Here is a 57671-nt window from a genome sequence, read left to right as displayed (position 1 = left end):
TATCTCGTTGAAAGCCGGCCCCGACTTCAACTCCGTAACCTCACCACAGCCGATGAATCCCCAACTTATTTGCTTCATTTCCTTTATGTTTATCTAATACTATCGCCATAAATACCCTTCTTCTTCACAGAGTTCGGGCGATATTTCTGCAAAAATACTAAATTTATCCCAACTCTCAAGCCATACCTTTTAAGTTTTTCGTAACTTTGCAGAAAATATATTCTAATTATCAATTTATAGTCATGGGGGCAGAATGACTTGCTGAAGCGACGACGAATCGCGCTTTCCCGAATGACGGATAGAAAATGCTTTCACCCCTTGATGCGCCCGGCAATTGCCGGAAACACCCCATCCCCCTGACTTGCAGAACCTCCAAGATACAAGAAATATGATTATAAAGAAATCCGAGTTTTGCATTTCTGCGCCCCATGTGCAGAAATGCCCTGTCGACAATAAGCCCGAATACGCCTTCATCGGACGGTCAAACGTGGGCAAGTCGAGCCTCATCAACATGCTCTGCAACCACAAAGGATTGGCGAAGACATCGGCCAAGCCGGGTAAGACATTGCTTATCAACCATTTCATCATCAACAACGAATGGTACGTGGTAGACCTTCCGGGCTACGGCTATGCCAAAAACTCCAAGACCGTCCGCAACAAGCTCGAACAGATGATAGCCCAGTACATTCTGCAACGCAAGCAGCTCATCAACGTGTTTGTGCTCATCGACATCCGCCACGAGCAGCAGAAGATAGACCGCGAGTTCGTAGACTGGCTGGGCGAAAGCAACGTGCCGTTCTCCATTATATTCACCAAAGCCGACAAGCTGACTCCCGGCAAGGCCAAGAACAACGCCTACGAGTGGATGAACGCCTCAAAGACCGATGGGAAGAGCTGCCGCCCTACTTCATCACCTCCGCAGAAAAGAAGCAGGGACGCGACGAAGTGCTCGACTACATAGAGCAAATCAACCGCTCGCTGAACGGTGAAGACGAACCGTATGAGGAAAATGAACACGAAGCAGGACCCGTAACAAACGACGAGACAAACGATGGCACAGATTCCCTATCTTGACGTTCAGAAACTGACCAAGAGCTTCGGCGCACAGATTCTGTTCAAGGACATATCCTTCTCCATTGCCGAAGGACAGAAGGTTGGGCTGATTGCCCAGAACGGAACGGGAAAGTCGACCCTCCTCTCCATACTGACCGGCAAGGAAGGTTACGACTCTGGCTCCATCATCTACCGCAACGACCTGCGCGTGGCATGCTTGGAACAGAGTCCGAAGTTCGACCCGGAGGAGAGCATCCTCGATGCCTGCTTCAACCATGAGGGCGACCCGGAGAAGGTGCTGAAGGCAAAGCAGATACTCACCATGCTGAAACTCTATGACCTCAACCAGCCGATGGGACAGCTTAGCGGAGGTCAGCAGAAGCGCGTGGCACTCGCCAACACCCTGATACTGGAGCCCGACTTCCTCATTCTCGACGAGCCGACCAACCACCTCGACCTCGAAATGATAGAGTGGCTTGAGGGATTCCTCTCCCGGGGCAACAAGACGCTGCTCATGGTAACGCACGACCGCTACTTCCTCGACCACGTATGCAACCTTATCCTCGAACTTGACGACCACACCGTCTACACCTATCGCGGCAACTATTCCTACTACTTGGAGAAGCGGCAGGAACGTATCGACAATACGCGAGCCGAGATTGCCCGGGCCAACAACCTGTACAGGACGGAGTTGGAATGGATGCGCAGGATGCCGCAGGCACGCGGACACAAGGCGAAATACCGTGAAGACGCCTTCTACGAACTCGAGTCCAAGGCTAAGCAGCGCATTGAGGAACGGCAGGTAAGGCTGAAATCATCCAACGTGTACATCGGCAGCAAGATATTCGAGTGTCAGTATATCTCCAAGGCCTTCGACGACAAAGTCATCCTGAAAGACTTCTACTACAACTTCGCACGCTTCGAGAAGATGGGTATCGTGGGAAATAACGGTACGGGGAAGTCCACCTTCATCAAGATGCTCCTCGGACTGGCAAGTCCCGACAGCGGCAGGTTCGATATAGGTGAGACTGTCCGCTTCGGCTATTTCTCGCAAGAGGGGCTGAAGTTCCGCGAAGACCAGAAGGTGATTGACATCATCACCGACATTGCGACTACATCGACCTCGGCGGTGGCCGTCATCTCTCGGCTTCGCAGTTTCTCAATCACTTTCTCTTCTCCCCCGAAGAGCAGCACAACTACGTCTACAAGCTATCGGGAGGCGAGAAACGCAAGCTATACCTCTGCACCGTTCTGATGCAGAACCCCAACTTCCTCGTACTCGACGAGCCTACCAACGACCTTGACATCCAGACGCTTCAAATTCTGGAAGAATACCTGCAAGACTTCCCCGGCTGTGTCATCGTCGTCTCTCACGACCGCTATTTCATGGACAAGGTGGTTGACCACCTCCTCGTCTTCAAAGGCGAGGGCGAGATAAAGGACTTCCCCGGGAACTATACACAGTACCGCGCCTTTCAGTCGCTCAAGGCGAAGGAGGAGGAACAGAACGCACCGAAACAGAAAGACAAGCCCAAGGCCGAATCCAAAGACTACCGGCACGACAGCCGCCGCAAGATGAGCTACAAGGAAAAGCGAGAATATGAACAGCTTTCCAGCGACATAGAACGTCTCGAAAAGCAAATCAGCGAGATAGAGACCCAACTCTGCTCGGGCAGCCTCTCCATAGACCAACTGACCGAAAAGAGCAAGCTCCTGCCACAGCTGAAGGACGAGCTTGACGAGAAGGAAATACGATGGTTGGAACTTTCCGAACTTGAATAGAGGGCAAGGCTTCTTCGTCCACATATTATCCTGTCGGGCACGGACTTCCGAAAGTCCAAGCAGGCTATGCCCGAAAATCAGAAACTGCAACCCGTACTTTCCCCATTCTACTGCTATAAAAAAGAAAGCAAGTTCTTTGTCAATAGAAAAAAAAACATTACCTTTGCAGCGTTTTTAGACATTCCCTGTGTTTCCGTTCCGCGAAACACAACTCCACAAAAACAATTTTCTACATATCAATATATGTTCAGCAAAGAAGAATTATTAGACAAGGATATTTCCGAATTGGAAAATATCGCAACTGAAATTGAAGCCGAATTTAAGTCGGGCGACGACAAGGATTCTATTATCTATGCCATTCTCGACCGTCAGGCGGTTGATGCCGGAGTTACGCATCCGTTAGGCACAAAGCGCAAGCGCACACGAATTTCAAGAAAAGACACTGACCACGTATATTCCGTACACGGCAAGGAAGGAGAAAACTTCGACGTACAGAAAAACAAACCGGCAGGGGTTCCGCAACCATCACTCTTCAAGGAACTGCCCGAACAGCCAATCGAACCATCTACCAACCCCGAGGAGTTTCTCGCATCCATGCCGAAACACCGTGGGCGCAAATCGAAAGCCGAACTTGAAGCCATTGCAGCAGCTGAGGCTGCCCTAAAAGAGCGCAACATGCAAATGGAACAGAACACAGTAGAGGAAACAACTATACAGCCCAATCCAGAGCCTGCACCCACCGAGAACAACGAGACTCCAGACTTCATCCCCGAAGCCCAGTTCGCCACCGAGGGCGAATACGACAAGCCCGAAAACAATCTCATCGCACAGCTGCAGGCCAAGGTCAATGCACACAACGAAAATGCAGAGGAAAACCGTCAGGCCATTGCCGACGGAGTTTGGACAGGCGACCCCGGAGACGGTACCGACTTCATTCCCGTGGTAGACATACCCATCGAGGATCAGGGAGCATTGCCCAGCTACGACATGTTCGACCGCCCCACCCTGCCGATGATGCAGCTCCAGCAGCCGAACTATCAGGCACAGGAGCAGGCAACCAGCACGCCCAAGTACGACTTTTCCGACATTATCACAGCCAATGGAGTACTTGAGGTAATGCCCGACGGCTATGGTTTCCTCCGCTCCAGCGACTATAACTACTTGTCGTCGCCCGACGATGTCTACATCGCCACCAATCAGGTGAAGCACTACGGACTAAAGACAGGCGATGTAGTAGAGTGCCATGTCCGGCCACCACACGAGGGAGAAAAATATTTCCCACTCACAAGCATTGACAAGATAAACGGCAGACAGCCGTCTGAAGTACGCGACCGTATCCCGTTCGAGCATCTCACCCCACTCTTTCCAGACGAAAAATTCTCACTCTGCGGCGAACCGCGCACTACCAATCTGTCCACTCGCATCGTAGATCTCTTTTCGCCTATCGGAAAAGGCCAGCGAGCCCTCATTGTCGCCCAGCCCAAGACGGGTAAGACCATCCTGATGAAAGACATTGCCAACGCCATTGCTGCCAACCATCCTGAGGCATACCTGATGATGCTGCTCATTGACGAACGTCCCGAGGAAGTTACCGACATGGCACGTACCGTCAACGCCGAAGTGATAGCCTCAACATTCGACGAGCCGGCAGAACGCCACGTGAAGATAGCCGGCATCGTACTTGAGAAGGCAAAGAGAATGGTAGAGTGTGGACACGACGTGGTCATATTCCTTGATTCCATCACCCGTCTGGCACGCGCCTACAATACCGTTGCACCTGCATCGGGCAAAGTCCTCACGGGTGGTGTAGACGCCAACGCCCTCCAAAAGCCGAAGAGATTCTTCGGTGCAGCACGCAACATCGAAGGAGGAGGTTCGCTGACCATCATAGCCACCGCCCTCATTGACACAGGCTCAAAGATGGACGAGGTCATCTTCGAGGAATTCAAGGGCACAGGCAACATGGAACTTCAGCTCGACCGTGCACTCAGCAACAAGCGCATATTCCCTGCCGTCAACCTCGTTGCCTCAAGCACGCGTCGCGACGACCTGTTGCAAGACAAGACAACGCTCGACCGCATGTGGATTCTCCGCAAGTACATTGCCGATATGAACGCTATCGAAGCAATGAACTCTATCCACGACCGCATGGAGCGTACAAAAGACAACAACGAGTTTCTCCTATCCATGAATGGATAAGAATCATCAAACTTTATAAAGAAAGGCTGCAATTTCCATTGCAGCCTTTTTGCTTTTCCATTTTTCCTGTCATTCTGTCAACCTCCACAACACACTGACTATCAGCTCCCGAAATGTTAAAGCAATTGACAGACTGACAGCAATCCGAATGACTATTATTCAATTACTACGAGAGGATCATCCTCAAGGACAGCCTGCCCCACCTTTACGGCAACAGCCGTTACCTTGCCGTCCTTCTCGGCCTCAATGCTGTTCTGCATCTTCATAGCCTCAAGCACGACAACCGTGTCGCCGGCCTTGACTTCCTGCCCAACCGTTACCTCAACAGCGGTAATAGTACCCGGCAGCGGTGCCTTGACAGCATTATTGACATTGATATTGGCAGCTGCCGAAGTCTCCTCTGCTGCTTCAACGGGCTTGCCCAACTCCACTTTCTTTTTCTTTGGTTCAGCCTGCTTCTCGAGCTGTACACTGAAAGTCTCGCCGTTCACCTTTATTTCTGCAACGTTCTCATCATTGACGTTGCCAATCTCGACTTTATATTCCTTGCCGCCGATTGTATATTTAAATTCCTTCATCTTACTTATGGTTTCTTGGTCATAATCTCAAACTTAGCATTCCAAAATGTCTGCTTGGGCCTGATTGTGATAATACCGGATTCATTATCATGAACATTATTGCCTTCAAACTCATAAAGAGCCATGGCAATGGCTGCAAATATATTCTTATCCATATTCTTTGTATTCGTCTGTATTCCTTCAGAACCCTCCTGCGCAGTAAGTTCCATCGAACACCCGGCACAGGAACGTCTGGATAATTCTACATTGGCATACAACCATGCTTCTTTGCAGGCAGCGACTGCTTCTTGTTGGCCAATTGCGCCAGGCCTCTGCAAATGCGGAAACGTGTATTCCGCGGCTCAATTACATCGTCAATGTAGCCAAACTGGGCAGCCTGATAGGGATTGGCAAACTTCTCCGTATATTCCTCTTCCTTCTCGGCAAGGAACTGCTTCACATCGCCTCCGGCTTCCTTTACCTGCTTTGCCTCTTTGCCACACAAGATAGCAACAGCTCCAGAAGCACCCATAACGGCAATTTCAGAACTTGGCCAAGCAAAATTAAGATCGGAACGAAGCTGCTTACAGCCCATCACAATGTGGGAGCCGCCATAGCTCTTACGCAGGGTAATGGTAATCTTCGGAACAGTTGCCTCACCATAAGCGTAAAGCAGCTGGGCACCATGCAGTATTACCGCATTGTACTCCTGACCAGTTCCCGGCAAGAATCCCGGCACGTCAACCAAAGAAACAATCGGAATGTTGAAAGCATCGCAGAAGCGAACGAAGCGCGCTCCCTTACGGCTTGCATTAGTATCCAGCACACCAGCGTATGCAGAAGGCTGATTGGCCACGATACCTACGCTCTGTCCGTTGAAACGTGCAAATCCCGTGATAATGTTCTTGGCAAACTTCGGCTGAACCTCAAAGAACTCTCCATTATCCGTTACTGCCGTTATCACCTTGTACATATCGTACGCCTGATTCGGATCGTCCGGAATGATTTCGTTCAGCAGGTCTTCCTTACGGCTGATAGGGTCAGTACATTCAACTCTCGGTGCTTCCTCACGATTATTGGAGGGGATGTACGACAAGAGCTTCTTGATTATTTCAAGTCCCTCTTCCTCTGTCTTGGCTGTAAAGCTCGTTACGCCGCTCTTTGAGGCGTGCACGCTTGCTCCTCCCAGATGCTCCGCATCTATGTCTTCGCCCGTTACGGTCTTTACGACCTTCGGACCTGTCAGGAACATATAGCTGGTCTCCTCCTTCATCACGATGAAGTCAGTCAGAGCTGGAGAATACACGGCACCACCGGCACAAGGGCCAAAAATACCTGAAATCTGTGGCACAACACCCGAAGCAAAGATATTGCGCTCGAATATCTCGCCATATCCGGCAAGAGCCGATATACCTTCCTGAATACGTGCGCCACCCGAGTCGTTCATACAAATAACAGGAGCACCGTTGGTCATTGCCATATCCATTACCTTACAGATTTTCTCCGCCATCGTTTCAGACAAAGAACCTCCGTTGACAGTAAAGTCCTGTGCATATACATATACAAGGCGGCCATCAATGGTAGCAGAGCCGGCAACCACACCGTCGCCAAGATACTGGTTCTTCTCCATACCGAAGTTATGGCAACGGTGGAGCTTAAACATATCATACTCCTCAAAGCTACCCTCGTCTACCAACATATCAATGCGTTCACGGGCCGTATACTTACCACGTGCATGCTGTTTCTCAATAGCCTTCTCGCCACCTCCCAAGCGCGCTTCCTCACGCTTGGCAACAAGTGCCTTGATTTTTTCTGTTTGCTTGCTCATAAATATCTATAATTTCTAATTTATTCGGCTATAAATGGGCACAAGTAACCATTCCCATAAATATCTTGCAAAAGTATGAAAAAACCATGAAAAGCACAAGAGCACCTCTTTAAATATTGTTAAGCATATATGGAACAAATACCCGTCAAACTCAAACAACCACCCCATTAGATAAAGGAGAAAACATCAGGCTGCCCGACCCTTCACCTGAAAGACTTCAGTATAGAGAAAAAATCTAAATATGTTATTTCTCGCACAGGACAAAGAAGACAATGCACAGATTTTTTCCGTCCACCTTAAATATAACCATCAGGCAAAATAAAATTCAAAACCCATTGCACGCAAAAGGAGCTTGACTATAGGTCAAGCTCCTTTTGTGATTCTGGCGGGATTCAAACCCACAACCTTCTGATCCGTAGTCAGATGCTCTATTCAGTTGAGCTACAGAACCTTTAAGCCTTTGCAATTATTCTTTTCGGCATTGCGAGTGCAAAGGTAGCCATTTTCGACGAAACAGCCAAACTTTTCCAACATTTTTTTTGAAAGTTTTTTCACCTCTCTTCCTGAAGAGTTGGCAAGGAAATATGATAACGCACTGCAAGAAAGCGAATTAGGCAGATAACGCAGAAAGTGGAGATTACCGCTATCGGCATATTGATATCCAACCAAAAAAGCCCCCAATAGAGCATTCCTCCGGCAACGCTTGCCATTGCATAAATTTCCTTATGGAAGATAACGGGTACATTATTGAGCAGCACATCTCGGATAACTCCACCTGCCACTCCCGTAATACATCCCATGATAATAGCTACCCAAAAAGGATGCCCAAGCCCCGCCGTCTTCTGAATACCAGCAATGGTAAAGAGGGCAAGTCCCAAGGTGTCAAAGACAAACCACGCATTATCAAGTTTTCTCGTATACTTACGGAACAGAATAGCCGCAAACAATGCCATGCCGGTACAAAGTACATACATGATGTTTGTCATCCAAAAAGGAGTTACACCCAACATAACGTCTCGGATAGTACCTCCGCCGATAGCCACGGCAAAGCCGCAGACGTATCCGCCAAACCAGTCGAAATGCTTTCCAGAAGCATGCCGGATTCCCGAAAGTGCAAAAGCAAAAGTTCCAAGAAACTCCAACACACTCTGAAAGCTATGTATCAATTGTGGGTCTGGGTAATTCACTCGACTTCCTAATTAGCAAATGTATTCATACAGACAATCATTAGCCGACCACATTGATAGGCTTCCCCTCAATAAAGGCACTGATATTCTCGACCGCAACGTCCATCAACGCTGCCGCGCCTCGGTAGTCGCCCATGCCACATGCGGGGTGATATAGGCATTATCCAAAGCAAGAAGCTGGTTGTCAGCTCTTGGCGGCTCCTCTTCCATCACGTCTGCGCAATAGGCCTTCAGCTTCCCATTTGCCAAGCATCGGCAACCGCCTGCTCGTCTATCAGTGCGCCCCGCCCTGTATTGATGAGTATGGTGCCGTCGTGCATCTTGGCGATGCTGCCGGCATTGATAAAGCGATAAGTATCCTTTGTCAGCGGACAATGAAGAGAGATGATATTTGCAGTACTGAAAAGACCGTCAAGCGTCGTTTTCCTTATCCACTCGGGCAACTCGCTGCTACCCTTGCTCGTAAAGGCCGAAATGTCCATACCCAGTACGTGCCCTATTTCCGCCACCCGTCTGCCGATATTTCCCAGTCCGACTATGCCGAGCGTTTTTCCGGCAAGCTCCGTCAAAGGCTCGTCCCAATAGCAGAACTGCGGCTTTCCGCTCCATACGCCCTTCCGGGTCTCCCGCGCGTAATGGTCTACATGGGTAGCCACGTTCAGAAGATGCGCGAAGACGAACTGCGCCACGCTGTCCGTACTGTATGCCGGAATATTCGTAACGACTATCCCACGCCGGCGCGCAGCCTCCACATCTATGTTGTTATAGCCCGTTGCCATCTCGCCTATATACTTAAGACGAGGCAACTGCACCAGCAATTCTTCCGTAACATTGATTTTATTGATAAGTATGATGTCGGCATCCTTGGCACGCCCGACTATCTCATCTTCCCCGGTATTGTCATAAACTATAAGTTCGCCCAACTGGCGGATGGGTTCCCACGAGATGTCGCCGGGATTGGCAGCCCGCCCATCTAAATAAACGATTTTCATATTCAATTCTCCTTATATCTTTCGCCCCAACATTGGAGCATCCTGTTATACATTTTTTCTTCCTGCACGGAGTGTTGCCCGTGCCAAAAGCGTTTTCCGACCAAAGCGTCAGGCAAATATTGCTGTTCGGTGAAATGTCCCGGATAGTCATGGGGATACTTGTAGCCGTCGCCATAGCCCAGTTCTGCCATCAGCAGTAGGGGCGATTTCTGATAGGCAGCGGCACGGGCTGATTACCGCTCTTTCTGACTTCCGCAAGTGCAGCATCAATACCCAAATAGGCAGAATTGCTCTTCGGCGAAGTCGCAAGATAGACAACAGCCTCAGCCAACGGGATTCTGCCTTCCGGCCACCCTATCTTCTCTATCGCCTCAAAGGCTGCATTGGCCAGCAGAAGCGCATTGGGATTGGCCAGACCTATATCTTCGGCCGCACTGATGACTACCCTTCTGGCAATAAACCGTGGATCTTCCCCACCCTCTATCATCCTTGCCATCCAGTAGAGTGCGGCATCAGGGTCGCTTCCGCGGATAGACTTGATAAAGGCAGAGATGATGTCATAGTGCATTTCCCCGTCCTTGTCATACGCCAACGGATTCTGTTGCAGCCGGGCTTCCACCAGTGCGTCCGTTATTTCCACCACCTCCCCGTCGGTCGATTCAACTATCAGTTCAAGGATATTCAGCAACTTACGCGCATCCCCTCCGCTATACCGCAGGATGGCTCCCGTCTCCGTCAGCCTTATATCTCTCTGCTTCAACTCCACGTCCTTTGTCAATGCCTGATGAAGTAGGCGGAGCAGGTCTTCTTTCTCCAGACTTTTCAGTACATAAACCTGACATCTCGAAAGCAGGGGGCGAATCACCTCGAACGAAGGATTCTCCGTTGTGGCACCGACGAGCGTTACCACTCCCTTTTCGACAGCCCCCAACAGGGAATCCTGCTGCGACTTGGAAAAACGGTGAATCTCGTCTATAAACAAAATAGGCGAGACCGAATTGAAGAAACGGCCACTCCGAGCCCTTTCTATCACCTCCCTCACATCCTTGACGCCACTGGTTACAGCGGACAACGTATAGAAGGGCGTTTCCAGCTTATGGGCAATAATCTGCGCGAGCGTAGTCTTTCCCACCCCCGGCGGACCCCAGAGGATAAAGGAAGAAATATGGCCGGAGTCTATCATCTTCCTCAGTATAGCTCCCTCACCGACCAAATGCCGCTGACCGATATAGTCGTCGAGCGAACGCGGTCTCATCCTTTCAGCTAATGGTTCCATATTTTGACATCATGACAAAGTACAGGAATCGCGGACATACCCATACATTATTAAAATAATACTGCAAAGATAGTAAAAATATTTTGTTATCCCATCCCCTGTTTTTAGAAAAAACCAGTTGACTAATTTTTTCAGCGAAAAGTTTGGAAAATTACGTTTTAGTATTTACTTTTGCATCGCATACTTGGATTATTTCTCGGTGTGTTCCAGTTATCGAAAGAAGTTAAAACATCAAATATGAAGCGACAAGGACAAGCACTATCATTAAAGACTCTGACTAAGAGCAACGTTTGGGATATTCAGGAAAACGACGTGTTCCGCCTTTGGGCACAGGCCGAACGCGATGCAGACTTGAAAGACAATGAACTGCATTACCTTGACATACTGAAAAGCGCGTTCACCATCGAGGAAGTGAAAGTAGACCGTCCGGAGGTGATTAAGAAATATGAGGCACGCGGATGCAAGGTCGGCGAGATACGCATTGAAGAAGGCACCACAAAGAAATGGGCCATCAAGAAGAAGTCCATTATCCGCACCACCGACCTTACGTGGGAGAACATCCATCACATCTCGGCTCAAAAACTCGTGGAAGTACTCGACCGGAACTTCGGCGGAGGATGGGACAGCCTTCCGCAAAGCATTCAGGACATTATCCAAAGCGGATTTGATGTCAGTACAACGACGCTGCCGACAGACCGGCTGAAGAAAGCCGGAGGCCTATACGACAAGAAACTCAACGACGGATACGAAGTTCTGGAAATCCCAAAAGGAGGATGGACGGAAGCTATCTTCGTCAAGGCTAAGCCGAAAGTGGAACTTCATTCAGCCATTGACATGGACGAGGATTTCCCTCCCAAGAGAATCGCTGACAGCGAAGACGATGCCGACAACGAGGACATGATGGGCAGCGTAGAGGAAAGGGAGATAGACGAAGAGGATGACACTTTCGACGACGACAAACTGACAGAGGAGAGCTATCGGACAACCTTCGAGACCGATGCCGAAGACTTGGACATACAGGTTGAGGACGTCTCGGACGACGACGAGTTCTGACCTTCTCCCCATACGGCCCATGCCCTCACGGCAGACAGCCAAGACAACAGAGTGGGTCATAAGTCAGAAAACGACGACAAACTAAAAGCAGACAAATCCCCAAATTCCGCACCATTCCCTTTTGGTAATGGTGCGGAATTCTTTTTATCCGCCCCTGCCCGAAAACAGCCTACCCTATTCCGTCCCGTCCATACATCCTGTTTCAGATGCCATGAAAAACCTCCTTAGGACAGAATTTCACAGCATCAAGAAAGTCAGATAATAACAACTTAATTATCAACTACTTACAAACAGACAGCCAACAATACCCTTCCACACTGCGAAAGTGCCGTTTTCATGCTGCGAAACGGGCTTGTTCGCATGATGAAAGTGGCACTTTCGCCATGCGCCCCAAAAACAATGGCCCACGGCATAGGCTTTACCCGCCCTGCCTCCTCCCCCACTTCGGCTTCCGCCATAGCATACCGAGCTGCTCCGTATTTTCTTCCCAAGAAACAGAGCTGACATAACAGCAGGACAAGACAATAAAAAATATTCATAAAAATAGAGGAAAAAACTTGATAATGTAAAATATTTCTCTTATTTTTGCAGAAACATATATCATTAGTGGCTAATATTTTAACATCGCGCCCCATGGCAAAATATAATATTACCGAGAAGAAAGAAAAGGCCGCTGCATACCGTAGCTTGGTCAGTCCGCAGTTAATGGATGAACTGAAAGAGAAGATTCTCGACAAGATACTCATCCATCAGAAGTATAAGGACAAGACTTACTCCGCCAAGCAACTTGCCGAAGAGTTGGGAACCAACACCCGGTACATCTCTGCCGTCGTCAATGTCCGCTTTCATACTAACTACACCTCCTTTATCAATAAGTTCAGGATAGAGGAGGCCATGACCCTTCTCGTAGACAAACGCTATCAGGATCTCAACATGGAAGACATCAGCGACATGGTCGGATTTGCCAACCGGCAATCTTTCTATGCGTCTTTCTACAAGATAAACGGCATCACTCCACGCGAATACAAGATACGCCACTCCATCCAACCGCCTACAGGAGAACAGAAAAACGACAAACATTCCACTGCCAAAAAGAGAACAAAGAAATAGAGGGAAAAACATATCGCAGATGAAAGAAAACATTTTTAACTATGCAGATGAGCGTTTCGCTGATGTGCAGATGCTTCGGTACCGCCTTGAAGGGTTCGAAGAGCTGACACTGAAACAGAAGACGCTCATTTATTGTCTGGCCAAGGCAACACTTTACGGACGCGACATCACGTTCGACCAGTTCGGCAAATACAACCTAAGAATACGAAAGGCACTGGAGTGTATCTATACTTCCTATCGCGGAGACCGAAACAGCAAGGACTTCAGCGGACTGACAGAATACCTGAAGCGGGTCTGGTTCTCCAACGGAATCTACCACCACTACGGATGCGACAAGTTTATCCCGACATTCTCCGAGTCTTTCTTGAGGGAAGCGTTGCAGCACTCTGACTATCAATCAATAGGACTATCGGAAGAAGGAAGCATCGATACACTCTTGCAAACTATTTGTCCTGTCATCTTCAATCCAGACTTATTGCCCAAAAGAGTTAACAAGGCCGCGGAAGAAGACATTATTCTTACCTCTGCCTGTAACTATTACGAGGGAGTCAGTCAGGCTGAAGTCGAACAATTCTATGAGCATCTGAAAGCCACGGGAAACGCCGACCGCCCAGTTTCCTACGGCTTAAATTCCACATTGGTGAAAACAGACGGCAAGATAGAAGAAGAGGTATGGCGCAGCGGCGGCAAGTACGGAGCAGCCATAGACAAGATAACGGAATGGCTGGAGAAAGCCATTCCCTACACGGAAAACGAACAACAGGCCAAGGTCATCCGCCTGCTGACAGACTATTACAAGACAGGCGACCTTTCTGTTTTCGACAATTATTCGATAGAATGGCTGAAAGAACAGGACGGGCGCGTAGACTTTCTCAACGGATTCATCGAGGTTTACGGCGACCCGTTGGGACTTAAAGGCTCTTGGGAGGGAATTGTAGAGTACAAGGACTTGGAGGCCACGCGCCGAACTCAAATCATTTCAGGCAATGCACAGTGGTTCGAAGACCACTCGCCCGTCGATTCACGTTTCCGCAAGCCCATTGTAAAAGGAGTAACGGCAAATGTCATTTGTGCCGCTATGCTGGGTGGAGACGAATATCCCTCTTCCGCCATAGGCATCAACCTGCCCAATGCTGACTGGATACGGGCCGAGCACGGGTCAAAGAGCGTAACCATCTCCAATCTGACACGTGCCTACAGCAAGGCTGCCAAGGGAAACGGATTCCGCGAAGAGTTTGTCATTGACAGGGAAACCATCTCCCTGATAGACCGGTATGGCGACAAGACCGACGACTTGCATACCGATTTGCACGAGTGTCTGGGGCACGGGAGCGGCCGTCTGTTGCCGGGCGTATCGTCAGACGCACTGAAAAACTACGGCAACACGATAGAAGAAGCACGTGCCGACCTCTTCGGACTTTATTATATGGCCGACTCCCGACTACTGGAGCTTGGACTTCTCGACAATGCCGAGGCTTACAAGGCGCAATACTACACCTATATGATGAACGGACTTCTCACACAGATGGTGCGGATAGAGCCGGGCAAGCTGATAGAAGAGTCGCACATGCAGAACAGGGCACTCATCGCACGTTGGGCGTTCGACCTCGGCAAGGATGCCAACGTCGTGGAACTGGTCAGCCACACCGACTCTTCGGGCAAGTCTAAGACATTTGTCCGCATCAATGATTACGCTGCTCTCCGCACCATCTTCGCACAGGAACTTGCCGAAATACAGCGCATCAAGAGCGAAGGCGACTTCGAGGCAGCCAGAATGTTGGTAGAAAAATACGGCATACAAATAGACCCGATGCTCCATACCGAGATTCTGGAGCGTTATAGGGAGCTGGGCATTGCGCCCTACAAGGGATTTATCAATCCACGCCTGACCGTTGTCTACGGCACAAAAGGACAGGTGGCAGACATCATCCCCGACTATACAGAGAGCTACGAACACCAGATGCTGAGATATTCTCAAGAATACGGAACGCTATGACAGAAGAAACAAAAGAGACAATCAGGAAAATCAAACAGTCCTTTCGTTTGAGCATGAACGGAGTAACCTCCCAGTCCATGCGGCAGAAAGGGATAGACTACAAGCTGAACTGGGGAGTACCGCTGCCCGAGCTGAAGGAAATGGCAAAAGAATATGGCAAGAACTACGACCTCGCCATTGAACTTTGGAAAGAGAATATCAGAGAATGTAAGATACTGGCAACCTACATTGTCCCTGCCGAGAAGCTGCTTCAGGAGGTTGCCGACCTCTGGATGGAACAGGCTACGACACAGGAAATGGCAGAGCTTTTGGCTTTCAACGTCTTCCGGCATTTGGAGTTTGCACCTGCGCTTGCCTACGAATACGTGGCTTCCGACAAGTCTCTGTACCAGATATGCGGTTTCCAGCTGCTCGCCTGTCTCTTTTCCGACAGAAGAGAACCCAACGAACGCGGCATCAACGAGTTTCTCGACCAAGTACAATGTACGCTCGAAGGCAACAATATAGCTGTAAAACATGCGGCATACAGCAGCCTTATGAGATTCTGCGACATGGGAGAAGAGTACGAAACCATGGCAAGGAAAGCATTGGCAAAGCTGAACATACTTTAGAAGTTCCGTAAACTTCACGGCCCTCATGCCATATCCATAGAGGCATTGCTCCTACAATAAGGCGCAATGCCTTTATTTCCTGAATGAGAATCTGCCCAAACTGCAGCAGGAAGAGGCCGATGCGACGCTCCAGTTTTAACTTTTTTTCAATACGCTAATATCAGTATATGCCCAAAAAGTGGTAACTTTGTACAAACTAAAATAGTTAGTAGTGTCTAAGGAGAACGTAAAAAAAAAGGTTAGGGAAATCCTCAACAGCTATTTGGAGATAAACAATCATCGCAAGACGACAGAGCGTTTTGCCATTCTTGATGCTGTCTACGACCTGACAGGACACTTCACCTTAGACGAGTTAGAGAAATTATTGGAAAGCCAGAACTTCCGTGTCTCACGCGCAACCCTCTACAACGCCATGAAGCTCTTCATAGAACTGCGGCTGGTAGTACGCCACCGATTCATCGGGCAAACCAAGTACGAGGCCTGCTACGCCAACGGCGACCACATCCATCAGATTTGTACGGTATGCGGCACGGTAACGGGAATCTATTCAGAAGAAATTCTACATGCCATTGAAGAAACGAAATGCAAACGTTTTAGGAAAGACGGCTTCTCATTATACATCTATGGCGTGTGCTCAAGCTGCCAAGCATCAATCTCCCGGCAGCGCAACAAGCTAAAGCAACAGAAACAAAATAAAACAGATGAAAACAGGTAAAGTTGATGTCCTTTTAGGACTCCAGTGGGGCGACGAGGGCAAAGGCAAGGTAGTAGACGTACTGACTCCACGCTACGACGTAGTGGCTCGATTTCAGGGTGGTCCCAATGCCGGACATACACTTGAGTTTGAAGGACAGAAGTATGTGCTACGTTCAATACCTTCCGGCATCTTTCAGGGCGGAAAGGTAAACATCATCGGCAATGGCGTCGTGCTGGCTCCAGACCTCTTCATGGCCGAGGCAAAGAATCTGGAGAAGAGCGGCCATCCGCTGATGGAGCGTCTGCATATCTCCAAGAAAGCACATCTGATAATGCCCACCCACCGTATTCTCGACCGCGCCTACGAAGCAGCAAAGGGCAAGGACAAGGTGGGAACGACAGGAAAGGGCATCGGTCCGACCTACACCGACAAGACCAGCCGCAACGGTCTCCGCGTCGGCGACATTTTGGACAACTTCGGCGAGAAGTACAGACAGCACAAAGAGCGTCATCTGCAAATGCTCAAAGCACTGGGATGGACAGACTTTGACGGTTTTGAAGAGACGGAGAAACTTTGGATGGAAGGCATTGCTATATGAAAAACTTCAAGTTTGTCGACTCCGAACACGAAATCAACCACATCCTCCGTGAAGGAAACGACATACTCTGCGAGGGTGCTCAGGGGACGATGCTGGACGTAGACTTCGGCTCCTATCCCTTCGTTACCTCCTCCAACACCATCTGTGCCGGTGCCTGCACTGGATTGGGAATTGGTCCGAACAAAATAGGCAATGTCTACGGAATCATGAAGGCCTACTGCACACGTGTAGGAGCCGGCCCCTTCCCGACAGAACTATTTGACGAGACAGGCCAGCGCATCCGCGACTTAGGCCACGAGTACGGGGCCGTTACGGGCCGCGAGCGGCGTTGCGGATGGATAGACCTCATACAGCTGCGCTACTCTGTCATGGTGAACGGGGTAACAGAGCTTATCATGATGAAAAGCGACGTACTCGACGACTTTGACATTGTAAAGGCCTGCGTGGCATACGAATTGCCCGACGGCACGATAACGGAAGACCTGCCTTACGAAATTGACGGTGTGAAGCCCGTTTACAGGGAGTTCAAGGGATGGCATACGGATATGACGAAGTTTACTTCCGAAGACCAGTTCCCTGCCGAATTTAACGACTACGTGAGGTTTCTCGAAGACTTCCTCGAAACCCGCATCGGCATCATCTCCATCGGGCCAGACCGCGACCAGACCATCATAAGAAAATAATATAAACAAACTGATTATGGCAAACAAACCATCCATCCCCAAGGGAACGAGAGACTTCGGCCCCGAAGAGATGGCAAAGAGAAACTACATATTCGATACCATCAAGAGTGTCTACGCGCTTTACGGCTTCCGTCAGATAGAAACTCCTGCCATGGAAACCCTTCAGACACTGATGGGAAAGTACGGCGAAGAAGGCGACAAGCTGCTGTTCAAGATTCTGAACTCCGGAGACTACCTGAAATCTGTCCCGGACGAAGAGCTGAAAGACCGCAACCCACTGAAGCTACAGACAAAACTATGCGAGAAAGGTCTCCGCTACGACCTGACCGTTCCCTTTGCCCGGTACGTCGTCATGCACCGCGAGGAACTTCAGATGCCTTTCAAACGCTACCAGATACAGCCCGTATGGCGTGCCGACCGTCCGCAGAAGGGACGCTACCGTGAGTTCTATCAGTGCGATGCCGACGTCGTCGGGTCGGACTCTCTCCTCAACGAGGTGGAACTGATGCAGATTATCGACACCGTGTTTACGAAGTTTGGAATCCGCATCCAGATAAAGATAAACAACCGGAAGATACTGAGCGGCATCGCAGAGGTAATAGGCGAACAGGACAAGATTATCGACATCACCGTAGCAATCGACAAGCTCGACAAGACAGGACTGGACAATGTAAACGCCGAACTCCGCGAAAACGGAATCGCAGAGGAGGCCATCGAGAAGCTCCAGCCCATCATCAAGCTCGAGGGAACCAACGACGACAAGCTGGCAACCATCGCAGAGGTGCTGAAAGACAGCGAAGTGGGCCTGAAGGGAGTGGAAGAACTGCGCTTCATCCTCGACACGCTGAAGCAGACAGGCTGAAGAACGAGATACAGCTGGACCTTACTCTGGCGCGCGGACTCAACTATTACACGGGGGCCATCTTCGAGGTAAAGGCACTCGACACGCAGATAGGCTCCATCACGGGGGGTGGCCGCTACGACAATCTGACGGGTATCTTCGGACTCCCCGGATTGTCGGGCGTCGGCATCAGCTTCGGTGCAGACCGCATTTACGACGTCCTCAACACACTCGACCTCTACCCCAAGGACAGCATCGACGCTACCAAAGTGCTCTTCATCAACTTTGGCGATAAGGAGACAGCCTACTGCCTGCCCATCGCTGCCCGACTGCGCACAGCCGAAATCCGCACCGAGGTCTACCCGGACAAGGCAAAGATGAAGAAGCAGATGACTTATGCCAATGCCAAGAACATCCCGTTCGTCGTTTTGGCAGGCGACAACGAGATGGCCGAAGGAAAGGTTACGCTGAAGAATATGGTAACGGGCGAGCAGTCAATGGTTACTCCCGACGAACTGATGAGCATCGTTAAAGAATAAGAGATTGTAATATCTTTTCAGAAACAAGATATAATCCTATCATCATAAAGGCTTCCCGACTGGCCGAAAGTGGCACTTTCAGTCAGTCGGGAAGCCTTTTCCACTATACGGAAAAGCCACTTTGACCGTCTTAATCCAACACACTCGGACATCCTCCGTAACGCACTCTCCGACAGACTATTACGAAAGCACATAAGAACCAAGACAATTTACTCTTTCAGGCAGGGTAGATTCTCCCGATGTAAGAACTTTTCCAAATCTTTCCGTGTGAATGTTTCAGAACTTCCATATAACAAATGAGAGCATCCCGACGGACACTCTCATTCAATAATATAAGACTTGCTATATTCTAAACAAGGTACTGATTGGAGATACTCTCATTGTTGATGACACGCTGTATCGTCTCAGCAAGCATGTCGGCAACGGAAACCTGCTTCAGCTTAGAGCAGCGGTCGGTGTACGGAATAGAGTCGGTGAAGACAATCTCTTCCAATGCCGAAGCCTCAACACGCTCGGTAGCAGGGCCGCTCATCACACAATGGGATGCACAGGCACGTACACTCTTTGCCCCGGCTTCCTTCATGATGTCGGCAGCCTTGGTAATAGTACCTGCCGTATCAACCATATCGTCTACTATGACAACGTTCTTGTCCTTTACATCACCGATAATCTGCATGCTCCCAACGACGTTGGCACGTGCGCGGGTCTTGTTGCAGAGCACGAGCGGACAGCCCAGATATTTGGCGTATGTATTGGCACGCTTGGAGCCACCGACGTCCGGACTGGCTATAACCATATCTTCCAGACGAAGGCTTTGGAGATAAGGCAACAGGACACCGCTTGCATAGAGATGGTCGACGGGCACGTCGAAGAAGCCCTGAATCTGGTCTGCATGCAAGTCCATGGTGATAATACGGTTCACTCCTGCGACGCTCAACAAGTCGGCAACCAACTTGGCACCGATGCTCACACGTGGCTTGTCCTTTCGGTCCTGACGCGCCCATCCGAAATACGGTATAACGGCGATGATGTTACGTGCAGAGGCACGCTTGGCAGCATCAATCATCAGGAGCAGCTCCATCAGATTGTCAGAGTTTGGGAAGGTACTCTGCACGAGGAACACATCCTTTCCACGGATGCTCTGCTCGTAAGAGACAACAAATTCACCGTCAGAAAAACGGGTCATCACCAAATTTCCCAACGGGCATCCTAAACTTGCACAGATTTTTTCTGCAAGGTATCTCGTCTTCGTTCCCGAGAATACCAGAAAAGAATTATTTTCACTCATGTTTCTTGTTTGTTATATAGAAGTTGTTTGTATTTTATTCCAGATAGGTTTTTAGTTGGCGATAGTAGGCTATGAGACGCTTGAAATCGAAGTCGGAATGGACATCAAACTTTTCCCAAAGCTCGTCCCGGACTACGATTCCCCCAAATCCCATCTTACGCAGCAGCGGAATGTCGTCCAGACCAATGCGACCCATCGCATAGACATGGCGGCCCAAGAGTTTCTGACGGCGTATTTCCTCCAGTTCGTAATCGGAGATTCCCGGACCGCCGACACCGTCCTGCACTCCTATGCCGTCAAGAATTACATAGTCGGACTTCCGCTTCATCTCTCTCAACAAGACGGGATTGGAGCAAGTTCGCCCGATGCGGCCGCGATAATAGGGCGGAACAGCATCCCCTGCCCTGTCGAGATGGATACCCGACAGGGCATATTCGTCCTTCAGACGAAACTGCTGATGTATAGTGATATATGGGCGGTATGCCTTGGGAATCAAGGAGAGAAGACGTTCAAAATAGAGGGGAGAATCATCGGCCTTCGAGATATGGAGATTGTCAAGTCCCTCCTCGAAGAGTGCACACAGTATCTTATCTTCTTCCACGAAAAAAGTGGAATCAGTCATAACGACCAGTTTCATGCCTTCTATTTTTGGTAATGCAAAGGTAGAGATTATTTCCGAGTTTCACAAATTTTTCGCTACATTTGCACTATGAAAGTAAATCCATCAACCTACAAGGGACTTTCGCGCCCTGCTTATGTACTGGAAGAGAACCGTCTCCGGCAGAATCTCCGGCTCATTCAGAACGTGGCACAAACTGCCGACGTTGAGATAATTCTGGCCTTCAAGGCATACGCTCTTTGGAAGACATTCCCCATATTCCGCGAATATATACACGCCACGACGGCATCGTCGCTGAGTGAGGCGAAATTGGGGCTTGAAGAGTTCGGTTCGCTCACTCATACCTTCTCCCCGGCCTATACCGACTACGAGATTGACGAGATAGCACGGTGTTCTTCGCACTTGGTGTTCAATTCCCTTTCTCAATACGACCGCTTCCACGAACGGGCTAAGGCGGTGCAGCGCGGTATCAGCCTTGGATGGCGCGTCAACCCGGAATATTCGGAGGTAGAGACCCTTATCTACAATCCCTGTGCCCCGGGGACGCGGTTTGGTATCTCGGCAGACAAGCTGCCCGGGAAATTACCTGCCGACGTAGAGGGCTTCCACGTTCATTGCCATTGCGAGAGTGGAAGCGACGTTCTGGAACGCTCGCTGGTCCATATTGAGGAAAAATTTGCCCGATGGTTTCCACAGCTGAAGTGGATTAACCTTGGAGGCGGACACCTGATGACGCGCAAGGACTACGATATTCCCAAACTGATAACGTTGCTGAAAGATTTTCACCGCCGTTACCCTTGGCTGCATGTCATCATGGAGCCGGGAAGTGCCTTCGGATGGCAGACGGGGGCACTGGTGGCACAGGTAGTTGACATTGTCGAAGACCACGATATACTCACGGCCATCCTCAATGTCAGCTTCACTTCCCACATGCCCGACTGTCTGGAAATGCCCTATCACCCTGCCGTCCGCAATGCCGTCACGCTGGAAGGACAATCACCTGCCGGAAAGAAACACACCTACCGCTTAGGCGGAAACAGCTGTCTGAGCGGCGACTGGATGCAGTCTTGGCAGTTCGACCACGAACTGCAAGTTGGCGAAAACATCATATTCGAGGACATGCTCCACTACACAACCGTGAAGACCAACACCTTCAACGGCATCAGCCATCCCGACATCGCCCTCCTGCATGCTGATGGCGAACTGGAGACCTTGCGCCATTACAGCTATGAAGATTATCGTTCGAGAATGGACTAATGGCATGTTTTTTGTTCCTTCCCCTTTAGACAAACTAAACAAACAGGAGGATTGATTATGGCATTCATTGACTATTACAAAATTCTTGGAGTAGATAAGAATATCCCACAAAAGGATGTGAGAGCTGCCTACCGAAAGCGCGCCAAGCAGTTCCATCCCGACCTGCACCCGAACGACCCGAAGGCAAAGGCCAAGTTTCAGGCACTGAGCGAGGCATACGAGGTCATCGGCAATCCCGACAAACGTGCCAAATACGACAAGTATGGCGAACAATGGCGCAATGCCGAGGCTTACGAGCAGGCAGGAGGATTCGGTGGATTCCGCGGCGGACAGGCTGGCGGAAGCCCGTTTGAGGGTTTTGACTTCGGCAGCTTCGGTAGTGGAGGATTCAGCAGCTTCTTCCAAGACTTGTTCGGAGGCGGTACTCGTCAGCGACATTCCACATCGCGGACTGCCCATACACAACCGACCGGACAGATGGAAGCCAATGTCGGCATTGACCTCTACACGGCTCTGCTGGGTGGTGAAGTCGTCATCCAACTATCAAGCGGCCAGAAAATCAAACTGAAAGTAAAGCCGCTGACACAGGGGGGGACCAAGGTAAGGCTTCGTGGCAAAGGCTACGACCGCGGAGACGGCACCTTCGGCGACCTCATCATCACTTACAATGTGAAACTTCCCGACCATCTGACCGACCGCCAAAAGGAGCTGGTAGAGCAAATGCGGAAAGAAGGCTAAGGGAGTTGTGCCCATTGGGGGTATTCCCTCCCTGTCTCCACTAAACCATTCTTACGACATCGAAACAGGATTACTCCGTCCCGACTGGCGAAAACCTTATTAAAAACACTACAAGCACATACCTGTCATATCTCCCGTAAGGCGTATCCTCCTTACGGGATAGGGACAGCGAGATGCTTTTCTCCCAAGAACAGACAAAAGTACAAAGCCCCACCTTTACCACCTACCATTACAATAATAAAAGGAGAAAGGCGTTATAACAGATATGATGTGCAAGAATATCCAAAAGACCATACTATTATTGTTGTTCGTTGTCGTTTCCCAATTGGCTTTCGGACAATCTTTCACCCTTCAGGGAAAGGTATCCGACAAGGACGGAAACCCGATTGAACTTGCCTCGGTGATGATTGTATCGCAGGGAAGACTCGCAATGACCAACCTGAAAGGAGAGTTCAACATACAGCTGCAAAGCGAAGACTCTGTCAAAATACGCTTCTCAATGGTTGGCTACCGCACCAAGACGCGCGTGCTCCACCGTCCGCAGGGCAAGCAGACGCTGCTCGTACAACTGGCTGACGACAACGAACTACAGGAAGTTGTAGTAGAGGGAAAGGCATCCAAGCACGGTACCACCGAGGAGCTGGATGTCAGCACCGTCAAACAGGGGCCGTCCACCTCCGGCAATGCGGTAGAGGAAATGATACAGACGCAGGCCGGCGTATCGACCCACTCCGAGCTGTCGTCGCAATACAACGTACGCGGTGGAACATTCGATGAGAACTCCGTCTACATCAACAACGTAGAAGTATTCCGTCCCTTCCTTGTCCGCAGCGGACAACAAGAAGGCCTGTCCATCATCAACCCGGACTTGGTGGAGAGTGTCGGCTTCTCCACGGGCGGATACGAAGCCAAGTATGGCGACAAAATGAGTTCTGCGCTCGACATTACCTACAAACGGCCGAAGCGCACCGAAGCCTCCGTCTCGGCATCCATGCTCGGTGCAAGCGGCTATCTGGGACTGGCAGCAAAGAAACTGACGTGGACGAACGGACTGCGCTACAAGACCAACAAATACCTCTTGGGTTCACTGGAGACCAAGGGCGAGTATCAGCCAAGCTTTCTCGACTATCAGACCTACCTCTCATGGCAGCCCGGGAAGCGTTGGCAGATAGACTTCATCGGCAACATCTCCGATAATCACTACGACTTTGAGCCGGAAGACCGAGAGACAAACTTCGGTACGATGGAGAACGTGAAGTCGTTCCGCGTCTACTTCGACGGAAAGGAGAAAGACCTATTCCGCACGTTCTTCGGTTCGCTGGGCATTACCCGGCATCTTTCTCCAAAGACAGACATATCCCTTCTCGCCTCCGCCTTCTCCACAAAGGAGCAGGAACGCTACGACATACAGGGCCAGTACTGGCTGACGCAGACCGAAACATCGGAAAACCTTGGCGTGGGCACCTATATGCAGCATACGCGCGACTATCTGAAAGCCAATGTCAAGAGCATCAAACTCATGATGCGCCACAGGGCAGGAAAACACAATGTGGAGGGAGCACTGACCTACAAAACAGAGAAAATAACCGAGAACTCCGCCGAATACGAATACCGCGATTCGGCGGGCTACAACGTTCCGCACACGGGCAGCGACCTGAACATGATCTACTCGCTCCGTGCCCAAAACAAGCTCGACGCCAAACGCTTCGAGACTTACCTGCAAGACACGTGGCATTTCCAGACCCGCGACTCCGTCCCCACACTCTTCACGCTCAACTACGGCGTGCGCTTCGCACACTGGAACTTCAATGGCGAGAGCATTGTCTCGCCCCGCGCATCGCTGACCATCACACCGGGCTGGAACCGCAACCTCACCTTCCGCATCGCAGGAGGCCTCTACTACCAGGCACCCTTCTACAAGGAACTCCGCGATACCTCTACCGTCAACGGCGTTACATACGCCACACTGAACCAAAAGATAAAGGCCCAGCGGTCTGTCCATGCCATTGCCGCGATGGACTACCGCTTCCAAATGATGAACCGCCCGTTCAAATTCTCGGCAGAAATCTACTATAAGGCTCTATCACGCCTTGTTCCCTACTCGGTCGACAACGTGAAGGTAACCTATTACGGCGACAACCACGCTTCCGGACACGCCACGGGCATCGACCTGAAGCTCTTCGGCGAGTTCGTGCCCGATGCCGACTCGTGGCTGACACTCAGCGTAATGAACACCCGGATGAAGCTCAATGGCAATAGCATCCCGCTGCCTACCGACCAGAGATATGCCCTCAACCTCTACTTTACCGACTATTTCCCCGGCTCTACCCGCTGGCGAATGTCGCTGAAACTTGCCTATGCCGACGGCCTTCCCTTCTCTGCCCCACACCGGAACTGGAGCGCAATTCGTTCCGCGCACCTGCCTACAAGCGTGCCGACATTGGCATGAGCTACCGCCTTTTCGACAACCACGACGGCAGCAAGAAGTCCATATTCCGCAATATATGGCTCGGCTTGGACTGCCTGAACCTCTTCGGCATCAACAACGTGAACTCCTACTACTGGATTACCGATGTTACGGGACAGCAGTATGCCGTGCCTAACTATCTGACAGGACGGCAGATAAACGGCAAGGTAGTCATTGACTTTTAGCGACAGCAGCCAAACCTGAGAGACATTACCGCAAGCATAAGAAAAGAACTGCGCAAGCAGGGAAAACGAAAGTGCCCGTTTGACCATACGAAAGTGCCGTTTTCGCAATGCGAAAACGGCACTTTCGTTTTGTCGCAACGATACGGTCGCCTTTCCTCTTTTTCCAGTCTCCTCACCGATTCGTTTTTTTCATCGCCCGATTACAACCTTACGCCCCTACGCATACAAAGAAAAATGCCCAACGCTTCACAGCGACGGGCATCCAATCTCAATAGGTATTAGTCCCTTTAAGGTAAAAAGATTGTATTCAGGATAACGATTGCAAAGATAAATGATTTTTTCTTCACTTCCAAATATTTCCTCCATTATTTGTTAACCTATACTCGTTTTTTTTAACGACATGCGGACCTCACTTCACCCCCAAGATTTGGTAGCGCACACAACCGGGAGGAACGCAAATTACAGCTTCTTACCCCGTAAGAACAACACTTCGGCTATTGACATTCGTCAATCATTCTCTTATAATTGGACATTAACACTTCCCCGTTCCTTACTTATTAGACCGTTTTCTGCCTAAAACGGGAAAAAATAATTATCTTTGCACCATAAAAGAGCAAGACAAACATGAACACGACAGAAAATAATACGAGCGAAGAGAAGCGCAGCCTCAGCTTCGTAGAGCAACTGGTAGAGGAAGACCTTGCAGAAGGCAAGAACGGACGAAAGATTCAGACACGCTTTCCGCCAGAGCCTAACGGCTATCTGCACATAGGACACGCCAAAGCCATCTGCATGGACTTCGGGGTGGCAGAGCACTACGACGGTGTCTGCAACCTCCGCTTTGACGATACCAATCCGAGCAAGGAGAATACTGAATATGTAGAAAACATTCTCCACGACATCAGCTGGCTCGGTTTCAAGTGGGGCAACATCTATTATGCCAGCGACTACTTCGAGAAGCTGTGGGACTTCGCCGTATGGATGATAAAGAAAGGATATGCCTACGTCGACGAACAGACTGCCGAGGAGATTGCAACGCAGAAGGGGACGCCTACCGAAGCCGGAAAGCCGTCGCCCTACCGCGAACGCCCCGCAGAGGAGAGCCTCGCCCTGTTTGAGAAGATGAACACTCCCGAAGCAGAAGAGGGAAGCATGGTGCTCCGCGCCAAGCTGGATATGGCCAATCCCAACATGCACTTCCGCGACCCAATCATGTACCGCATCATCCATACGCCCCATCACCGCACGGGCACAAAGTGGAACTGCTACCCGATGTACGACTTTGCCCACGGGCAAAGCGACTATTTCGAGGGAGTAACCCACTCTATCTGCACCTTGGAGTTTGTGCCTCACCGCCCACTCTACGATAAGTTTGTCGATTTCCTGAAAGAGTATGACGGCACGGCAGACAACCTGCACGACAACCGCCCACGGCAGATAGAGTTCAACCGCCTGAACCTTACCTATACGGTCATGTCGAAGCGCAAGCTCCATACGCTGGTAGACGAGCACTTTGTCAGCGGCTGGGACGACCCGCGCATGCCGACACTGAGCGGTATGCGCCGCCGTGGCTATTCGCCGGAATCCATCCGCAACTTCATCGACTCCATAGGCTATACGAAGTTCGATGCCCTGAACGACGTGGCACTGCTCGAAGCCGCCGTGCGCGACGACCTCAACAAGAAGGCAACACGTGTCAGTGCGGTACTCGACCCCGTGAAACTCGTCATCACCAACTACCCTGACGGACAGACCGAGGAGATGGAAGCCATCAACAATCCCGAGAATGAGGCCGACGGCACGCATGCCATCACCTTCTCCAAGAACCTTTGGATAGAGCGCGCCGACTTCATGGAGGACGCCCCGAAAAAGTTCTTCCGCATGTCTCCGGGCAAGGAAGTACGGCTGAAAAATGCCTATATCGTGAAATGTACGGGCTGCACCAAGGACGCCGATGGCAACATTACGGAGATTCAGGCAGAGTACGACCCGGACAGCAAGAGCGGAATGTCCGGTGCCAACCGCAAGGTGAAAGGCACGCTCCACTGGGTAAGTGCCGGCCATTGTCTCAAGGCCGAGGTGCGCGAGTACGACCGCCTCTTCAGCGTGGAGAACCCTTCTGCCGACGAACGCGACTTCCGCGAGCTGCTCAATCCGGACAGCCTCACCGTCCGCACAGACTGCTACGTGGAGGACTACCTTGCCGAAAAGAAACCGGGCGACTATCTCCAGTTCCAGCGCACGGGCTACTTCATGCTCGACCCCGACTCCAAGGACGACAGGCTCATCTTCAACAAGACCGTAGGCCTGAAGGACACATGGGCCAAGGAGAAGGCAAAGGGATAGGCCCGCCACACATTCCCAGCCTCCGCCCTGCACGGACATGCGCCCCGTGTGTTCCGCTCCACATTTCGCGGACAGCTTCACGAATACGTATGCCGGCCGGGCATCGGAGGCATCCCTTCCATTTCGTCAAATAACCTCATCAGCTTCAACTACCCTTGGACAATTATTACAACAGCGACGGCTTCAAGCATATCCTTCAGCAATACGAAAATATGGCAGACGGACAGGCCGGTGGATTCCTCGATGCCGATGAACTCACCGACATAGCCGAATACTACCGTGCGATAGGCAAGAACGAGGAGGCAGACGAGGTGGCAGAGTACACGCTCAGCATATTTCCCGGTGCGACAGGGCCGTTGGCGTTCAAGGCGCGCCTGGCACTGCTGATAGAAGACAATCCGAAGAAGGCGGACGAGCTGGCAGAGCAGATTGCCGACAAGACCGACCTCGACTACTTCTATCTGAAGGCAGAGATACTCTTGGCAACCTACAGGGCCGAGGAGGCCAACGACTTTCTGGAAGAGACGTTCAGCAACGCCGTTGACGAGGACGACCGGGAAGACTATATCCTCGACGCAGCCCTTCTCTTTGCCGACTACAACGAGATAGACTATGCCGAACACTGGACAAGACGCTCGACCCTGACGGACGACAACGACTACAAGGAACTCCAAGGACGCATACTCAAGGGACACGGCAAGTATGCCGAAAGCGAAAAGATTTTCAACGAGCTTCTTGACGCCAATCCCTATGCAGGCCCGTACTGGAATCAACTTGCACAGAACCAGTTCCTACGCAACAACATCCAAGCCTCCATAGACTCCAGCGAGTTCGCCATAGCCATCAACCCCAACGACGACGAGGCCCTCCTCAACAAAGCCAACGGCCTCTTCAGCCTCGGCAACTACGACGAGGCTCTCAAGTACTACATGCGGTACAAGGAAATCAGCCCCAGCAGCGACACGAGCCTGATAGATGTTACCATCGGACACCTCTACCTGCTCAAGAACGACATCGCGAAGGCACTCCAATACTATCAGGAGTCTGTCAGGAAGTCGAAGGACATGGAGGCAACCTTCATCCACATTGCCATTTCGGTATTCGACAACGGATACGTGGAATTTGCCTACCGCCTCTTCTCCGCCTATCTTTCGTCTATGGACGAGCAGTGGACGTTCGGCTATGCCTACCTTGCACGCTGCTGCTACGAGCTGGACAAGGAAGCCGAATACGAACTTTGGCTCAAGATAGCCGTCGGGCGCAATCCCGAAGAGTGTGCCGAAGTATTGTCAGACCTCTATCCTGAAGGTACGATGCCGGAAGACTATCCCGGCATACCCGTCATCTTCCCTTCCCAGAGAGAACAGCCCGGCACTCCCTTCCCCGGCGAGGACAGCCTTGCTTAGGGCATCATCCACACTCCCACAGCCATTATCTATAGTATAAACAATTCAAATTCATACCTATGGGCTTCATCAGCACACTCTTATCCCAACTCAACTACGGCACCATCTTCCTGCTGATGCTTCTGGAGAGCACCGTCGTCCCCGTCCCCTCAGAGCTTGTCGTTGCACCTGCGGCCTATCATGCAGCAGGCGGAAACCTCAACATGTGGCTCGTTATCCTCTTTGCCACTATCGGGGCAGACTGCGGAGCCACCATCAACTATTTTGCCGGATGGTATCTCGGACGCCCCATCATCTATCGGTTTGCCAACAGCAAGTGGGGCAAGATGTGCCTCCTCAATCAAGAGAAGGTGGAGAAGAGCGAGCGGTATTTCTACAATCACGGCATGGCAGCTACCATTACGGGCCGGTTGCTGCCCGGCATCCGCCATCTTATCTCCATTCCGGCTGGTCTGGCAAGGATGAACTATTGGCAATTCCTCCTGTTCACCACCATCGGGGCAGGCGCATGGAACTGCATCCTCGCCCTGCTCGGATACTATCTCCACACGTTCGTACCCGAAAGTCAGCTCAACGACAAGATTATGGAGTACGGAGAGTATATCAAGTTCGGAATCGTCGCCCTCGTGCTCCTTGCCCTCCTCTACTTCGGAGTAAAATGGCTGACAAAGCGGAAACGAGGAAAGGCAGCAGAATAACAATACGATAACAAAATACATAAACCGGCAAAACAGCATTACATCTATGGCAGCAAACGAAAGATACATAGAGGAGATAGCACTGGAGCAACTCCTCAGCAACGAGGAAGAACGGAATTTGGCCGAAAGAATCAAGGTGGGAGATGCCAAGCACTTGAGAAGCTGACCAAGGCAAACCTTAAGTTTGTCGTTTCACTGGCACACCAGTACCGCAACCACGGCCTCGACGAGGACGACCTCATCAGCGAAGGAAACATCGGAATGATGCACGCAGCCCGGAAATACGACGGCAGCAAGGGCACGCGCTTCGTTATATTCGCCGCACCCTACATCCGCCGCGCCATGGAAGAGGCCATCAGCGAGCAGACGGCACTCTACAAGGTGCCGCAAAAGGAGGCTACGCCATCCGAACGGAAACGTTCTCACCCCATCTCCATGGACCAGCCAGTACCCGTAGGCAGCAGTAACAACTTCACGCTGCAGAGCGTCATAGAGAACAACAACTCGCCCCGTGCCGACGAAAGCCTGAACAGGCAGATTCTGAACAGCGAACTGAGACAGGGGATGAACGTACTCAACGAACGCGAGCGCAAGGTCATCAACCTCTTATACGGCCTGGACGGAGAACACTATACGATGGCGGAAGCAGGCGAAATGACGGGACTGAAGCGCGAGCGCGTCCGACAAGTGCGCGACAAGGCCATACGAAAGCTGAAGAAAAGGCTGCGCTAAACTGCCACTACTGCCGAAAAAGGCTGCTTGTTTCCTTATATTTTCCGTGAAATATAGGGATGAAAAGACCCCACTCGTGGAGTACATTCACACCCCACTCGTGGGGTATATTTGTACCCCACTCGTGGGGTATATTTGCACCCCACTCGTGGGGTATATTTGCACCCCACTCGTGGGGTATATTTGCACCCCACTCGTGGGGTATATTCGCACCCTACCCGTGGGGTATATTCGCACCCTACCCGTGGGGGTATTCGCACCCTACCCGTGGGGATATTCGCACCCTATCCGTGGGGGTATTCGCACCCTATCCGTGGGGGTATTCGCACCCTATCCGTGGGGGTATTCGCACCCTATCCGTGGGGGTATTCGCACCCCCACGGACACTATGGAAAAGCAAAAAAGATATATAAAAAGGAGAATATATCAACTAAAAAAACAAGAAAGAAGGAATGGCAAAATAACAGGGCAAGCAGGAAATACAAGAAAGGCCTACACTCTTTTTTAATATGGTCCCTGTCTGATTATAATCGTGCGGAACCAATCGCGGAGGATACCGCCATACTGATTCTGGCTGTCGGCACACAGCAGCAGGACTTGGCTTCCGTCCTTCAGCCGCGGCCCGGCACAGAGCCCCTCATAATTGGCCAGATTCTGCCGGAACAGCGTAATCGAAGTCTTCCACTTTGCCAACAGCGTCTTGCCGAGACAGGGAGACTGAGCGTTGAGTACGGTATCTGAAGATACTTCCTTTCCCCCGTCGGGCCAGACACTATACAGCTTGTTAACCACGTATGAGCCGAGTTTCTTGGATGTAACGACAAACTCACGCTCAAGAACAAGCAGCCGGCCGTCGTCCAAGGCTGCCATCCCGGCTACTCCCATCGCATAGCTTGCAACCTGCCCACGTACTGCCGGAGCATCCATCTGATAGGCATACTGCTCCCGCGGAGACAGGTCATCGCCGAAGGATTGCAGCCGCAGCCTGTTCTGCACGCCGTTGCGCGAATCAGCCTGCCCCCGTCGCCCTCCAGCGTGCTCTCCGAAGTAGTCCAAAAACGGTGCGTCGCCCGGTTGTAGGTGAGAGCTTCAAGACCATAGTTGCTGCCTGCACGGCCGAAAACCGGAGGAACGGCAAGCTCCCGTCCCGTTGCCCGTCCGTCCAAAGCATATTCCTTGACCTTATTGTCGGCCTCGCGCGAAATGAATACCGTGTTCCTCTCCGCGAAGAAAGCTATCCCCTCCTCGTCCCTATTATCCTCATCGGAGCAAAAAAGCCCTTTGCCGAAACCCCGAGGAGACCGCCCGAAACAGAGTCCACATCAATTTCAAAGACAAAGAAGCCACTCTTTGGAGCCTTGTCCGACACTACCGCATAGCGGTTTCCACCCATCCACGCCATACCGCTGTAATTTCCCTTCGGCACGGTAGCCGGATAATGACGCTGCGGATTCATGCGCACAAGCCGGAGTGGCTGCGCCCACATCATGACAGGAACGAGCAAAAACAGAAATGACAAGTATCTGATTTTCATATCCCTATTATTGCGTTATCTCCTTTCTGCGGGATGGAGTGCCCGTAGCCGTGCAGGCGTGGCGGACGGACTCATCATTCTCCAGTAAACTGCTTGATTCTCTGCTCTTCCGACAGCTTGCAAATCAGCAGCGTATTGCCCTTCTCGGCCACGATGAAACCGTCAAGCCCCTGCACGACCACCTTTTTCTCCTCGGTAGTATGCACGATGCAGTTCTTGCTGTCGAAGAGTTTCACGTTCTCTCCAATAATAGCATTGCCGTAGAGGTCGTGCTGAGACTGCAATAGCAGCGAGCCCCATGTCCCAAGGTCGCTCCACCCGAAATCGGCAGGACAGACAAATATCTCCTCCGCCTTCTCCATGATGGCATAGTCGACCGAGATGCTCTCGCAGTCGGGATAGACCCTGTCTATCGCAGCCTGCTCTTCGGGAGTCCCAAGCTGGTCCATGATGCCCTCAAACGTCCGCGCAATGTTCGGCTGATAGATACGGAAGGCATTGGCAATCGTCGAAACGCTCCAGATAAAGATACCTGCATTCCAGAAGAAGTTGTTCTGACGGGTGTAGCGGATGGCCGTTTCCAGATCGGGCTTCTCGCGGAACTGGTCGACGCGGAATATTTCCCTGTTACGTGCAGAAGCCGTAGAGAGGTCGGCCTGAATGTATCCGTAGCCTGTTTCGGGGCGGTTGGGCTTGATGCCCAAGGTAACGATGGCATCCGTCTCTGCCGTAAACTTCAGACAGTTTCCCACCACTCGCTGAAATTCCTCGACATTGGCAACGACATGGTCGCTCGGCGTTACGACGATATTCGCCTTCGGCGCCACCTTCTTAATCCGCCAGCTGACATACGCTATGCACGGAGCAGTATTGCGGCGGCAAGGTTCGCGGAGGATATTTCCCAAGGGGACATCGGGCAACTGCTCACGGACGAGGTCTGCATACCTCTCGTTCGTAACCACCCAAACGTTTTCCGCAGGCATCAGTTTCCTGAAGCGGTCGTAGGTCAACTGCAACAACGACCTGCCTACACCGAGGACATCAATAAACTGTTTAGGACATTCGGCAGTGCTCATCGGCCAAAAGCGACTGCCTACACCGCCTGCCATAATGACTAAATGATTGTTGGAAAGTGCCATTCTTGTATGTTTCTAATATTTGATTTTCTGCAAATATACGAAGAAAAAACAACAACTGCAACCTTACCATGGGCTTTTCTCTGCATTAAGGCAACAATCCGTCCTTCTTCCCCTCCCCGTTAAGAAATGGAAGGAGTACATCTATAGTGTTTATCGTGGTTTTCCGCCATTAAGACAGTCCTAATCCCTGAAAATCATCTCGACTATCCTTTACCGCCAAAAGCCCATACTTGACATCCGCAGGGCATGGAAACAGAACACGAAAGCAGTCTGATGGCTAAAACAAGCTAAGGCTCTGGTCTATTTCCTTCTTTGGCTCGGCAGGCTCGTCCCCGTCGTCTCTGAACTGAAGATACAGCTGACGGGAATCCTTATTAGAATCGTTGAGCCTGTAAACACCTTTTTGCGTGCGTTCTATCAGCGAGTCTTCATTCTTGCAGACACGCCCAAGATACTGGCAGACAAACTGGTGCACTTCCTCTTCGGTGATGGGATTGAAAAAAGAATTACGCGCATTGAAGACGTGGCGGGAAATCTTTCGGACAGGCAGCCCCGTCTCCCCAGCCTCTACAAGTATGCGTAGAATGTCTTCTTCGTAAAGCATATAAAGCAAAAAAGAAGGAGTCCATACGCTCAGATACAGACCCCTACCTTATTATATAACATAGTTTCTATTAAGCAAGAGCAACCTTGTTGTCCTCTTCGTTGACCTTACCCTCTTTCAAGAGCCAGCCAATACCCAGATAAACCTCCTCGGTAGTAATCTTGGCAAGTTTTGCAATCTCTGCCACAGAGAGAGCCTTGCCCTCAGATGCCAGCGCATTGTAAACGTCGCCTGCCCTGAACCCGACGTTCTCGGCGTTGAGTGAAATGGCTGCTATCGTCTTCTTTGCCACTGTTTTCTTTGGAGCCGCCTTCTTTGCTGCCGTCTTTGCAGCATCCGTTGTCTTCTTTTCTGCCATAATTTAGTACATTAAAATCTATTCAAACTCTGAACTAACTATCTGTAATATGTATTTGCAAAATTACATCAAATATCTCAGAGCATCGAATTTTCAAACAGAAATATGACAGCTCCGAAGCCCCAATTGCCCCGTTATGCTTATTTATTGATTTTAATCAATGACTATTAGGCCTTTAGCTCAACTTTTATCTGCAATTCGTCGAGCTGTTTGTCGTCAATAACCGACGGTGCGTCGAGCATCACATCGCGTCCGCTGTTGTTCTTCGGGAAGGCGATGCAGTCGCGGATGGAGTCGAGTCCGGCAAGGATGCTGACGAAACGGTCGAGTCCGAAAGCCAGACCGGCATGAGGAGGCGCACCATACTTGAAAGCATTCATCAGGAAGCCGAACTGTGCCTCGGCACGCTCGGGAGTGAAGCCAAGCACCTCGAACATCTTCTCCTGCAACTGCGTGTCGTGAATACGAAGAGACCCTCCTCCGACCTCCACGCCGTTGCAGACGAAGTCGTATGCTTTCGCACGCACCTGCTCGGGATGTTCGTCAAGCAAAGGAATGTCGTCGGGATTCGGCATCGTAAACGGATGATGGGTAGCCATAAGTCTCTGTTCCTCGTCGCTCCACTCGAAGAGCGGGAAATCGACTATCCAAAGACACTTGAATACGTTCTTGTCGCGCAGACCGAGGCGGTCGCCCATCTCCAGACGAAGCGTACAGAGCTGAACGCGTGTCTTGTTAGCATTGTCGCCAGAGAGAATCAGCACGAGGTCGCCATCCTTGGCTCCCGTCGTCTCCTTGACCTTCTGCAACTGCTCGGGCGTATAGAACTTGTCAATGGAACTCTTCACCGTACCGTCGGAATTATACTTGATGAACACAAGCCCCTTGGCACCCACCTGCGGACGCTTCACAAAGTCGGTCAGCTCGTTGAGCTGCTTGCGGCTATACTCTGCACAGCCCGGGACAACGATACCGCCGATATATCCGGCTTCGTCGAAGACGGGGAACGTTCCCGTGCCCTTGAGGTCGTCCATCAGCTCGACAAACTCCATTCCGAAGCGGAGGTCAGGCTTGTCGGAGCCGAAACGCCTCATCGCCTCATGCCACGGCATCTGCTCCAGCTTAGGCAACTCCACACCGCGTATTTCACGGAAGAGACAGCGCGCCATCTCCTCGAAGATGCCGATGACGTCGTCTTGGTCAACGTAAGACATCTCGCAGTCTATCTGCGTGAACTCCGGCTGACGGTCGGCACGCAGGTCTTCGTCTCGGAAGCACTTGGCTATCTGGAAATAACGGTCGAAACCTGCCACCATCAGCAGCTGCTTCAGCGTCTGCGGACTCTGCGGAAGGGCATAGAACTGACCGGGATTCATCCGCGAGGGAACGACAAAGTCGCGCGCTCCCTCGGGAGTTGAGCCTATCAGGACGGGCGTCTCCACCTCAATGAAGTTCAGCTTGTCGAGGAAATTACGGATGATAATCGTCATACGATGGCGCAGCTCTATGTTCTTTCTGACTGCCGGACGACGCAAATCCAAGTAGCGGTACTTCATGCGGAGGTCGTCTCCTCCGTCCGTATTGTCTTCGATGGTGAACGGAGGCGTCAGGGAAGAACTGAGCACATTCAGCTCCTTGGCAATGATTTCGATGTCGCCAGTAGGCATCTTGCCGTTCTTGCTCTGACGCTCGTTTACCACTCCCTTTACCTGCACGCAATATTCACGCCCCAGCTTGTTGGCCTCTCCACACAAGTCGGCATCGTCGGCTTCGTTGAAGACCAACTGGGTGATGCCGTAACGGTCGCGCAAATCGATAAACGTCATTCCTCCCATCTTTCGCGAGCGTTGCACCCATCCGGCAAGGGTAACTTCCTTGCCGGCATCAGAGAGCCGCAACTCGCCACAAGTATTCGTCCGATACATAGTATGTCTGTTTGTTTTGTTTATATATAGATGCAAAGTTACAAACTTTTAACGAAACGACGCCACCGTCAATGTGGAAATGTCTGCCGGTCCGCGAAAGTTTTCGGGACAAGCATTGTCATTTGATTAATATATGATAATTTCGGCTTAATAATTGCAAAAAACCTCCCCCACACTAAACTTTCTGTTTACTTTTGCATCAAATTCAACAATAAAACAGACTGAATTATGAAGAAAATCTTAATGATAACCATGCTGCTCATCTGCGGATTCGTCTATGCGGCAGCACAGAATCAGCCGAAATCAAGTTCGACAAGATGACACACAACTTCGGAACCTTCTCCGAGAAAAATCCCGTACAGAAGGCGACCTTCACCTTTACCAATACCGGGAAGGCTCCGTTGGTCATCAATCAGGTCGTTGCCAGCTGCGGCTGCACCGTTCCTCACTATGACAAGCGGCCGATAGCTCCGGGGCAGAAAGGCTCCATAGAGATTACCTATAACGGACAGGGCAAGTTTCCCGGCCACTTCAAGAAGAGCATTACCATCCGTACCAATGCCAAGACGGAAATGACAAGACTCTACATAGAGGGCGTGATGCAGGAAAAATAACCCCGAAACGGGCAATAGATGATATAGCGAATGGACTTTCTCCTACAGGGAAAGTCCATTTGTTTTTTACACTGGCCAAAACGGAAAAGCGAAAGTGGCACTTTGACCATGCGAAAACGCCCGTTTGATGGTGCGAAACCGCCACTTTCATTTTGCCGCCATAATACTATCCCAAACGGACACACTGCCCCCTGCCGGGCGAATCGGTTTCCATAGGCTGTCCGTCAAACGACGAGACTGGTGTTCTTACGGCAGGATTGCAGGGAGAGGATACCAGCCATCACCCCGTGCAACGGGCACACGGAGGGTTCCCTGAGCCATAGCAGTATAAAAAGACGGGAGAGTGCGTGATGATTCCGCACTCTCCCGTCAGCGTCAAAGGGTAAGGATACTTCACCATTCGTGGCGCAGAAGTACCCCGACCCGGAAAATTACCTTTGGAGAATCTTGCGTGTCGTTCCGTCAGCCATGCGGACAATGTTGATGCCGCGTTGCATCTTGTTGAGCTTGCGGCCGTCGAGCGAGTAGATGCCCGTTGTTAAGTTGCGCGGCTTGTTCACCTCCGTAACGGCTTCTACAGCCCCGATGCCGGTAGCGAGCCTGTCGCTCTCGCCGTCGTACGTGCCGTTGAAGTTGTCCATCAGGAAGTATCCGGGTGTCGTCATGCCGTAGTCGTTGTTGCGACTGCTTGATAACCGGAAGGTGATACCCTTGACCTCGCCGAGTTTCGTGAGGTCTATCCAGCTCCAGTCCTTGATATAGTAGTGGTCGGCCTCGCTGGCAGAGCGGTAGTCGGCAAGGTAGTAGTCTATCGTATCCTTCTTCCCGCCCTTTTCATCAAGCCCTATGATGGAGAGTTTGTACCAGTCTCCCGTCGTGAAAGCACCCGGAGTCATGCCGTCGCCCGCCTCTATGGCATTGCGGACATAGCTGTTCAGCCCTACGTAGAAGCCGCTGATGGTAGCCGGTGCGGCCTCAACTTCTATGCTTTCTCCCTGCGGATAGACAACGGCGTATGTGGAAGAGTTCTTGTAGCCGTGCCCCATGGTAGAGTTCCACTGGCCCAGTACATAGCTCTCAAAGCCGGTATCGGTACGGTTGGAAAGCCCCGTGCCCGACCAGTAGTTGTAGTCGGAGAAGTAGTTGGTGGCGAAATGGAAGCCATGGGAAGAGAATCCGCCTTCCTCGTCGGAGCCATTATAGTAGCCGTCGGCATTGAGCGGAGCAGCTCCCTCAAAGTCTACTACTCCCAGACCGTTACCCGCCTTGGGTGCCTCGCCTGCGAAGTCGTCCATGCAGAAATAGGCAGGCGTCGTCATGCCGTAGTCGTTCTTGCGGCTGGAAGTAATCTTGAAGTTCAGCTGATCCACCTCGCCCAATGCTGAAATGTCTATCCATTCCCAGTCGTTCACAAAGCGGTGGGCAGCCGGATTGCCAGAGCGGTAGTCTGCCAGATAGTATTCTACCGAGTCTGCAATTTCCTCTCCTGTTACGCCATAGACCGTCAGCTTGCACCAGTCGCCTGTTGCGAAAGCCCCGGGAGTCATGCCGTCGCCGTTAAGATAGGCGTGGCGGTTCCACGCCGAATTGGTTACGTAGAAACCCTTTGCCTTTATTTTATTGCCGTTTCTGTCTTGGATGGGTGCTGTGTCTATCTCCTTCTCTATGCCGTAGTTGCTGTAAAAGTAGACGGCATAGTTCTCCGAATTGTTCACACCGTGCCCTACGCAGCTGTTATACTGGCTTTCGGCATAGTTCTTGAAATCGGTTTCCTGCCTGTTGGAGACGGAGAAGCCGGTCCACGAACCATACGTGGCATTGTAGAAGTTGTAGAACAGATAGGCACCGCTGTAGGCACCGCCCATCTGGTCAGCTCCGTTGTAGTAGCCGTTGGCATCGAGCTGAATGTCGTCGAAGGAGGCTACGGAGTCGGTGATGACATCATCATCGCCGCTTTGTGCCAAGGCAGGCTGCACGGTGAGGGCAGCAGCAAGGGCAAAAACGTAGAAATACTTGTTCATAAGCGTTTGTTTTAAATTATTTTATATGGATTTTCTTTATTGTACCGTCAGTATATTGCAGTATGTTGACACCTCTCCGCACATGCTGCAATGTCCGCCCGTCAAGACTGAAGATGCGCAGCAGACGGGCAGGCGAAGCACTGACAGGGCCGATGAGTGTCGCTGTCGGGTGCAGGTCTACCGCCCTGCATACCTCAGTAGAGGTCTCCCCTATCCATCCGCACTGCTGATTGACTGCACTATAGACCCGTACAAAGTCTATGGAGGGGAGATGGACGGACTGGCGGTGTCGGTCTACCGCATGCCCGATATTGAAGCATGACCCGATGGAATCGGCCACATTGTCCACATATCCGTAGGCAAAAGTGTTCTGTACCCAGTATATCCCCTTGCCCGAACGGTCGAAGCCGTTGTCTGGAAGACGCGTACCGTGGAAGGTGAGGGGCGACGGCAACCAGAGCGGGAAATACTCCTGATTGTGGTATTCGTTCCGTGCCACTACGCCGCTGTTGCCCCTGCTGTCTGTCCAAGGGACATCTTGCAAGTCCGATTTCGTATAGGTAATGGTATAGTCGTAGTCTACCCGGCCGATGCTGTCCGTATCGGCACTGCCCGAAAGTTCGTACCACGTATCGTCGGGTAGCCCGTTCCCGTTCTCGTCCTGCGATACCATGACGATGCCCGGCTCACTGCTGCCTTCGTGCGCATTGCCTTTTATGTAGAGATCGTAGGCACCCTGCACGTTCACGACGGGATGGTCGAAATGAAAAGTGATATATCCGCCATACCCACCTAAGGTAACAATGCCTTCCTTGCCGCCTATTTCCGAGGTACATTTGGCTGCCGCAGTCTCGGGCGTATCGCTGGCCGACAGTTCGGGCAAGCTGTTGACGAACTGCCCGGGGGCCGGGACGTACTCGTCTACTGCCCTGATATAAGGAGAGTTCTGGGCTGAAAGAGGAAGTGAAAGGACAAGGAGCAGCAGGCTGCCGGCAGTCTTTCGGATAGTGGAAAAGATTCTCATTGTTTCTTTGTTTGTCGGTTTGAAGGGTGGGCTGCGACGGTATTGCAACACGACGGACGGTAAGGCAGGACGCTATTGCATAGGAAGCAGGAGTGGCGGAGCAGGAGCAGGCTATCGGAGGAAGCAGGCATGCCCGGGAATATCGCCCGTCCACGTGTCCCATTGATAGTTGCCGTGGCGGTCAAAGCAGTACAGCTTTCCGCTGGAGACGTAGTTGGTGGCATCCATCACGTATATATTGCCGTTCGACGGGTCTGCTATCAGCCCGTAAGGAGTACGGAGCGGAGGGGAGACAGGACGGAGAAAACGGTCGTTGACGACTTTGCCCGTGCGTACATCAATGATTCCGACGTGCCCGTCGCCTTGATAAATGAGCGAGTCGCCAAGGAAATCGAAGTCGCTGACAGGCACATCCACGCTTCCAACGACCTCATCGGCATAGAGTTCATACAACCTTGACGGCACGGAAGCATAGTCGCCGCGCGACGAAACCCACACATTGCCGTATCTGTCGGCACGCACCCGAAAGAGGTTCGGGGCAACATCAATGGTTCGTACTACCCCGAACGAAGACAGGTCTATCACACTGACCGTGCGGTCGTAGTCCTTTCCCTGCATGGGATTGTAACCTCCGCTGTTGGCCACGTAGAGCCTGCCGCTCACAACAGCCATTTCCTCAGGCTGATAGCCCACGATACACGTGTCTACAACCTGCAACGAGAGTGTGTCTACCTTATATACTGCTCCCAAAACACTCTCACTGTTGATGCGCCCGACGTAGGAACTGACGTAGGCAAAGCCACCGCTGAACGCCAGATAGCGGCCGTTGGGAACTGAAACATGCCCACGGCTGACCGCAGTACGCGCATCGGCAACCTCAACCTTATTAGATTGATTGATGACCATCCACAGACTGCCGCCGTAAATCTTGACGTCGTTGCCCACGTCTCCCAATTCAAGCACCTGCGAGGGATTCCGCGACGGATAGATATTGCGCGAATAAGTGCCCGAAGCAAAGTCGAGGAAATCGAGCGTCGCCTTGTTGGAACCCATATTCCCCTCGTTGAGCACGTACATTCCCTTGTAGCTGCTCTCCGACATTCCCCCTGTCTGCGCGTCGTCGGGATAGATGAGCGTGGCATCGTTGCGGCAAGACGCAAGGAGAAAGAGGAAGAGGAAGCCTTTCCAAGCCATCCTGAAACCTTCCCGAGACCCTCCCGAGAAGAAGACGCGGAACGGCCATGTCATTGTCTTTTGTATATTGTTCATCTTGTTAAAGACTTTCCCAACCCCCTCTCCAAGGAAAGGATATGGGACAACTATGCTATTATTTTCTTCATACAGGACACTCAGCCAAAGACTCCAAACGCCTCTCGGAGAGGATGTGGTACAGCCATGCAGCCATAATTAGCCCGTCATCCGACCCATACCCGTTTCCCCTATAGCCATTCCGAAACACGGGCAACCCGGCCTACCCTCCTTCGGAGAGACTTGGAAAGACTTTCAGAGTGCGTGGAAGACACTTCAGATTTCCATTTCCACACCTATCTTCCCATTTCTCCCCGGCATTGGATAGTTCAAAATGACGTCGTACTGCTGGTTAAGCAGGTTGTTGACCTCCACAAGAGCCTTCAACGATGCCTTGCCGAGGTGGAACCGATATTGCAGACTGACGTCGTGGGTGTACCAAGGTTCGGCATGGTTGTATCGGATGTTCTCCTGCCCGTTGTAACGGTGGCCCGTATAGATGCAGCTGTAATTGAACGACCAGCCATATAGGAGGCACTGACGACAGCAGAGCCACTGTTGTAGGGAATATAGGGTATCTGGTCGCGGTAGTAAGGCGTAGCAGGGTCGGAAACGTCGCGTGCATCCTGATAGGTGTATTGCAGCCGGCAGCTAAGAGAAAGACCGCGGAACGGCTGAAGCATCATAGCTGCCGAGACATCAAGCCCCGTGATATGGACACGGCCGAGATTTAGCATCGTCCAGCGGAACTGCTGCCCTTTCGGATAGGCGATAATCTTGTCGTGAACGGTATTGTAATAGCCGTCGGCCTGAATGTCCCAGCTTCGGAGGAGGCCCTGACAACGCTCGCGACGGAAGACAATGCCGAGATTATATTGTGTCGCCGATTCGGGACGGAGGCTTGAATTGCCGAAGTCGGTATAGTAGAGGTCGTTGAAAGTCGGCATGCGGAAACTGCGCTTGACAAACGCCCGAAGGTCGAGAGAGGCGGAAGCAGAGTGCCGGGGACGGAGAAGCGGCACATCGACAAAGAGGGCCGGGGTCAGCTTGGTAAGCGTCTTGCCCGACGAGCCGCCAGTCATCGGCTGCCGGGGATGAAGAATGTCGTGGACAAAAGTGGCAAGGACAGAGCCTTGCAGCCTTACCCTGTGCGCATCAAGTGCCATTGCCAGACTGACGAGATGGGAGAAACGCGTAGGAAATACAAAGCGGTAGGTGTCGGCATTGAGCTTGTTCCAACGGAAATCATACGACAGCGACATGCTCCAGTTGCGCATCAGCTCGCACACATTGGCCGTGGAGAGATACACCTCCTGCTGCCAATAGCGGTTGTCTACGGGCAGTTGCGTCGTGTCCCTATTAATATAATGTGTCCGATAGTACGCATACTTTGCCAGCCACTGCGTAGAGAAACGGTCGGAAAGGTCTTTCTGAAAGCGAGCCTGAAAAAACGAGTTCACGTCTGCCTGCCGCTCGCCCCTCCGCCATACGTTGTTGACAATCGCCCCCGGTATGCCCCGTTCGGAATTATAGAGATATGCCTTTGCATTCCAGTAGCCACGGGAAAAGATTCCGTGGAGGTTCGCCTCCAACCGCTCTGCATGGATGTCTCCATTCTGCCTCACTGCCGTGGTGTCATACGCCACCTGTCCCATCGGGGTAACACGTCTGTATCTGAATCTGTACCTGCCGCTCGAAGAAAGGAACGCCCCATTGACCGAAACCGACACGGCCGGTGAAAGACGGTGCTCCCACAGCGTGGAGACATTGAACAAATCGCCCGACCCATATTTGGCGTTCAGGCACAGGTTATAGGCCTTTCCCGGACCGAAACGGGGACGACGGGTGCGGATATATACGCTTCCGGCATTGCCGAAATCGGATGCAGGCTGGAAGATGGCACTCTTCTGTCCGTTGTAGAGCGTTATCTCGTCTACATTGTCAAGCGAGAATTGCCCGAGGTCTATCTGTCCGTTCTGTGCGTTGCCCAACTCTATGCCGTCGTAAAAGACTCCGAGATGGTTCGTCCCCATGCTGCGGATGTCTACCGTCTTTATTCCTCCGACGCCGCCATAGTCCTTCAGCTGCAAACCGGCAAAATAGCGGAGGGCATCGGCAATGCTCTGCGCACTGAGCCGTTGCAGCGTCTCGCCCTTCAGCTGCTGCGAGGGGATGACCTCGCGCTGCGTCAGCCGTGAGACCACCACCACCTCATCAATAGCATGGGTGGAGTCTTCGCCTGCCGTCTGTGCCAGAAGCGACAGAGGCAATAACAGGAAAAGCAATGTGATTTGTAGTCTCATTCTCGTTATTTTGGAAGATACGGAGGAGCAACACCCGAAAGAGGGATGACAGTCGGAGCAAGACGGAACCCAAGACCACACGCCGACAACCGGTGCAGAAGCATGGATTTAAGCTCCTGCCTGCCACTCCCTGCCCTTGCAAGGAAACCTACGGACTCTTAAGAATTTATGTTTCGGTGCCCTGCCCGTCCTCGAAGGCGGCACCAGACTGCAATGGCAGGTCTTCTGACTTCGTTGTCCAAACTTGGCAAGCACCTTCCCAACCTCCGTGGTCAGTGGCATTGCTTGCACAAAAGAGACGACTTACAGCTGCGGGACAGTTTCGGAGTCGCACCGAATTCCCTTTTTAATCATTTGTGAATGAACCTATTGCGGATGCAAATTTAATTATTTTTTCCGACATAACAGAGATTGTCAGCCGAAAAAACAAATCCACACACCATGCAAGCCCGGCACGGGTGCATACGCCTGCACGGCATTTCACGGATAGGCAGTGAGGATTCCCCATCGTAAAACTTCTTGACAGAATGTTCCAAATATCCGTCGTGAATCTAGCTTCCCGAGTTACTCGAAACATGGGAATAAAATACTGGGGTACAGATAATTACAAGGCAGAACGCTTATAGCGGAATCTTCGCAGAACGGACAAGACACTTTCAGATGACGAAAACGGCACTTTCGTCGTGCGAAAGTGCCGTTTTCACGCAGCCATCCCAATACTTTGAAGCTACGAGACTGAATTTTCCTTACATTCTACACTGCTATGAATATTTCCGTACAGGCCCTCCCCCTACTTCTGCCATTCCTTCAGAGAACCTTGGAAAGACGGGCACGGATGGAGATTCTGTCGTCGCTAAGCCTCCTCCGCCTACCGCCGGACTTCCATCTTCTTGACAGAGAACCGCCGGCTATACCGGGTTGCGTGGCTGAAGGGCTGCTGACAGAAAACGGGAGGTTACGCCCCTGCCGCCTTGGACAATGGCTTCGGGAGTTCCCGTAGCCAACACCTGCCCGCCGCCACGTCCGCCGTCAGGTCCCATGTCGATAATATAGTCAGCGAGCTTGATAACGTCGAGGTTGTGCTCAATGATAATCACCGTATTGCCCCGGTCTACAAGTTTTTGGAGTACGCCCATCAGGATGCGTATATCCTCGAAATGGAGTCCCGTCGTAGGCTCGTCGAGTATGTAGAGCGTCTTGCCCGTGTCCTTCTTGGCAAGTTCTGTGGCGAGCTTCACACGCTGCTCTCGCCACCAGACAGAGTAGTAGAGCTTTGCCCGAGCTTGATATAGCCGAGTCCTACGTCCTGCAACGCCTTGATGCGTGGGAGAATCTGAGGTACATTCTCGAAGAACTCCACCGCCATGTTGACCGTCATGTCGAGCACGTCGGCTATGGACTTTCCCTTGAAGCGCACTTCGAGCGTCTCGCGGTTGTAGCGTTTGCCGTGGCATACCTCGCAAGGCACCATCACGTCGGGCAGAAAGTTCATCTCTATGGTCTTGTATCCGTTTCCTCCGCAGGCTTCGCAGCGTCCTCCCTTTACGTTGAACGAGAAGCGTCCCGGCTTGTAGCCGCGTATTTTTGCTTCGGGCAGGCTGACAAAAAGCTGACGGATGTCAGAGAATACGCCCGTATAGGTGGCAGGATTGCTCCTCGGAGTGCGGCCTATCGGGCTTTGGTCCACGCTTACCACCTTGTCTACACTCTCCATGCCTTCAATGGCATCGTAGGGCATCGGCTTTTTCAGCGAGCGGTAGAAATGCTGTGAGAGAATGGGTTGCAAGGTTTCGTTGATGAGCGTGCTCTTGCCCGAGCCCGACACGCCCGTTACTACTATCAGCCGACCGAGCGGAAACTCCACGTCTACGCCTTTGAGGTTGTTTCCTCTACAGCCCCGCAGCCATATCGACTTGCCGTTTCCGTCCCTCCGCTTTTCGGGAATCTGTATAGTCTGTTCGCCGTTCAGGTACTGCGCTGTCAGCGTGTGCGTCTTCAGCATATCCCCGGATGTTCCTTGGAAAACGACTTCGCCGCCTTTCCGTCCGGCCTTCGGCCCTATGTCGACTATCCAGTCGGCAGCACGCATCATGTCTTCATCGTGCTCCACAACAATAACCGTATTGCCGAGGTCGCGCAGTTCCTTGAGCGAGCTGATGAGCCTTTCGTTGTCCCGCTGGTGCAATCCGATGGAAGGTTCGTCAAGGATGTAGAGCACGTTGACGAGCTGCGAGCCAATCTGCGTCGCCAGCCGGATGCGCTGACTCTCTCCTCCCGACAGCGTTGCGCTCTGCCTGTCGAGAGCGAGGTAGTTAAGTCCGACATCAAGCAGAAAGTCTATCCGCTTGCGGATTTCCTTTACAATCTCTGTGGCAATCCTCTTCTGCTTCTCGTCAAGATGCTCTTCCAGATGGTCCATCCACTCTTTCAGCTCGGCGATGTCCATATTGGCGAGTTCGGCAATATTCTTGTCCCACACCCGGTAGGAAAGCGCCTCGCGGTTGAGCCTTTGTCCGCGACATTCGGGACAGGTTTTCTCGGCAATGAACTGGTCGGCCCACTTCTTCCCGTTGGCAGAGTCGTCGGTCTCCATGACCGTGCGGAGATACTTGACGATGCCGTCGAACGCCACGAAATAGTCTGACGTGGTATGCACCAATTCCTTGGAAATACGCACATTCTCCAAGGAACCATAGAGCACCTCGGCCATTGCCTCCTTGGGAATATCCCTGACGGGGGTTTTCAGCGTACAATCGTATTTGGAGAGAATGGCATCTATCTGCCAGAAAATCATCTGATTCTTGTATTTCCCAAGCGGAACGATGGCACCGCCATGAATGGTCTGTGTGTCGTCGGGGATTACTTTTGACAGGTCTATCTCGTTTATCTTTCCCAGTCCCTTGCAGTGCGGACATGCCCCCTCGGGCGAATTGAAGGAAAAAACATTGGGAGCGGCATCCTTGTAGGCGATGCCCGTAACGGGGTCCATCAGTCTTTTGGAAAAGTATTTGCTGCTGCCGGTCTCCTTATCCATAATCATGATAAGCGAGTCGCCTTGCTTCATGGCCGTGGCAACGGTCTTAGAAAGACGTTCGCGCAGCTTCTCCGTGTCCATGCCACCGAGCTTCATCTTGTCGATAACCACTTCGATGTTATGGTTTTTGTACCGGTCGACCTTCATGCCACGCACTATTTCCCTTATCTCACCATCCACGCGGATGTAGAGATAACCCTTGCGGCGCATCTGTTCAAAGAGTTCCCGGTAGTGCCCCTTGCGATTGCGGACGAGCGGTGCAAGGATATAGATGCCCCGGCCGTCGTAGTCGCGCATAATCATCTCGATAACCTTCTCTTCCGTGTATCTTACCATGCGCTCGCCGCTCCTATACGAGTAGGCCTCCCCGGCACGGGCATAGAGCAGTCGGAGATAGTCATAGATTTCCGTCGTCGTCCCCACCGTGGAACGGGGATTCTTGTTGGTCGTCTTTTGTTCTATGGAGATGACCGGCGAAAGTCCCGTAATCTTGTCAACGTCGGGACGTTCCATATTGCCGAGAAAGTTGCGTGCGTAGGCCGAGAATGTCTCTATATAGCGTCGCTGCCCCTCGGCAAAGATGGTATCAAAAGCCAACGAACTCTTTCCCGAGCCGGAAAGCCCCGTAAATACAGTCAGCGAATTGCGTGGAATGGTTACATCCACATTCTTCAGGTTATGGACACGTGCTCCCAAAACCTCTATGTTATCGTTCATCTTTGTTGGTTATCCTTTCATTTATGGCTGGGTGGTGGTCGTTTCGTTGTACCCACGGAGGAGATTTACATCACGCCTGATATGGAACTCCCGTCCGTCAGCCCCCTTTGCCTTTACATTGACAAAATAAACTCCTTCCGCCACATTCTTCCCGTGGAAGGTTCCGTCCCATCCGTCTTCCGGGTCAGTCCACTCGTATAGCTTCTGCCCCCATCTGTTGAAGACGACAGCCTTGAACTCCACGATGCTTTTGTAGCCGCTCTTCGCTTTATATATGTCGTTGATACCGTCTCCGTTAGGAGAAAAAGCATTGGGCATCAGCAGTTCGCTTTCGCTGATAGAGACGGTGATGGGGTCGTATATGCTGATGGTATCGCCATCAACAATCTGATAGAGACGCACACTAAACGAACCGGCAGAAGTGAATGTGTACTCCGTATCCTGCTCGTAACGGATGAGAAATGGGGTACGGGGACTGCGCTGGTCTGTAAAATGCCATTCAAAGTTAGTTCCCGGCTCCACATTGCCGTCAGGATTGGCTTCAAAACGTACCGTAAGCGGTGCCGAGCCGGAAAAGCCCAGCGAACTGGTCAGCGTATCCGGCTCTCCGTCCCTGTTGGTATATGCCCCGAACGGATTACATTCCTGCGCTGAAACCAAACCCGTGCAGGACAGCATAGCCACGAAAAGCGATATTTTTAGAAGAAATGATTTCATCTATATTCTGTTTTAAATTGCAAGAATATTGCCAATGAGCGTAGAGAGAACTTGTTCTCGTCTGCCGAGTGCAGCTATATTTTCTGCAAAAATACGAAAAATTCTATGTATTTCACGAGATATAGTAAATACTTTTTCTTATCTTTGCAACAATTAAATAGAAGTTATGATTATGAAACACGGTCATAGATGCTTTTTGTTGATGCTGACATTGTTCTTCGCGTGTGGAATAATGGCACAGACAACTCAATGGAAAGATATTCACAAGGTTAAGAAAAAAGAAACCATCTTCGGCATAGCCAAGGACTACGGAATAAGTATCCAAGAGCTGTTGGATGCCAATCCTGAAATGAAAAAGGAGGGCTACGAACTGAAGAAGGGCGATTGGATATTCGTTCCATACGCCAAAGACGGCGACAAGAAAGGGCAAACGCCTTCTCCCTCCGGCAGGCCGCAGTCCACTGCAACCACTAAGACCGCCACGGCTCCCGTAGCCGGAAGCATACGTATCGGCGTAATGCTGCCTCTGCACAATCTTGACGGTGATGGCAAACGGATGGTTGAATACTATCGTGGCGTACTCTTGGCCCTCAACCAACTGAAGGAAGAAGGCATCAATACTGACGTCCACGCTTGGAATGTACCCAAGGAGGCAGACGTGCGCACTACACTACTTGACCCAAACGCCTCCTCCCTTGACATTATCTTTGGGCCTCTGTACTCCAATCAGGTAAAACCACTTGCCGATTTCTGCCGTGCACACGGAATCAAGTTGGTCATTCCGTTCTCCATTGATGGAAACGAGGTGGCAAGCAATCCCAATATCTATCAGGTCTATCAGAGCGATGCACGACTGAACGAAAAGGCAATCGCCAGCTTCCTCGAACGATTTCACAAAACCCATCACCCTGTATTCATCAACTGCAATGACCCCAACAGCCAAGTAGGAGGCTTTACAAGCGGACTGCGCAAGCAACTTGACGCCCTGAAAATAAAATACGACCTGACCAATATAAACTCTCCGCAGAGTGATTTTGCCAAGCATTTCGATGCAAGAAGGCCCAATGTGATTGTGGTCAACTCCGAGAAGAGTCCCCAACTGAATCAGGTCTTTGCCAAGCTTGACTCCCTGAAGCAGACTCATCCCGGCCTCGCCATCTCCATGTATGGCTACAACCAGTGGTTCATCTACCAAGACTACGACTTGGCCTATTTCTTCAAGTATGGTGTCTATATCCCGTCCACCTATTATTATAATAAGGTCGCCAACAAGACCGAGGCTTTGGAGAAACTCTATCAAGACACTTACGGTGAACCGATGAGCAAGACCTATATTCCGAGAATGGCAATAACAGGCTACGATCAGGCCGAGTTCTTCATCCGGGGACTGAAAGCCCATCCCAAGACTTTCAAGGGTACGGACACGGAAGCCAAATACAAGGCATTGCAGACACGGCTCAACTTCGAGCGTGTTGGACAAGGAGGCTATCAGAACAACCACTTCCAGCTCGTCCATTTCAAGGCCGACCAGACTATGGAGAATCTGGTGTACTGATACAAAGCAGACAGTCCCTCCCTACACGCCGGGGCCGTCTTTCGATGATATTAATGAAAAATATAATCAAACTATTGGCTGTCGCCCTATCGTTCCTGCCCCTGACAATCGCTGCACAGGTAGGACAGCATCGCAACGACCTCTCCGTCGGTGTCAATGGCGGCTATGTCCTCTCCAATGTCGGCTTCGACCCGAAGGTCGCGCAGGACTATCACGGAGGCATCACGGGCGGTATGAGTATCCGGTATATATGCGAGAAGTATTTCAATACCATCTGCTCTATCTACGGAGAAGTGAACTACGCCTCCATAGGATGGAAAGAGGATATTCAGACCAACACGGGAGGACAAGTAGTCAACGCCAATGGAGTAGCCGAGGCCTATTCGCGCACTATCAACTACGTACAGATTCCGGTTTTTGCACACTTGGCGTGGGGAAAGGAACGCAAGGGATGGAACTTCTTCTTCCAAGCCGGACCGCAGATAGGACTCTATCTGAGCGAATCAACTTCAAAAAACTACGACTCACCCAACCTTGCCTCTGACGGCACAGGACGCAGCAACACCACCGTAGCACAGGAGAACATGCCCGTAGAAAAGAAATTCGACTACGGCATTGCTGCCGGACTGGGTGCCGAATGGAGTAATCCCAGACTGGGGCACTTCCTCCTCGAAGCCCGCTACTACTATGGGCTGGGCAACATCTACGGAAACACGAAGAAAGATTTCTTCGGGAAATCCAATCATGGAAACATTGTCATTAAGGCAACCTATCTGTTCGATATTTCAAAAACAAAGTAATAATCAACCTAAAATTTAACAATTATGTTTGAAAACCAACCAAAAGGGCTTTACGCCTTGGCTTTGGCCAACACGGGAGAGCGTTTCGGCTATTATACGATGATAGCCGTCTTTGCGTTATTCTTGAGAGCTAATTTCGGATTGGAACCGGGAACAGCCGGACTAATCTATAGTGTCTTCCTCGGACTTGTGTACTTCCTGCCGCTGATTGGAGGTATCATGGCCGACAAATTCGGCTATGGCAAGATGGTAACCATCGGTATCATCATCATGTTTGCAGGCTATCTGTTCCTCTCCATCCCACTGGGAAGCGGCACGGTAGCATTTATGTCCATGATAGCCGCCCTGCTCTTCATCAGCTTTGGAACAGGATTGTTCAAGGGAAACCTACAGGTAATGGTCGGCAATCTCTATGACAATCCCGAGTTGGAAGGCAAGCGCGATTCCGCTTTCTCCATCTTCTACATGGCAATCAACATCGGTGCCCTCTTCGCACCGACCGCTGCTGTCAGAATCAAGGACTGGGCAGAGAACTCCCTTGGCTATGCCGGCAACGACGCCTACCACTTCTCGTTTGCCGTAGCCTGCATTTCGCTGGTTCTGTCAATGGCCATCTACTATGGCTTCAGAAGCACCTTCAGACACGTAGAGGGCGGTACGAAGAAGGCTGACAAGGCTGCAGCCGTATCAACCGAGGAAGAACTGACACCCCAGCAGACCAAAGAGCGCATCGTTGCCCTCTGCCTTGTGTTTGCAGTGGTTATTTTCTTCTGGATGGCATTCCATCAGAACGGTCTGACCCTGACTTACTTTGCCGATGAGTTCGTCCACAAGACTTCTACAGGCGTACAGAGCATGGCCTTCGATGTAATCAATCTTGTGATGATTGTCTTCATCGTGTACGCGTCGATGGCTTTGTTCCAGAGCAAGACTTCCAAAGGGAAGGGCATTGCAGCTCTGATTATCCTTGCCGCTGTCGGTGTATTGGCCTACAAGTATATGAATCTTGAGGGCACTGTAGACGTCAGCGCACCTATCTTCCAGCAGTTCAACCCATTCTATGTAGTAGCCCTGACTCCTATCAGCATGGCCATCTTCGGTGCATTGGCTGCCAAGGGAAAGGAGCCTTCAGCTCCCCGCAAGATTGCATACGGTATGATTGTGGCAGGATGTGCCTACTTCCTGATGGTGATGGCCTCACAGGGCCTTCTCACCCCGAACGAGCAGAAGGTGGCAGGCGAGTCTGCCAAGTATGCTTCTGCCAACTGGCTGATTGGCACCTATCTCGTGCTGACATTCGGAGAGCTTCTCCTCAGTCCGATGGGTATCAGCTTTGTTAGTAAGGTAGCACCTCCAAAGTACAAGGGAGCCATGATGGGCGGCTGGTTTGTTGCTACTGCATTCGGTAACCTGCTCGTCAGCGTGGGCGGTTATCTGTGGGGCGACCTCCCATTGCCGATAGTATGGACCGTGTTCATCGTCCTTTGTCTCGTTTCAGCAGCTTTCATGTTCCTGATGATGAAACGCTTGGAGAAAGTAGCATAACAGGACATCCTAACCTGTACATCAAACACTGGAAGACGATTGGTCTTCCAGTGTTTTTTTATTATTCATTCGCTATAAACATGGCCGTTCCTTCATACAAGGACATATTGACGGCATAACAGAAACTTCATGCCGCCTCTCTCAATTCTCAGAAACCTTCCTCCAAAGCCCGGACGCCAGTCTGCCTTCACCGTGGGCACTATCAAAAACTCAACTCTGCCGCCTCCTGATTTCCCTTCATCATCATTTTCAGTTCAACAGCCGAACCATTTAGGCATGCCTGCCTTTTCCCGGAATACGGGTCTGTGAGATGCTCATTTTCTGCCGAGCTACAATGGAGAAACGAAAGTGGCGGTTTCGCATGATGAAAACGGCACTTTCACCATACGAAAACGGCACTTTCGCTTTATGCCCGTTTCTCTCTGCTTCTGCTGTCCCGAAAGCCTCCTGTGCCGGTGGACGAAAGTCAGGCAGCAGAAGGACGGACTACATTGATAAAAATAAGAAAAATAGTGAAGTTGAAAGGGCATTATCATCCATATTCCATATAATTTTCTTACTTTTGCAACCATTATGGAAAAACTCCAACGCTACGTAGACGAGGTGGTAGACGACGGGAAGGCGTGGTACGCTGTCCGTCTGTTTGGCAACCGGCAGGAGACGGTGGCCGATTACTTCAAGGAAAAAGGAATGGAAGTATTTATCCCCTTGCAGTATCGCGACGTTGAGGATGCTTCGGGGAAAGTCAGGCAGGTGTTGCGGCCTGTGGTCATCAATCTGCTCTTTGTCAAGCAGCCCGACGACGAAGCCATCTTCCGCAAGGCTGTACAGGAGTCGGCTCTGAAGCTAAGCGTCATTCGCAAGGAGCGCGACTCAAAGGATTATTACCTTATTCCGCACAATCAGATGTACGAGTTCCGGCTGATGTGCAACCCGGAAATAAGCATGCGGAAGTTCATTTCCACGGAAGAAGCCCGGATGAAGGCCGGCGACCCCGTGCTGGTGAAGTTCGGCCCTATGAAGGGAATGACGGGCCGGTTGGTCAGATCCAGCAAAAAATACTTCCTGCTTAAGGAGATTCCGGGCATCAGCGTCATGCTGAAAGTAACCAAATGGTGCTGCGTGCCCCTATCGGAGACCGGGAAATAAGGTGTTGCTGTCCGTTTCTCTCCCTTAGCCGGTGCAGGGCACGACGGCTTCTTGAGGCCTTTTCGGTCTTTCTCATAAGCGTTCTTTGTTCCCCTTGGCAGTCAAGGGGAGCAATATATTCCCATAACTTCTCTTAACTCCAAGATACAACTATGATTTCAATAGAAGGTTTGACAGTAGAGTTCAGCGTGAAGCCGCTCTTTCGGAACGTTTCCTTCGTAGTCAACGATAAGGACCGCATTGCCTTGGTAGGCAAGAACGGTGCAGGGAAGTCTACGATGCTGAAGATTCTCTGCGGACTACAGAAGCCCACGGCGGGCGTGGTGGCGATACCGAACGATACGACCGTCGGCTACCTGCCGCAGGTAATGAAGCTCGCCGACGACACTACCGTGAAGGAAGAGGCGCGCAAGGCGTTTGCCGACAACACGCAGACGGAGCAGCGGCTTGAACGGATGCAGCAGGAAATGGCCGACCGCACCGACTACGAGAGCGAGAGCTATGCCGCTCTGGTAGAGAAGTTCACGCAGGAGCACGAACGCTACATGATGATGGGCGGAGAGAACTACGAGGCGGAGATAGAACGCACGCTGACGGGACTCGGCTTCGAGCGCACAGACTTCGACCGCCCCACGAAAGAGTTTTCGGGCGGATGGCGCATGCGTATTGAACTGGCAAAGATATTGCTCCGCCGTCCCGACGTGCTGCTTCTCGACGAGCCTACCAACCATCTCGACATAGAGTCCATACAATGGTTGGAGCAATTCCTTGCGCAAAGTGCCAAGGCGGTGGTGCTGGTGTCGCACGACCGTGCCTTCATCAACAACGTTACGAACCGCACCTTGGAGATTACCTGCGGACATATAGAGGACTACAAGGTGAAATACGACGAATATCTCGTCCTCCGCAAGGAACGCCGCGAACAGCAGCTCCGCGCCTATGAGAACCAGCAGAAGGAGATTGCCGACATCAGGGCGTTTATAGAGCGTTTCCGCTATCAGGCGACGAAGGCCGTACAGGTGCAGCAGCGCATCAAGCAACTGGAGAAAATCGTACCCATTGAGGTGGACGAGGTAGACAACTCCGCCATGCACCTGAAGTTTCCTCCGTGCCTCCGCTCGGGCGATTATCCCGTTATAACAGACACGCTGACAAAAAAGTATGGCGAACATACCGTTATATCGGACGTAGACATGACCATCAGGCGCGGTGAGAAGGTTGCTTTCGTCGGCAAGAACGGCGAGGGAAAGTCTACGCTCGTGAAGTGCATCATGGGCGAAATACCTTTCGATGGCAAGCTGAAAATAGGGCACAACGTGCAGATAGGCTACTTTGCGCAGAATCAGGCGCAGCTCTTGGATGAGAGCCTGACCATCTTCCAGACCATAGACGAGGTGGCGAAAGGCGACATGCGACTGCGCATCAACGACCTCCTCGGCGCGTTTATGTTCGGCGGCGAGACATCGGAGAAGTACGTGAAGGTGCTCTCGGGCGGCGAACGCTCCCGGCTGGCCATGATAAAGCTCTTGCTCGAGCCCGTCAATCTGCTCATCCTCGACGAGCCTACCAACCATCTCGACATCCCGTCCAAGGAGGTTCTGAAAGAGGCCGTCAGGGCTTTCGACGGCACGGCCATCATCGTCTCCCACGACCGCGAATTTCTCGACGGTCTGGTCAGCAAGGTCTACGAGTTCGGCGGAGGCAGGGTGCGCGAGCATTTGGGCGGCATCTACGACTATCTGCGTGCGCACAATGCCGAGACCATCCACGAGGCGGTGGCCGCTCCGGGGCTGTCGAAGGGAGGAGCACGGCCGGCCGGCACGTCCGCGGCACCGGCTTCAGAATCCAAGCAGACCCCGACGGGCAAGCAGGCCTACGCCGAACACAAGGAGCAGCAGAAGAAGCTGCGCAAGGCGCAACGTGCCGTGGAGGAATCGGAGAAGAAGATAGCTAAGATGGAAGCGCGCATCAGCGAGCTTGACCAGCTCTTCATGAATCCCGAGAACGCTTCCGACATGCAGCTCGTTACCGAATACACCGAGCTGAAGCGCGCCCTCGACGAGGAGAACGACCGCTGGCTGATGCTTTCGGAGGAGTTGGAATAACCATTCCTGTCCCTTCCCAGTCCATTTCCGAAGGGGGAAAGCAAGCGGCAGACGGCCTGAAGCGGCAATTGGGCAGGTTCTTCCTGTCAGGTCAACCGCACCAACATCAGCTTCCGGCATTAAGGACAATAATCAAAAGGACAATAATGGCCCCCTTATTCCAACGAGGCATACAGCTCTCTTCCCTTCCGGGGATAAACAGGAAAAGGCTTTTAACTTAACAAAATATGAATATCAAGACAATCTTACCAATGATGATGCTCGCCGCCGCACCGCTGGGCAGCCTTGCACAGACGCAGGCAGGCATCAAGGAGAGCAATCTCGACAAGTCGGCCCGTCCGGCAGACAATTTCTATCAGTTTGCAACAGGTGGATGGCAGAAGCTCAATCCGCTTCCTGCCGCCTATTCGCGCTACGGCTCGTTCGACCAATTGGGCGAAGACAACAACAAGCGCATCAACACCATCCTGACGGAACTTCTCAAGAAGCCGGGCAAACCGGGCAGCGTGGAGCAGAAACTCGGCGACTTCTACAAGCTCGCCATGGATTCCGTCCGCCGCAACAGGGAGGGCGTTGCTCCCGTTAAGGCCGTGCTGGCAGAGATGGAGCCGCCAAGACCGTTACCGACCTGCGCGCGCTTCAGCTGAAGTCGTCGCCCTTCAACTATGGTGTAGCCATGGCCTACGGTCTGGGTGCCGACGAGAAGAATGCGAAGATGAACATTCTCAACATCTATCAGAGCGGCCTGACCCTCGGACAGAAAGAGTATTATCTTGACAACGACAAGGCGACGACCGACATACGCAACGCCTACAAGCAGCACATCGTCAACATGTTCAGGCTCTTCGGCTTCAGCGAGGCCGAGGCAGTCAGGAAGCGCGACGCCATTCTCCGATTCGAGACCGCGCTTGCCCTCATTTCCAAGAGCCGCACCGAGCTGCGCAACGTGGAGGCAAACTACAACAAGATGACGCTCAAGGACTTCGAGGAGAAGTATCCCAACATTCCGCTCGTGCAGCTCGCCAATGCAGAGGGCATCAGGACGGAATACATTCAGGAGATGGTGGTAGGCCAGCCTGACTTCCTCGTAGGACTCGACAAGCTCACCGCCACCGAGAGTGCCGACGAGCTGCGTGCGCGCATGGAGTGGGACGCCATCCTGACGGCGGCCGACTACCTGAGCGACGAGGTGCGCGCGGAGAACTTCAACTTCTTCTCCAAGACCATGCGCGGAACGAAGGAAGACTATCCGCGCTGGAAGCGTGCCACGCAGCAGGCCGAAAGCCAGATGGGCGAGGCGTTGGGCAGAATCTACTGCGAACGCTATTTCCCGGCATCGAGCAAGCAGCGCATGGAGCAGCTCATAAAGAACCTGCAGGTAAGCCTCAAGGAGCGCATACTCGCACAGGACTGGATGAGCGAGGCGACGAAGAAGGCCGCCCTCGAGAAGCTCTCTACCTTCTATGTAAAGGTGGGCTATCCCAACAAGTGGAAGGACCTGAGCCAGCTGAACATCGACCCTGCCAAGTCGTACTACGAGAACGTGATGGAGTGCCGCAGATTCTGGAACACCGTCAGCGTCAACGAGCGGGCAGGCAAGCCGGTAGACAAGGACGAATGGCAGATGACGCCACAGACCGTCAACGCATACTACAACCCGACGACCAACGAAATCTGCTTCCCGGCAGGAATCCTCCAGTATCCCTTCTTCGACCCGAAGGCCGACGACGCCTTCAACTACGGTGCCATCGGCGTGGTTATCGGACACGAGATGACGCACGGATTCGACGACCAAGGACGCCACTACGACAAGGACGGCAACATGTCTGACTGGTGGACAGAGGAGGACAGCAAGAACTTCGACGCACGCACGGGCAAGTATGCCGACTTCTTCAGCAACATCAAGGTGCTGCCCGACCTCAACGCCAACGGCCGCTTCACGCTCGGCGAGAACCTTGCCGACCACGGAGGCCTGCAGCTTGCCTACAACGCGCTCGAGAACGTGCTGAAGACCAAGAAGCTCAAGAACATCAACGGATTCACGCCCCAGCAGCGTTTCTTCATCGCCTACGCAGGCGTATGGGCGGCCAACATCACCGAGGCCGAAATACGCAACCGCACCAAGAGCGACCCCCACTCGCTGGGCGAATGGCGCGTGAACGGCGCACTGCCCCACATCGATGCTTGGTACGACGCCTTCGGCGTGAAGCAGGGCGACAAGCTCTTCCTCCCGAAGGCGGAGCGTCTGCAGCTCTGGTAAGCCGGAGAGACCGGCGGCAGACGGGACAGGATAGTCTCTCTGCCAAGACGGGTACCCGATGGTCCCGGAAAACAACTGAAACATAAGCATAAAGTCCTGACAGTCAGTCTCTGCTGACCTGTCAGGATTTCTTTTTATGCCTTCTCCCGTCCTCCCCTATCCGCCTTCTGAAACAGGGTTTTTGGGAGGCCTCGAAATTATATACGGTTAGCGGAAAATTTCTATACGTATAGAAATATTTTTCTAACCGCTTCCCCGTAAATTTCTAACCGTATATAAAT

At 51.7% G+C, this 57671-nt stretch carries 34 protein-coding genes, 1 tRNA gene, 12 pseudogenes and 1 riboswitch (1 of these 48 running past the window's edge); of the genes and pseudogenes, 24 read left to right on the top strand and 23 right to left on the bottom strand.

Annotation, left to right across the window (positions count from 1 at the left end):
* Positions 1 to 78, bottom strand: the 5' end (the start) of a protein-coding gene (locus tag JCM15908_RS09560) for a Gfo/Idh/MocA family protein (RefSeq protein ID WP_025003166.1). Its footprint begins 906 nt before the window's first position; the window shows 78 of its 984 coding nt (coding positions 1-78); the start codon lies at positions 76 to 78; the stop codon falls past the left edge of the window.
* 310 nt (positions 79 to 388) lie between these two features.
* Between JCM15908_RS09560 and yihA the strand changes: the two are divergent.
* The 3 genes and pseudogenes from yihA (at position 389) to rho (ending at position 5034) form a co-directional block, all read left to right on the top strand.
* Positions 389 to 1074, top strand: a pseudogene (yihA, locus tag JCM15908_RS13525) (ribosome biogenesis GTP-binding protein YihA/YsxC).
* Positions 1052 to 2835, top strand: a pseudogene (gene abc-f, locus JCM15908_RS13520) (ribosomal protection-like ABC-F family protein). The pseudogenes yihA and abc-f overlap by 23 nt, the downstream one beginning before the upstream one ends.
* 243 nt (positions 2836 to 3078) lie before the next feature.
* The gene (rho, locus tag JCM15908_RS09545; RefSeq protein ID WP_025003165.1) at positions 3079 to 5034 is read left to right on the top strand and encodes a transcription termination factor Rho; all 1956 of its coding nucleotides are present in this window, start codon (positions 3079 to 3081) and stop codon (positions 5032 to 5034) included.
* Between the two features lie 155 nt (positions 5035 to 5189).
* On the opposite strand, the gene JCM15908_RS09540 is transcribed toward rho, so the two are convergent.
* From JCM15908_RS09540 to JCM15908_RS13505, 7 genes and pseudogenes are all read right to left on the bottom strand, one after another.
* Positions 5190 to 5612, bottom strand: a complete 423-nt coding sequence (locus JCM15908_RS09540; protein ID WP_025003164.1) for a biotin/lipoyl-containing protein — start codon at positions 5610 to 5612, stop codon at positions 5190 to 5192.
* Between the two features lie 5 nt (positions 5613 to 5617).
* A complete protein-coding gene (locus JCM15908_RS14910) occupies positions 5618 to 5767 on the bottom strand; it encodes a hypothetical protein (RefSeq protein ID WP_199897211.1) in 150 nt (49 codons plus the stop codon).
* 86 nt (positions 5768 to 5853) lie between these two features.
* Positions 5854 to 7419 (bottom strand): acyl-CoA carboxylase subunit beta, encoded by a 1566-nt coding sequence (locus JCM15908_RS09530; protein WP_025003163.1) that lies wholly within the window; start codon positions 7417 to 7419, stop codon positions 5854 to 5856.
* Positions 7420 to 7796: 377 nt separating this feature from the next.
* Positions 7797 to 7870, bottom strand: a tRNA-Arg gene (locus tag JCM15908_RS09525).
* A 100-nt stretch (positions 7871 to 7970) separates the two neighbouring features.
* On the bottom strand, positions 7971 to 8606 hold the full coding sequence (locus JCM15908_RS09520) for a trimeric intracellular cation channel family protein (RefSeq protein ID WP_025003162.1): 636 nt from the start codon (positions 8604 to 8606) through the stop codon (positions 7971 to 7973).
* Between the two features lie 40 nt (positions 8607 to 8646).
* Positions 8647 to 9598, bottom strand: a pseudogene (locus tag JCM15908_RS13510) (D-2-hydroxyacid dehydrogenase).
* Between the two features lie 2 nt (positions 9599 to 9600).
* Positions 9601 to 10874, bottom strand: a pseudogene (locus tag JCM15908_RS13505) (replication-associated recombination protein A).
* Between the two features lie 237 nt (positions 10875 to 11111).
* Between JCM15908_RS13505 and JCM15908_RS09505 the strand changes: the two are divergent.
* The 7 genes and pseudogenes from JCM15908_RS09505 (at position 11112) to hisS (ending at position 19002) form a co-directional block, all read left to right on the top strand.
* Positions 11112 to 11927 (top strand): hypothetical protein, encoded by an 816-nt coding sequence (locus JCM15908_RS09505; protein ID WP_025003161.1) that lies wholly within the window; start codon positions 11112 to 11114, stop codon positions 11925 to 11927.
* A 633-nt stretch (positions 11928 to 12560) separates the two neighbouring features.
* Positions 12561 to 13037 carry a helix-turn-helix domain-containing protein gene (locus JCM15908_RS09495; RefSeq protein WP_025003159.1) on the top strand — a complete coding sequence of 159 codons (477 nt, stop codon included), beginning with the start codon at positions 12561 to 12563 and terminating at the stop codon, positions 13035 to 13037.
* A 19-nt stretch (positions 13038 to 13056) separates the two neighbouring features.
* Entirely contained in the window at positions 13057 to 15033 is a 1977-nt protein-coding gene (locus JCM15908_RS09490) for a dipeptidyl-peptidase 3 family protein (protein WP_036893103.1), read from the top strand.
* Positions 15030 to 15644, top strand: coding sequence for a DNA alkylation repair protein (locus tag JCM15908_RS09485; protein ID WP_025003157.1), 615 nt, complete (start codon positions 15030 to 15032; stop codon positions 15642 to 15644). Before JCM15908_RS09490 ends, JCM15908_RS09485 begins: the two co-directional genes overlap by 4 nt.
* A 211-nt stretch (positions 15645 to 15855) precedes the next feature.
* Positions 15856 to 16359 (top strand): Fur family transcriptional regulator, encoded by a 504-nt coding sequence (locus tag JCM15908_RS09480; protein WP_025003156.1) that lies wholly within the window; start codon positions 15856 to 15858, stop codon positions 16357 to 16359.
* Positions 16346 to 17622: pseudogene (locus JCM15908_RS13500) on the top strand (adenylosuccinate synthase). The gene JCM15908_RS09480 and the pseudogene JCM15908_RS13500 overlap by 14 nt, the downstream one beginning before the upstream one ends.
* A gap of 16 nt (positions 17623 to 17638) precedes the next feature.
* Positions 17639 to 19002 (top strand): annotated as a pseudogene (gene hisS, locus JCM15908_RS13495) (histidine--tRNA ligase).
* A gap of 349 nt (positions 19003 to 19351) precedes the next feature.
* Here hisS and JCM15908_RS09465 read toward each other — a convergent pair.
* A complete protein-coding gene (locus JCM15908_RS09465) occupies positions 19352 to 20290 on the bottom strand; it encodes a ribose-phosphate pyrophosphokinase (protein WP_025003155.1) in 939 nt (312 codons plus the stop codon).
* Between the two features lie 34 nt (positions 20291 to 20324).
* Entirely contained in the window at positions 20325 to 20927 is a 603-nt protein-coding gene (locus JCM15908_RS09460) for a thiamine-phosphate pyrophosphorylase (RefSeq protein ID WP_025003154.1), read from the bottom strand.
* A gap of 72 nt (positions 20928 to 20999) precedes the next feature.
* Here JCM15908_RS09460 and nspC point away from each other — a divergent pair, with 72 nt between their 5' ends.
* The 7 genes and pseudogenes from nspC (at position 21000) to JCM15908_RS13485 (ending at position 30738) form a co-directional block, all read left to right on the top strand.
* On the top strand, positions 21000 to 22166 hold the full coding sequence (nspC, locus tag JCM15908_RS09455; protein ID WP_025003153.1) for a carboxynorspermidine decarboxylase: 1167 nt from the start codon (positions 21000 to 21002) through the stop codon (positions 22164 to 22166).
* A 57-nt stretch (positions 22167 to 22223) separates the two neighbouring features.
* Positions 22224 to 22904 carry a DnaJ domain-containing protein gene (locus JCM15908_RS09450; RefSeq protein ID WP_025003152.1) on the top strand — a complete coding sequence of 227 codons (681 nt, stop codon included), beginning with the start codon at positions 22224 to 22226 and terminating at the stop codon, positions 22902 to 22904.
* 265 nt (positions 22905 to 23169) lie between these two features.
* Positions 23170 to 25556: pseudogene (locus JCM15908_RS13490) on the top strand (TonB-dependent receptor).
* A gap of 624 nt (positions 25557 to 26180) precedes the next feature.
* On the top strand, positions 26181 to 27902 hold the full coding sequence (locus JCM15908_RS09440; RefSeq protein ID WP_025003151.1) for a glutamine--tRNA ligase/YqeY domain fusion protein: 1722 nt from the start codon (positions 26181 to 26183) through the stop codon (positions 27900 to 27902).
* 212 nt (positions 27903 to 28114) lie between these two features.
* Positions 28115 to 29308, top strand: a complete 1194-nt coding sequence (locus JCM15908_RS09435; protein WP_306303727.1) for a tetratricopeptide repeat protein — start codon at positions 28115 to 28117, stop codon at positions 29306 to 29308.
* Positions 29309 to 29367: 59 nt separating this feature from the next.
* On the top strand, positions 29368 to 30006 hold the full coding sequence (locus tag JCM15908_RS09430) for a DedA family protein (RefSeq protein WP_025003149.1): 639 nt from the start codon (positions 29368 to 29370) through the stop codon (positions 30004 to 30006).
* Positions 30007 to 30052: 46 nt separating this feature from the next.
* Positions 30053 to 30738 (top strand): annotated as a pseudogene (locus tag JCM15908_RS13485) (sigma-70 family RNA polymerase sigma factor).
* 504 nt (positions 30739 to 31242) lie between these two features.
* Here the strand turns inward: JCM15908_RS13485 and JCM15908_RS15525 are convergent.
* From JCM15908_RS15525 to aspS, 7 genes and pseudogenes are all read right to left on the bottom strand, one after another.
* On the bottom strand, positions 31243 to 31794 hold the full coding sequence (locus tag JCM15908_RS15525) for an esterase-like activity of phytase family protein (RefSeq protein WP_306303726.1): 552 nt from the start codon (positions 31792 to 31794) through the stop codon (positions 31243 to 31245).
* A 29-nt stretch (positions 31795 to 31823) separates the two neighbouring features.
* Positions 31824 to 31943 (bottom strand): annotated as a pseudogene (locus tag JCM15908_RS15520) (esterase-like activity of phytase family protein); the annotation flags it as partial.
* A 29-nt stretch (positions 31944 to 31972) separates the two neighbouring features.
* Positions 31973 to 32272 carry a hypothetical protein gene (locus JCM15908_RS15515; protein WP_306303725.1) on the bottom strand — a complete coding sequence of 100 codons (300 nt, stop codon included), beginning with the start codon at positions 32270 to 32272 and terminating at the stop codon, positions 31973 to 31975.
* A gap of 74 nt (positions 32273 to 32346) precedes the next feature.
* Positions 32347 to 33411: a mannose-1-phosphate guanylyltransferase gene (locus JCM15908_RS09415; protein WP_025003148.1), complete on the bottom strand. Its 1065-nt coding sequence runs from the start codon at positions 33409 to 33411 to the stop codon at positions 32347 to 32349.
* A gap of 277 nt (positions 33412 to 33688) precedes the next feature.
* Complete coding sequence (locus JCM15908_RS09410; RefSeq protein WP_025003147.1) at positions 33689 to 34015, bottom strand: hypothetical protein; 327 nt, start codon at positions 34013 to 34015, stop codon at positions 33689 to 33691.
* A gap of 70 nt (positions 34016 to 34085) precedes the next feature.
* On the bottom strand, positions 34086 to 34373 hold the full coding sequence (locus JCM15908_RS09405; protein WP_025003146.1) for a winged helix-turn-helix domain-containing protein: 288 nt from the start codon (positions 34371 to 34373) through the stop codon (positions 34086 to 34088).
* Between the two features lie 167 nt (positions 34374 to 34540).
* The gene (aspS, locus tag JCM15908_RS09400) at positions 34541 to 36298 is read right to left on the bottom strand and encodes an aspartate--tRNA ligase (protein WP_025003145.1); all 1758 of its coding nucleotides are present in this window, start codon (positions 36296 to 36298) and stop codon (positions 34541 to 34543) included.
* A gap of 228 nt (positions 36299 to 36526) precedes the next feature.
* On the opposite strand from aspS, the pseudogene JCM15908_RS13475 reads away from it, so the two are divergent.
* Positions 36527 to 36912, top strand: a pseudogene (locus JCM15908_RS13475) (DUF1573 domain-containing protein).
* Positions 36913 to 37343: 431 nt separating this feature from the next.
* Here JCM15908_RS13475 and JCM15908_RS09390 read toward each other — a convergent pair.
* The 6 genes and pseudogenes from JCM15908_RS09390 to JCM15908_RS09365 form a co-directional block, all read right to left on the bottom strand.
* Positions 37344 to 38933 (bottom strand): DUF4465 domain-containing protein, encoded by a 1590-nt coding sequence (locus JCM15908_RS09390; RefSeq protein ID WP_025003144.1) that lies wholly within the window; start codon positions 38931 to 38933, stop codon positions 37344 to 37346.
* Between the two features lie 16 nt (positions 38934 to 38949).
* Positions 38950 to 39957: a hypothetical protein gene (locus JCM15908_RS09385; protein WP_234396432.1), complete on the bottom strand. Its 1008-nt coding sequence runs from the start codon at positions 39955 to 39957 to the stop codon at positions 38950 to 38952.
* A 111-nt stretch (positions 39958 to 40068) separates the two neighbouring features.
* Positions 40069 to 41151: a DUF5074 domain-containing protein gene (locus tag JCM15908_RS09380; RefSeq protein WP_025003142.1), complete on the bottom strand. Its 1083-nt coding sequence runs from the start codon at positions 41149 to 41151 to the stop codon at positions 40069 to 40071.
* Positions 41152 to 41588: 437 nt separating this feature from the next.
* Entirely contained in the window at positions 41589 to 43508 is a 1920-nt protein-coding gene (locus JCM15908_RS13470; protein ID WP_373277425.1) for a TonB-dependent receptor plug domain-containing protein, read from the bottom strand.
* Positions 43509 to 43706: 198 nt separating this feature from the next.
* Positions 43707 to 43894: riboswitch (cobalamin riboswitch) on the bottom strand.
* Positions 43895 to 44416: 522 nt separating this feature from the next.
* Positions 44417 to 47259, bottom strand: a pseudogene (gene uvrA / locus JCM15908_RS13465) (excinuclease ABC subunit UvrA).
* A 21-nt stretch (positions 47260 to 47280) separates the two neighbouring features.
* A complete protein-coding gene (locus JCM15908_RS09365; RefSeq protein WP_025003141.1) occupies positions 47281 to 47976 on the bottom strand; it encodes a T9SS type B sorting domain-containing protein in 696 nt (231 codons plus the stop codon).
* 232 nt (positions 47977 to 48208) lie between these two features.
* Between JCM15908_RS09365 and JCM15908_RS09360 the strand changes: the two genes are divergently transcribed.
* The 6 genes and pseudogenes from JCM15908_RS09360 (at position 48209) to JCM15908_RS13455 (ending at position 57390) form a co-directional block, all read left to right on the top strand.
* Positions 48209 to 49531: an amino acid ABC transporter substrate-binding protein gene (locus JCM15908_RS09360; protein WP_373277424.1), complete on the top strand. Its 1323-nt coding sequence runs from the start codon at positions 48209 to 48211 to the stop codon at positions 49529 to 49531.
* 53 nt (positions 49532 to 49584) lie between these two features.
* Positions 49585 to 50331 (top strand): porin family protein, encoded by a 747-nt coding sequence (locus JCM15908_RS09355; RefSeq protein WP_025003139.1) that lies wholly within the window; start codon positions 49585 to 49587, stop codon positions 50329 to 50331.
* A gap of 24 nt (positions 50332 to 50355) precedes the next feature.
* Positions 50356 to 51876, top strand: coding sequence for a peptide MFS transporter (locus tag JCM15908_RS09350; RefSeq protein WP_025003138.1), 1521 nt, complete (start codon positions 50356 to 50358; stop codon positions 51874 to 51876).
* A 573-nt stretch (positions 51877 to 52449) separates the two neighbouring features.
* Positions 52450 to 53025: a UpxY family transcription antiterminator gene (locus JCM15908_RS09345; RefSeq protein WP_025003137.1), complete on the top strand. Its 576-nt coding sequence runs from the start codon at positions 52450 to 52452 to the stop codon at positions 53023 to 53025.
* Between the two features lie 152 nt (positions 53026 to 53177).
* Positions 53178 to 55130 carry an ABC-F family ATP-binding cassette domain-containing protein gene (locus tag JCM15908_RS13460; protein WP_036893101.1) on the top strand — a complete coding sequence of 651 codons (1953 nt, stop codon included), beginning with the start codon at positions 53178 to 53180 and terminating at the stop codon, positions 55128 to 55130.
* 227 nt (positions 55131 to 55357) lie between these two features.
* Positions 55358 to 57390 (top strand): annotated as a pseudogene (locus tag JCM15908_RS13455) (M13 family metallopeptidase).
* The last annotated feature ends 281 nt before the right edge of the window (positions 57391 to 57671 follow it).

Source organism: Prevotella dentasini JCM 15908 (assembly GCF_000614065.1).
Lineage (GTDB): Bacteria > Bacteroidota > Bacteroidia > Bacteroidales > Bacteroidaceae > Prevotella > Prevotella dentasini.
This window is presented reverse-complemented; position numbering and strand designations above follow the sequence as displayed.

Excerpts from the sequence above, each read along its gene's own strand:
- JCM15908_RS09430 (WP_025003149.1), top strand. The coding sequence starts at position 29,368 with ATGGGCTTCATCAGCACACTCTTATCCCAACTCAACTACGGCACCATC.
- JCM15908_RS09530 (WP_025003163.1), bottom strand. The coding sequence starts at position 7,419 with ATGAGCAAGCAAACAGAAAAAATCAAGGCACTTGTTGCCAAGCGTGAG.
- JCM15908_RS09505 (WP_025003161.1), top strand. The coding sequence starts at position 11,112 with ATGAAGCGACAAGGACAAGCACTATCATTAAAGACTCTGACTAAGAGC.
- JCM15908_RS09485 (WP_025003157.1), top strand. The coding sequence starts at position 15,030 with ATGACAGAAGAAACAAAAGAGACAATCAGGAAAATCAAACAGTCCTTT.
- JCM15908_RS09450 (WP_025003152.1), top strand. The coding sequence starts at position 22,224 with ATGGCATTCATTGACTATTACAAAATTCTTGGAGTAGATAAGAATATC.
- JCM15908_RS09460 (WP_025003154.1), bottom strand. The coding sequence starts at position 20,927 with ATGAAACTGGTCGTTATGACTGATTCCACTTTTTTCGTGGAAGAAGAT.
- JCM15908_RS09495 (WP_025003159.1), top strand. The coding sequence starts at position 12,561 with ATGGCAAAATATAATATTACCGAGAAGAAAGAAAAGGCCGCTGCATAC.
- JCM15908_RS09410 (WP_025003147.1), bottom strand. The coding sequence starts at position 34,015 with ATGCTTTACGAAGAAGACATTCTACGCATACTTGTAGAGGCTGGGGAG.
- JCM15908_RS09415 (WP_025003148.1), bottom strand. The coding sequence starts at position 33,411 with ATGGCACTTTCCAACAATCATTTAGTCATTATGGCAGGCGGTGTAGGC.
- JCM15908_RS09390 (WP_025003144.1), bottom strand. The coding sequence starts at position 38,933 with ATGAACAAGTATTTCTACGTTTTTGCCCTTGCTGCTGCCCTCACCGTG.
- JCM15908_RS09490 (WP_036893103.1), top strand. The coding sequence starts at position 13,057 with ATGAAAGAAAACATTTTTAACTATGCAGATGAGCGTTTCGCTGATGTG.
- JCM15908_RS09440 (WP_025003151.1), top strand. The coding sequence starts at position 26,181 with ATGAACACGACAGAAAATAATACGAGCGAAGAGAAGCGCAGCCTCAGC.
- rho (WP_025003165.1), top strand. The coding sequence starts at position 3,079 with ATGTTCAGCAAAGAAGAATTATTAGACAAGGATATTTCCGAATTGGAA.
- JCM15908_RS09350 (WP_025003138.1), top strand. The coding sequence starts at position 50,356 with ATGTTTGAAAACCAACCAAAAGGGCTTTACGCCTTGGCTTTGGCCAAC.
- JCM15908_RS09465 (WP_025003155.1), bottom strand. The coding sequence starts at position 20,290 with ATGAGTGAAAATAATTCTTTTCTGGTATTCTCGGGAACGAAGACGAGA.
- JCM15908_RS09365 (WP_025003141.1), bottom strand. The coding sequence starts at position 47,976 with ATGAAATCATTTCTTCTAAAAATATCGCTTTTCGTGGCTATGCTGTCC.
- JCM15908_RS14910 (WP_199897211.1), bottom strand. The coding sequence starts at position 5,767 with ATGGATAAGAATATATTTGCAGCCATTGCCATGGCTCTTTATGAGTTT.
- JCM15908_RS13470 (WP_373277425.1), bottom strand. The coding sequence starts at position 43,508 with ATGAGACTACAAATCACATTGCTTTTCCTGTTATTGCCTCTGTCGCTT.
- JCM15908_RS09380 (WP_025003142.1), bottom strand. The coding sequence starts at position 41,151 with ATGGCTTGGAAAGGCTTCCTCTTCCTCTTTCTCCTTGCGTCTTGCCGC.
- JCM15908_RS15515 (WP_306303725.1), bottom strand. The coding sequence starts at position 32,272 with ATGAAAATCAGATACTTGTCATTTCTGTTTTTGCTCGTTCCTGTCATG.
- JCM15908_RS09435 (WP_306303727.1), top strand. The coding sequence starts at position 28,115 with ATGGCAGACGGACAGGCCGGTGGATTCCTCGATGCCGATGAACTCACC.
- JCM15908_RS09540 (WP_025003164.1), bottom strand. The coding sequence starts at position 5,612 with ATGAAGGAATTTAAATATACAATCGGCGGCAAGGAATATAAAGTCGAG.
- JCM15908_RS13460 (WP_036893101.1), top strand. The coding sequence starts at position 53,178 with ATGATTTCAATAGAAGGTTTGACAGTAGAGTTCAGCGTGAAGCCGCTC.
- JCM15908_RS09385 (WP_234396432.1), bottom strand. The coding sequence starts at position 39,957 with ATGAGAATCTTTTCCACTATCCGAAAGACTGCCGGCAGCCTGCTGCTC.
- JCM15908_RS09345 (WP_025003137.1), top strand. The coding sequence starts at position 52,450 with ATGGAAAAACTCCAACGCTACGTAGACGAGGTGGTAGACGACGGGAAG.
- JCM15908_RS09405 (WP_025003146.1), bottom strand. The coding sequence starts at position 34,373 with ATGGCAGAAAAGAAGACAACGGATGCTGCAAAGACGGCAGCAAAGAAG.
- JCM15908_RS09360 (WP_373277424.1), top strand. The coding sequence starts at position 48,209 with ATGGCACAGACAACTCAATGGAAAGATATTCACAAGGTTAAGAAAAAA.
- JCM15908_RS09355 (WP_025003139.1), top strand. The coding sequence starts at position 49,585 with ATGAAAAATATAATCAAACTATTGGCTGTCGCCCTATCGTTCCTGCCC.
- aspS (WP_025003145.1), bottom strand. The coding sequence starts at position 36,298 with ATGTATCGGACGAATACTTGTGGCGAGTTGCGGCTCTCTGATGCCGGC.
- nspC (WP_025003153.1), top strand. The coding sequence starts at position 21,000 with ATGAAAGTAAATCCATCAACCTACAAGGGACTTTCGCGCCCTGCTTAT.